The 56,876-nt window shown below is 59.3% G+C and carries 50 protein-coding genes, 2 tRNA genes and 4 pseudogenes (1 of these 56 running past the window's edge); 22 read left to right on the forward strand and 34 right to left on the reverse strand.

What is annotated here, in order from left to right; genetic code table 11:
• Window positions 1-214: 214 nt before the first annotated feature.
• From AACY19_RS23945 to AACY19_RS23955, 3 genes are read left to right on the forward strand one after another with little or no spacing between them, the layout of a single operon-like run.
• A complete protein-coding gene (locus tag AACY19_RS23945) occupies window positions 215-874 on the forward strand; it encodes a paraquat-inducible protein A (protein ID WP_339454065.1) in 660 nt (219 codons plus the stop codon).
• A complete protein-coding gene (locus AACY19_RS23950) occupies window positions 861-1,484 on the forward strand; it encodes a paraquat-inducible protein A (protein ID WP_339454066.1) in 624 nt (207 codons plus the stop codon). The genes AACY19_RS23945 and AACY19_RS23950 overlap by 14 nt, the downstream gene beginning before the upstream one ends.
• Window positions 1,477-3,780, forward strand: a complete 2,304-nt coding sequence (locus tag AACY19_RS23955) for a PqiB family protein (RefSeq protein WP_339454067.1) — start codon at window positions 1,477-1,479, stop codon at window positions 3,778-3,780. Before AACY19_RS23950 ends, AACY19_RS23955 begins: the two co-directional genes overlap by 8 nt.
• Window positions 3,781-3,989: 209 nt before the next feature.
• Here the strand turns inward: AACY19_RS23955 and mksF are convergent, their stop codons facing one another.
• The 3 genes from mksF to mksB are packed head-to-tail and all read right to left on the reverse strand — an operon-like array spanning window position 3,990 to window position 8,795.
• Window positions 3,990-6,830 (reverse strand): Mks condensin complex protein MksF, encoded by a 2,841-nt coding sequence (gene mksF, locus AACY19_RS23960; RefSeq protein WP_339454068.1) that lies wholly within the window; start codon window positions 6,828-6,830, stop codon window positions 3,990-3,992.
• Entirely contained in the window at window positions 6,827-7,528 is a 702-nt protein-coding gene (gene mksE, locus AACY19_RS23965; RefSeq protein ID WP_339454069.1) for an Mks condensin complex protein MksE, read from the reverse strand. Before mksE ends, mksF begins: the two co-directional genes overlap by 4 nt.
• A complete protein-coding gene (gene mksB, locus AACY19_RS23970) occupies window positions 7,518-8,795 on the reverse strand; it encodes an Mks condensin complex protein MksB (RefSeq protein WP_339454070.1) in 1,278 nt (425 codons plus the stop codon). The genes mksE and mksB overlap by 11 nt, the downstream gene beginning before the upstream one ends.
• A 220-nt stretch (window positions 8,796-9,015) precedes the next feature.
• On the opposite strand from mksB, the gene AACY19_RS23975 reads away from it, so the two are divergent.
• Both AACY19_RS23975 and rimI read left to right on the forward strand, forming a co-directional pair.
• Entirely contained in the window at window positions 9,016-9,765 is a 750-nt protein-coding gene (locus AACY19_RS23975) for an energy transducer TonB (protein ID WP_339454141.1), read from the forward strand.
• On the forward strand, window positions 9,758-10,210 hold the full coding sequence (rimI, locus tag AACY19_RS23980; RefSeq protein ID WP_339454071.1) for a ribosomal protein S18-alanine N-acetyltransferase: 453 nt from the start codon (window positions 9,758-9,760) through the stop codon (window positions 10,208-10,210). Before AACY19_RS23975 ends, rimI begins: the two co-directional genes overlap by 8 nt.
• Before the next feature lie 144 nt (window positions 10,211-10,354).
• Here rimI and AACY19_RS23985 read toward each other — a convergent pair whose 3' ends face one another.
• Window positions 10,355-10,759 carry a serine kinase/phosphatase gene (locus AACY19_RS23985; protein ID WP_339454072.1) on the reverse strand — a complete coding sequence of 135 codons (405 nt, stop codon included), beginning with the start codon at window positions 10,757-10,759 and terminating at the stop codon, window positions 10,355-10,357.
• A 141-nt stretch (window positions 10,760-10,900) separates the two neighbouring features.
• On the opposite strand from AACY19_RS23985, the gene can reads away from it, so the two are divergent.
• Entirely contained in the window at window positions 10,901-11,545 is a 645-nt protein-coding gene (gene can / locus AACY19_RS23990; protein WP_123376595.1) for a carbonate dehydratase, read from the forward strand.
• 5 nt (window positions 11,546-11,550) lie between these two features.
• Here the strand turns inward: can and AACY19_RS23995 are convergent, their stop codons facing one another.
• The 4 genes from AACY19_RS23995 to AACY19_RS24010 all read right to left on the reverse strand — a co-directional run bounded on the left by AACY19_RS23995 (window position 11,551) and on the right by AACY19_RS24010 (window position 15,512).
• On the reverse strand, window positions 11,551-12,075 hold the full coding sequence (locus AACY19_RS23995; RefSeq protein WP_339454073.1) for a lysine methyltransferase: 525 nt from the start codon (window positions 12,073-12,075) through the stop codon (window positions 11,551-11,553).
• A gap of 176 nt (window positions 12,076-12,251) precedes the next feature.
• Entirely contained in the window at window positions 12,252-13,424 is a 1,173-nt protein-coding gene (locus AACY19_RS24000) for a hypothetical protein (protein ID WP_339454074.1), read from the reverse strand.
• 207 nt (window positions 13,425-13,631) lie between these two features.
• Entirely contained in the window at window positions 13,632-13,952 is a 321-nt protein-coding gene (locus AACY19_RS24005) for a hypothetical protein (protein WP_339454075.1), read from the reverse strand.
• A gap of 141 nt (window positions 13,953-14,093) precedes the next feature.
• Window positions 14,094-15,512: a short-chain fatty acid transporter gene (locus AACY19_RS24010; RefSeq protein WP_339454076.1), complete on the reverse strand. Its 1,419-nt coding sequence runs from the start codon at window positions 15,510-15,512 to the stop codon at window positions 14,094-14,096.
• 249 nt (window positions 15,513-15,761) lie between these two features.
• On the opposite strand from AACY19_RS24010, the gene AACY19_RS24015 reads away from it, so the two are divergent.
• The 4 genes and pseudogenes from AACY19_RS24015 to AACY19_RS24025 all read left to right on the forward strand — a co-directional run.
• Window positions 15,762-17,075, forward strand: a complete 1,314-nt coding sequence (locus AACY19_RS24015; RefSeq protein ID WP_339454077.1) for an MFS transporter — start codon at window positions 15,762-15,764, stop codon at window positions 17,073-17,075.
• A 206-nt stretch (window positions 17,076-17,281) separates the two neighbouring features.
• A pseudogene (locus AACY19_RS27960) lies at window positions 17,282-17,968 on the forward strand (PAS domain-containing protein); the annotation flags it as partial.
• Between the two features lie 102 nt (window positions 17,969-18,070).
• Window positions 18,071-18,508: pseudogene (locus AACY19_RS27965) on the forward strand (methyl-accepting chemotaxis protein); the annotation flags it as partial.
• Between the two features lie 247 nt (window positions 18,509-18,755).
• Window positions 18,756-18,905: pseudogene (locus AACY19_RS24025) on the forward strand (flavin reductase); the annotation flags it as partial.
• Here AACY19_RS24025 and AACY19_RS24030 read toward each other — a convergent pair.
• Window positions 18,906-19,004: pseudogene (locus AACY19_RS24030) on the reverse strand (transcriptional regulator); the annotation flags it as partial.
• Between the two features lie 55 nt (window positions 19,005-19,059).
• A complete protein-coding gene (gene ggt / locus AACY19_RS24035) occupies window positions 19,060-20,892 on the reverse strand; it encodes a gamma-glutamyltransferase (RefSeq protein ID WP_339454080.1) in 1,833 nt (610 codons plus the stop codon).
• Window positions 20,893-21,070: 178 nt separating this feature from the next.
• Between ggt and AACY19_RS24040 the strand changes: the two genes are divergently transcribed.
• Window positions 21,071-22,180, forward strand: a complete 1,110-nt coding sequence (locus AACY19_RS24040) for a DUF2817 domain-containing protein (RefSeq protein ID WP_339454081.1) — start codon at window positions 21,071-21,073, stop codon at window positions 22,178-22,180.
• 50 nt (window positions 22,181-22,230) lie between these two features.
• Here AACY19_RS24040 and AACY19_RS24045 read toward each other — a convergent pair whose 3' ends face one another.
• Window positions 22,231-22,500, reverse strand: a complete 270-nt coding sequence (locus tag AACY19_RS24045; protein ID WP_339454082.1) for a bacteriocin immunity protein — start codon at window positions 22,498-22,500, stop codon at window positions 22,231-22,233.
• An 8-nt stretch (window positions 22,501-22,508) separates the two neighbouring features.
• Window positions 22,509-23,756 carry an S-type pyocin domain-containing protein gene (locus AACY19_RS24050; protein ID WP_339454083.1) on the reverse strand — a complete coding sequence of 416 codons (1,248 nt, stop codon included), beginning with the start codon at window positions 23,754-23,756 and terminating at the stop codon, window positions 22,509-22,511.
• A gap of 160 nt (window positions 23,757-23,916) precedes the next feature.
• Between AACY19_RS24050 and AACY19_RS24055 the strand changes: the two genes are divergently transcribed.
• A complete protein-coding gene (locus tag AACY19_RS24055; protein ID WP_339454084.1) occupies window positions 23,917-24,510 on the forward strand; it encodes a helix-turn-helix domain-containing protein in 594 nt (197 codons plus the stop codon).
• Window positions 24,511-24,636: 126 nt separating this feature from the next.
• Window positions 24,637-24,813, forward strand: a complete 177-nt coding sequence (locus tag AACY19_RS27970; protein ID WP_445262323.1) for a SymE family type I addiction module toxin — start codon at window positions 24,637-24,639, stop codon at window positions 24,811-24,813.
• Between the two features lie 126 nt (window positions 24,814-24,939).
• Here the strand turns inward: AACY19_RS27970 and AACY19_RS24060 are convergent, their stop codons facing one another.
• Both AACY19_RS24060 and AACY19_RS24065 read right to left on the reverse strand, forming a co-directional pair.
• Window positions 24,940-26,097 (reverse strand): MFS transporter, encoded by a 1,158-nt coding sequence (locus AACY19_RS24060; protein ID WP_339454085.1) that lies wholly within the window; start codon window positions 26,095-26,097, stop codon window positions 24,940-24,942.
• A gap of 48 nt (window positions 26,098-26,145) precedes the next feature.
• Complete coding sequence (locus AACY19_RS24065; RefSeq protein ID WP_339454086.1) at window positions 26,146-29,061, reverse strand: aldehyde dehydrogenase family protein; 2,916 nt, start codon at window positions 29,059-29,061, stop codon at window positions 26,146-26,148.
• A 209-nt stretch (window positions 29,062-29,270) separates the two neighbouring features.
• On the opposite strand from AACY19_RS24065, the gene AACY19_RS24070 reads away from it, so the two are divergent.
• Window positions 29,271-29,504: a hypothetical protein gene (locus tag AACY19_RS24070; protein WP_339454087.1), complete on the forward strand. Its 234-nt coding sequence runs from the start codon at window positions 29,271-29,273 to the stop codon at window positions 29,502-29,504.
• A 352-nt stretch (window positions 29,505-29,856) separates the two neighbouring features.
• On the opposite strand, the gene AACY19_RS24075 is transcribed toward AACY19_RS24070, so the two are convergent.
• The 6 genes from AACY19_RS24075 to AACY19_RS24100 all read right to left on the reverse strand — a co-directional run bounded on the left by AACY19_RS24075 (window position 29,857) and on the right by AACY19_RS24100 (window position 35,467).
• Window positions 29,857-29,933 (reverse strand) — tRNA-Met (locus AACY19_RS24075).
• 85 nt (window positions 29,934-30,018) lie between these two features.
• Complete coding sequence (locus tag AACY19_RS24080; RefSeq protein WP_339454088.1) at window positions 30,019-31,473, reverse strand: amidase; 1,455 nt, start codon at window positions 31,471-31,473, stop codon at window positions 30,019-30,021.
• A gap of 59 nt (window positions 31,474-31,532) precedes the next feature.
• Window positions 31,533-32,579, reverse strand: coding sequence for an ABC transporter substrate-binding protein (locus AACY19_RS24085; protein WP_339454089.1), 1,047 nt, complete (start codon window positions 32,577-32,579; stop codon window positions 31,533-31,535).
• A gap of 27 nt (window positions 32,580-32,606) precedes the next feature.
• Window positions 32,607-33,413, reverse strand: a complete 807-nt coding sequence (locus AACY19_RS24090) for an ABC transporter permease (protein WP_339454090.1) — start codon at window positions 33,411-33,413, stop codon at window positions 32,607-32,609.
• Window positions 33,413-34,333 (reverse strand): ABC transporter permease, encoded by a 921-nt coding sequence (locus AACY19_RS24095; protein WP_339454091.1) that lies wholly within the window; start codon window positions 34,331-34,333, stop codon window positions 33,413-33,415. The genes AACY19_RS24090 and AACY19_RS24095 overlap by 1 nt, the downstream gene beginning before the upstream one ends.
• A 15-nt stretch (window positions 34,334-34,348) precedes the next feature.
• Window positions 34,349-35,467 (reverse strand): ABC transporter ATP-binding protein, encoded by a 1,119-nt coding sequence (locus AACY19_RS24100; RefSeq protein ID WP_339454092.1) that lies wholly within the window; start codon window positions 35,465-35,467, stop codon window positions 34,349-34,351.
• A 226-nt stretch (window positions 35,468-35,693) separates the two neighbouring features.
• On the opposite strand from AACY19_RS24100, the gene AACY19_RS24105 reads away from it, so the two are divergent.
• Window positions 35,694-36,596 carry a LysR substrate-binding domain-containing protein gene (locus tag AACY19_RS24105; protein WP_339454093.1) on the forward strand — a complete coding sequence of 301 codons (903 nt, stop codon included), beginning with the start codon at window positions 35,694-35,696 and terminating at the stop codon, window positions 36,594-36,596.
• On the opposite strand, the gene AACY19_RS24110 is transcribed toward AACY19_RS24105, so the two are convergent.
• On the reverse strand, window positions 36,589-38,646 hold the full coding sequence (locus tag AACY19_RS24110; RefSeq protein ID WP_339454094.1) for a methyl-accepting chemotaxis protein: 2,058 nt from the start codon (window positions 38,644-38,646) through the stop codon (window positions 36,589-36,591). The genes AACY19_RS24105 and AACY19_RS24110 overlap by 8 nt on opposite strands.
• 333 nt (window positions 38,647-38,979) lie before the next feature.
• Between AACY19_RS24110 and AACY19_RS24115 the strand changes: the two genes are divergently transcribed.
• Window positions 38,980-40,197 carry an MFS transporter gene (locus AACY19_RS24115; protein ID WP_339454095.1) on the forward strand — a complete coding sequence of 406 codons (1,218 nt, stop codon included), beginning with the start codon at window positions 38,980-38,982 and terminating at the stop codon, window positions 40,195-40,197.
• A gap of 92 nt (window positions 40,198-40,289) precedes the next feature.
• Here AACY19_RS24115 and ychF read toward each other — a convergent pair whose 3' ends face one another.
• The 8 genes from ychF to AACY19_RS24155 all read right to left on the reverse strand — a co-directional run bounded on the left by ychF (window position 40,290) and on the right by AACY19_RS24155 (window position 47,211).
• Window positions 40,290-41,390, reverse strand: coding sequence for a redox-regulated ATPase YchF (gene ychF / locus AACY19_RS24120; RefSeq protein WP_339454096.1), 1,101 nt, complete (start codon window positions 41,388-41,390; stop codon window positions 40,290-40,292).
• A 22-nt stretch (window positions 41,391-41,412) separates the two neighbouring features.
• Window positions 41,413-41,997 carry an aminoacyl-tRNA hydrolase gene (gene pth, locus AACY19_RS24125; RefSeq protein ID WP_007912902.1) on the reverse strand — a complete coding sequence of 195 codons (585 nt, stop codon included), beginning with the start codon at window positions 41,995-41,997 and terminating at the stop codon, window positions 41,413-41,415.
• A 171-nt stretch (window positions 41,998-42,168) separates the two neighbouring features.
• Window positions 42,169-42,771, reverse strand: coding sequence for a 50S ribosomal protein L25/general stress protein Ctc (locus AACY19_RS24130; RefSeq protein ID WP_339454097.1), 603 nt, complete (start codon window positions 42,769-42,771; stop codon window positions 42,169-42,171).
• 141 nt (window positions 42,772-42,912) lie between these two features.
• The gene (locus tag AACY19_RS24135) at window positions 42,913-43,854 is read right to left on the reverse strand and encodes a ribose-phosphate pyrophosphokinase (protein ID WP_003171603.1); all 942 of its coding nucleotides are present in this window, start codon (window positions 43,852-43,854) and stop codon (window positions 42,913-42,915) included.
• Between the two features lie 45 nt (window positions 43,855-43,899).
• A tRNA-Gln gene (locus AACY19_RS24140) sits at window positions 43,900-43,974 on the reverse strand.
• Between the two features lie 36 nt (window positions 43,975-44,010).
• Entirely contained in the window at window positions 44,011-44,862 is an 852-nt protein-coding gene (gene ispE, locus AACY19_RS24145) for a 4-(cytidine 5'-diphospho)-2-C-methyl-D-erythritol kinase (protein WP_339454098.1), read from the reverse strand.
• Window positions 44,863-44,865: 3 nt separating this feature from the next.
• Complete coding sequence (gene lolB / locus AACY19_RS24150; protein ID WP_339454099.1) at window positions 44,866-45,483, reverse strand: lipoprotein insertase outer membrane protein LolB; 618 nt, start codon at window positions 45,481-45,483, stop codon at window positions 44,866-44,868.
• 3 nt (window positions 45,484-45,486) lie between these two features.
• Window positions 45,487-47,211, reverse strand: a complete 1,725-nt coding sequence (locus AACY19_RS24155; protein ID WP_339454100.1) for a tetratricopeptide repeat protein — start codon at window positions 47,209-47,211, stop codon at window positions 45,487-45,489.
• Window positions 47,212-47,393: 182 nt separating this feature from the next.
• Here AACY19_RS24155 and hemA point away from each other — a divergent pair, with 182 nt between their 5' ends.
• The 6 genes from hemA to AACY19_RS24185 all read left to right on the forward strand — a co-directional run bounded on the left by hemA (window position 47,394) and on the right by AACY19_RS24185 (window position 52,753).
• Window positions 47,394-48,680: a glutamyl-tRNA reductase gene (gene hemA / locus AACY19_RS24160; RefSeq protein WP_007912890.1), complete on the forward strand. Its 1,287-nt coding sequence runs from the start codon at window positions 47,394-47,396 to the stop codon at window positions 48,678-48,680.
• On the forward strand, window positions 48,677-49,759 hold the full coding sequence (prfA, locus tag AACY19_RS24165; protein ID WP_339454101.1) for a peptide chain release factor 1: 1,083 nt from the start codon (window positions 48,677-48,679) through the stop codon (window positions 49,757-49,759). Before hemA ends, prfA begins: the two co-directional genes overlap by 4 nt.
• Entirely contained in the window at window positions 49,760-50,590 is an 831-nt protein-coding gene (prmC, locus tag AACY19_RS24170) for a peptide chain release factor N(5)-glutamine methyltransferase (RefSeq protein WP_339454102.1), read from the forward strand.
• Complete coding sequence (locus AACY19_RS24175) at window positions 50,584-51,339, forward strand: molybdopterin-synthase adenylyltransferase MoeB (RefSeq protein WP_339454103.1); 756 nt, start codon at window positions 50,584-50,586, stop codon at window positions 51,337-51,339. Before prmC ends, AACY19_RS24175 begins: the two co-directional genes overlap by 7 nt.
• Entirely contained in the window at window positions 51,332-52,123 is a 792-nt protein-coding gene (gene murI, locus AACY19_RS24180; protein WP_339454104.1) for a glutamate racemase, read from the forward strand. The genes AACY19_RS24175 and murI overlap by 8 nt, the downstream gene beginning before the upstream one ends.
• A 111-nt stretch (window positions 52,124-52,234) precedes the next feature.
• Complete coding sequence (locus AACY19_RS24185; RefSeq protein WP_339454105.1) at window positions 52,235-52,753, forward strand: acyloxyacyl hydrolase; 519 nt, start codon at window positions 52,235-52,237, stop codon at window positions 52,751-52,753.
• Window positions 52,754-52,887: 134 nt separating this feature from the next.
• Here AACY19_RS24185 and AACY19_RS24190 read toward each other — a convergent pair whose 3' ends face one another.
• The 5 genes in view from AACY19_RS24190 to AACY19_RS24210 are tightly spaced (at most 52 nt apart) and all read right to left on the reverse strand, a layout consistent with a single transcriptional unit that may run on beyond the window.
• Window positions 52,888-53,193 carry a YkgJ family cysteine cluster protein gene (locus AACY19_RS24190; protein ID WP_339454106.1) on the reverse strand — a complete coding sequence of 102 codons (306 nt, stop codon included), beginning with the start codon at window positions 53,191-53,193 and terminating at the stop codon, window positions 52,888-52,890.
• Between the two features lie 52 nt (window positions 53,194-53,245).
• Window positions 53,246-53,737 carry a DUF2878 domain-containing protein gene (locus tag AACY19_RS24195; RefSeq protein WP_339454107.1) on the reverse strand — a complete coding sequence of 164 codons (492 nt, stop codon included), beginning with the start codon at window positions 53,735-53,737 and terminating at the stop codon, window positions 53,246-53,248.
• Window positions 53,730-54,995, reverse strand: coding sequence for a cyclopropane-fatty-acyl-phospholipid synthase family protein (locus AACY19_RS24200; RefSeq protein ID WP_339454108.1), 1,266 nt, complete (start codon window positions 54,993-54,995; stop codon window positions 53,730-53,732). The genes AACY19_RS24195 and AACY19_RS24200 overlap by 8 nt, the downstream gene beginning before the upstream one ends.
• Window positions 54,982-55,797, reverse strand: coding sequence for a DUF1365 domain-containing protein (locus AACY19_RS24205; RefSeq protein ID WP_339454109.1), 816 nt, complete (start codon window positions 55,795-55,797; stop codon window positions 54,982-54,984). Before AACY19_RS24205 ends, AACY19_RS24200 begins: the two co-directional genes overlap by 14 nt.
• On the reverse strand, window positions 55,794-56,876 hold the 3' portion of the coding sequence (locus AACY19_RS24210) for an NAD(P)/FAD-dependent oxidoreductase (RefSeq protein WP_339454110.1). It continues 165 nt past the right edge of the window; 1,083 of the gene's 1,248 nt are visible here — the last part of the coding sequence; its start codon lies off the right edge, out of view; its stop codon occupies window positions 55,794-55,796. The genes AACY19_RS24205 and AACY19_RS24210 overlap by 4 nt, the downstream gene beginning before the upstream one ends.

Genomic DNA, 56,876 nt, shown 5'->3' on the forward strand with positions numbered 1-56,876 from the left:
AGTGAAACGATGCATCGCCGATGGTAGTGTGGGGTTTCCCCATGTGAGAGTAGGTCATCGTCAAGATTAAATTCCGAAACCCCAATTGCGAAAGCAGTTGGGGTTTTGTTTTGCCTGTAGAAAAGTTTTTGCTCAGACAGCGAACAAATTTGCACAGTTATTTTCGAATCAGAACACTAGAATAGCCCCACCTTATTCGGAGGCCAGAGCCTTTATGTCAGAGCCGGTTGACGCCCCCAGGCTGTCAGATTTACCGCTGGAAGACTTGGTGGCCTGTCATGAGTGCGACCTGCTGATGCGCAAGCCAGAACTTGCTCACGGTGAGAAAGCCATCTGCCCACGCTGCGGTTATGAGTTATATGCCCACCGCCACAACGTGGTGCAGCGCAGCCTTGCCCTGGTGATCGCAGCATTACTGTTGTACATCCCGGCAAACTTTTTACCCATCATGCAACTCAATATCCTCGGACAGTCTTCGCAGGATACGGTTTGGAGTGGCGTGCTGGGCCTCTTCAACACCGACATGCAAGGCGTGTCGATTGTCGTATTCCTGTGCAGCATGGCGATACCGCTGCTCAAGTTGCTGTGCCAGTTGTTCGTGTTGCTGACGATACGTTTCGATATTGGCCGTAGCTACGGTTTGTTGCTCTACCGCATTTACCACCACCTCAAAGACTGGGGAATGCTCGAGGTTTACCTCATGGGCGTGTTGGTGGCGATCGTCAAACTGGCCGACATGGCAGCCATCACCGTAGGACTCGGCCTGGCGTGCTTCATCGGCTTGTTGTTGGTACAGGTATGGCTGGAAGTGGTGATGTCACCGCATCAGATCTGGCAGGCGTTATCAGGGGAAGATGCTCATGCGGGCGATTGATGCGGGCATTCTGGTCTGTACCGAATGTCATGAGTTGAACAGGCACGAAGCAGACACCGACGAGCAAATCTGCACCCGCTGCGGTGCACAGGTTCACGCCCGCCGGCCGAACAGTCTCGTCCGCACTTGGGCGCTGCTGATCACTGCGGCGATCATCTATATTCCGGCCAATGTCTTGCCGATCATGACGGTCAGTTCCCTGGGCCAAGGTGACCCCAGCACCATCATGTCCGGCGTGATCCAGTTGGTGCAGCACGGCATGATCCCGATTGCCGCCGTGGTGTTCATCGCCAGTATTCTGGTGCCTACATTCAAACTCGTGGGTATCGCGCTGTTGCTGTTTTCGGTGCAGCGACGCCAGCCGTTATCGGCTCGCCAGCGCATCTGGATGTACCGTTTCATCGAGTTCATTGGCCGCTGGTCGATGCTCGATATTTTTGTGATTGCCATTTTGGTGGCGGTAGTCAACTTTGGCCGGCTTGCCAGTGTCGAAGCCAATCTTGGTGCCATCGCCTTCGCCAGCGTGGTGATCTTGACGATGCTTGCCGCAGTAACTTTCGATCCCCGACTGATTTGGGATAACACGGAGTCGGACGACGACCATGACTGATTTGCCCGTAGCGAAAACCCGACCGGCCTCCAACTGGTCTGCCATTTGGGTATTACCCCTGATCGCGCTGATCATTGGCGGCTGGCTTGGCTGGCGTGCCTATTCCGAAACCGGTATTGAGATTCAGGTTCGCTTTGAGAGTGGTGAAGGCATCCAGGCCAACAAGACCGAGATCATGTACAAAGGCATGTCGGTTGGTAAGGTCAAGGCGCTCAAACTCGACGACGAAGGCAACTCCAAAGGGGTAATCGCCACGGTCGAAATGAACAAGGACGTCGAGCAGTACCTCAAGACCAGTACTCGTTTCTGGCTGGTCAAACCGAGCGTGACTCTGGCCGGTATTACCGGTCTGGAAACGCTGGTGTCCGGCAACTATGTCGCGATCAGCCCGGGTGAAGGCGAGCCGACACGCAAGTTCAAGGCGTTGGCCGAAGAGCCACCGCTGTCCGACGCCAAGCCCGGTCTGCACCTGACCATCAAGGCTGATCGCCTCGGCTCGTTGAGCCGGGGCAGCCCGGTGTTCTACAAGCAGATCAAAGTCGGACAGGTGAAAAGCTACCTGCTTTCGGAAGACCAAAGCACTGTCGAACTCAAAGTCTTCATCGAGCCTACCTACGCCAAACTGGTGCGCAAACACACGCGTTTCTGGAACGCCAGCGGCATCAGCATCGACGCCAACCTGTCGGGTGTGAAAGTGCGCAGCGAGTCGCTGGCCAGCATCGTCGCCGGCGGCATTGCCTTCGCCACCCCGGAGAATCGCAAGGACAGCCCACCGACCGATCCAAGCCTGCCTTTCCGTCTCTACGAAGACTTCGACGCGGCCGCTGCCGGGATTCGTGTGAAGGTCAAACTCAGCGATTTCGAAGGCCTGCAGGCCGGCCGCACACCGGTCATGTACAAAGGTATTCAGGTTGGCAACCTGAAAGCGCTGAAGGTTGATCCGGATCTGAACAGTGCCACCGCTGAGCTGACGCTTGATCCGTTGGCTGAAGACTATCTGGTCGACGGCACGCAGTTCTGGGTGGTCAAGCCGTCGATTTCCCTGGCCGGCATTACCGGGCTGGAAGCGCTGGTCAAAGGTAACTACATCGCCGTGCGTCCGGGTGACAAAGGCGCTGCGCCGAAGCGTGAGTTCGAGGCGCGGCCAAAAGCGCCGCCGCTGGATCTGCGTTCGCCGGGCCTGCATCTGGTGTTGTTCACCGATACCCTCGGCTCAATCGATGTCGGCAGTCCGATTCTGTACAAGCAGGTCAAGGTGGGTTCGGTGCAGAGCTATCAGTTCTCCAGGACCCGCAAGCAGATCATCGTCGGTGTGCACATCGAGAAGGAGTACGAAAGCCTGGTCAACGCCTCGACGCGTTTCTGGAACGTCAGCGGAGTTACCCTGACCGGCGGTTTGACCGGCGGAATTCAAGTGAAGAGCGAATCGCTGCAAACCCTGATGGCCGGCGGTATTGCCTTCGAAACCCCGCAAGCCAAGGCGCCGTTGCAGAAACGTATTCCGCGCTTCCGTCTGTTCGCCAATCATGATGATGCCAGTCAAAAAGGCACGGTAGTGACGATCAAGGTCGATCGCGCCGATGGTCTTGGCAGCGGCACGCCGGTTCGCTTCAAAGGACTGGACGTCGGCAAGATCGAAAGCGTCGATCTGACCGATGATCTGCAATCTGTCATTCTCACGACGCGCATCACGGAAGTACCGGAAAAGATTGCCCGGGTCGGTAGCCAGTTCTGGGTGGTCAAGCCGGAGCTCGGGCTGATCAAGACCGAGAATCTGGAAACCCTGGTGACCGGGAAGTACATCGAAGTACAACCGGCGGCCAAGAATCTCGGTCCGCAGAAGAACTTCACTGCGCTGGCCGCTGCGCCGGAAGTGACCAAACAAGAGGCGGGGCTGAGTCTGGTGTTGAGCGCTGCCCGTCGCGGCTCGTTGAAACCCGGTGTGCCGGTGACTTACCGTGAAATCACGGTGGGTAAAGTCACCGGTTATGAACTGGGCCAGACGGCTGACCGGGTGTTGGTGCATATTTTGATCGAACCGAAATACGCGCCATTGGTGCGCAGCGGCAGCCGCTTCTGGAACACCAGCGGCGTAGGCTTTGATATCGGTTTGTTCAATGGGCTGACCGTGCGAACCGAATCGCTGGAGACGGCGATTCAAGGCGGTATTGCTTTCGCCACGCCGGATGGCGAGCGCATGGGCAACCCCGCCCGGGCTGAGCAGACGTTCCCGCTGTTCGACAAGTTTGAGGATGAGTGGCTGACGTGGGCGCCGAAGATTTCGCTCGGTAAGTAAATCCTGCGGTGTCCGTAAGGATGCCATCGCTGGCAAGCCAGCTCCCACAGTGATCAGTGGTGCACACAGAATTTGTGTTCTACGCAAAGCCTGTAGGAGCGGGCTTGCTCGCGAAGAGGCCAACTAAATTCAGCACAAATCCCGAGCCATAAAAAAGGGCCGCGATCCCAACAGATCGCGGCCCTTTTTTTACCTTCAGTCAATGCCGATCAAACCGCATTCAGTTCCGGTTCATCCGCTTCAACATTCAGCGTCGCCTTGACCACATCATGGCGACGGATGTACTTCCAGTCCGCCTCATCAATGTAGATCCCCGCCGGACCGCTGCCGCCTTCCAGGTCGATCGCCACACTGGCGCAGACCTGCGGCTTCACACTTGCCAGAATCGGCACGAAGCCCAGTTGCAGACTGGTTTCCAGCAGCGCTGCCTGGTTCTTCTCGTCGATGTCCGCCGCCTCGTCGAGGTAGTACGGCAGGCGCACGCGACCGGCCAGATCGCGATCCATCAAGTGCAGCAACAAGTACATGTTGGTCAGCGCCTTGATGGTCATGGTCGTACCGTTGGACGCGGCGCCGTCGATGTCGGTGTGGATAACCGGTTGACCGTTGACCTTGGTGATCTCGAACGCCAGTTCGAACAAGTCCTTGAGACCGAGCTGGTTGTGGTTCGCCGCCACCAGCCGAGCCAGGTATTCCTTGGCCTCTTCGTTCTTGTTGTCCTGCTCGGCGCTTTGGCTGAGGTCGAACACGGACAGGGTTTCGCCTTCCTCGTACTGACCGGCGCTGTGGATGATCTGATCGATGTGCTTGAGTGCTTCCTTGTTCGGCGCGAGGACGATGCGGAAACTCTGCAGGTTGGACACCTGACGCTTGTTGATCTCGCGGTTGAACAGCGCCAACTGATGTTCGAGGCTGTCGTAGTCGCTACGAATGTTACGCAGCGTGCGGGCGATGTCGGTGACTGCCGCGCGACGTGCCTTGCCCAGCGTCAGCGCTTCATCGGTGCGGTGCGCGTAAGCGTTGATCAGCAGCGACAGGCGGCGTTCCATATCGTCTTCGCTGTCGAACTTGGCCACGCCTTTGAGGCGCACCTGTGCGTACAGCGCTTCGATCTGGCCATCGGCGCGCAGCAGGCCTTGCCAGCTGTCCTGATAGTCGTTGAGCAGCGGCAGCAGGTTGTCCATCGAGTCGTCGACCGGGTCCATGAACGGCGTGCCGAACGGCAGGTCCGCCGGCAGCAACTGACGGCGGCGCAGGGCGTCGTCGAGGGTACGTTGCTTGGCTTCCATGTCCGCGATCTGGCGGCCGACCAGTTGCAGCTTGGCCGACAGTTGCTGGACGCGCTCGGTGAAGGCGTCACTGGAACGCTTGAGTTCGTCCTGCGCGGCTTCCATCTGCGCCAGTTGCTCGAGCTTGTCGCCTTCTTCGGCGCTCAAGGTCTGGGTGCGACGGAAGTCCTCCAGCGCTTTCTGTGCGTCGAGCACTTGCTGATACAGCGCTTCGGTCTGGGTCTTGCTCGCAGCGCGGTCGGCGGCCACAGCCTGTTGGGTCTTCAGTTGCTTGAGCTCTTTTTCCAGACGCTCTTTCTGATCGCGCAGGGCGGCACGGTCGGCCAGCGCTTGCAGGGCTGGCGGCTCGATGTGCGAGATGTCTATCGACAGGCCCGGCACTTCGAATCGCTCGCCTTTGAAGCCATCGAGAATCAGCTCAACCGATTTCACCCACTCGCCATCGTCGTCAAGGGTGATGCCGTGTTCGCCCAGTGGCAGGCTGAACAATGCGCTGTTGAACAGGCGCATCAGACGCTCGACGTCCTGTTGCGAGAATTCTTCGCGCAGTCGGGCGTAGCTGTTGTTGTCGGCGTGATCGAGTTGCTGCTTCACCGACTTCAGGCGTTTTTCCAGATCGCGCACGCGCTCTTCCAGATCTTCGGCGCTGAACTGACGGGACTGCGCCAGCGCACCGGCGAGTTCGTCGTGCGCGTCCTTGGCCGCGAGCAGTTGTTGTTCAAGCACTTTGACGTCATCGACCAGTGCAAAGCGATTTTTCAGTACCGACAATTCGCCGAGCCAGCGCTGGATGCCGGAAATTTCCCGCTCAAGACGCATCAGTTCCTGGGTACCGCCGCGTTGATCGTTTTGCAGACTGTCCTGCTCGCCACGATAGTGGTCGGCCTGAATCGTCAGTTCTTCCTTGCGCGCACTGGCGTAGTCCGACCAGGTGCCGAGCAACGAGTCGAGCAGCGGCGACAGGCGATGCAGTTTGCCGCGCAGCACGTCGCGCTGTTTCACGCCGTTGGCCAAGGCTTCGACCAGCGGGCCGGCAGCGACCAGCGAGTTGTAGTCCTGTTCCATGCGACGCACGTCGCGGAAGGCTTCTTCGCACGCAGCGATGTAATCGACGCTGCCGGAACGCAGGCTGTGTTCGAAGGCATCGAGGAACAACTGCTTGAGTTTGGCCGCAGTAATTTCACGCATGTGCAGCAGGTTGATGAACAGTGCGCGGAAGGTCTTCAGGCTTTGTTCACTGGTGGAACGCAGCGGAATCAGCGTCAGATCCAGCGGGATCGACGTGTGACCGCCGACCAGCAAACGACGCAGCTCATCGGGTTTGAGTTCGTAGGCCTTCAGGCCTTCTTTCTCAAGGTTGCTGAACAGCTCTTTCTGGCGCAGGCAGGTGTCGTTCTTCTGATAATGCGCCAGATCCAGCTTGCCAGCATAGGCAAAGAACTGGTGACCGAAACCACCGCCCGGGCCACGACCAACGACGCCGATCACGTGCGGGCCGTGCGGCAGGTTCACTTCGACGAGGATGTAGCTGGTGTCGGACGCGAAGTAGAAACGCCGCGATTGTTCCAGGCTGTACTTGCCGAAACTCATGTCCGACATGCGCGCCAGAATCGGGAACTGCAGCGCGTTGATCGACGCCGATTTGCCGAGGTTGTTCGCGCCGTAAACCGACAGCGGTTCTTCCAGCGGGAACAGGCCGAGGCTGTAACCGGCGGTGTTCAAAAGGGCAAAGCGGCGGATGCCGTAGCGTTCCTGGCTCATGCGTCGGACTCCTGTTCTTCGGCAATGGCGCGGGCCAGTGCGTCTTCTTCGCTTTCTTCTTCAAATTCGGAAAGATCGAGCGGGTCGTCGGTTTCGAGCAATCTGGCTTCGGCCGCTTCATCGATCAGCACCGGTGCTGGCAGCGGCAATACGCTGTGCACGCTGGCCGCCAGATCGCGGTCTTGCTGTACCGACAGGCATACATCAAGGAATCGGTGCATCGGTGGCAGGAAGCGGTACACGCCGTTTTCTTCGCTGGCGAAACCGAGCTGGGTCATGCGGCGCATGATCTTTTCTTCGAGTTCTTCAACGGTCTGTACTTCGGCCTGAATGAACAGGTCGCGGTATTTTTCCAGCAGCGATGGCAGCTCTTCACGGCCGAGGCTGCCACCATCGAGCACGGCGATCGGGTCGCGGCCCTGATCGGCCAGATGCTCGACGAGGATAAAGGTGAACAACGCCAGACGCTGGGCAGTCTTGTTCACCGCCGCAGCGGCCATGTCCGGCACGAAGTAGTAGAAACCACGGGTGTCGCAGACCAGTTCAAACCCCAGCGCCTTGAACAGCGTGCGGTACTGATCCTGGAAGTTCGACAGTTGCGCGTACAGCTCCGGGTCGCGGCGGCTGACGTGGTAACCCTTGAACAGCTCGCGGAAAATCGGCGCGAGTTGCGACAGTTCGGAAAGATCAAGATGCATTGGGGATGCTCGCAGAATCCTCGGCGGCGGTGTCGCCGGCCGAGAGCAGGGCGAAGGAGCGCAGGCTGACCTGATGCTCGTGAGTGTGGTATTCGCGGCGTTCCAGACGCTCGCGCTTGAAGCGTTTTTCCCGCGACAGGCGCGAGAACCAGTAGAGCAATTCGTCGGTAGCGCCGTCCGGTTCCTGCTCCAGCAGCCAGGTCATCAGATCCGGCATCGGCAGGGCTTCTTCGCAACGGTCGACCATCTCGCGCACGGTGCGTGGCGCGCGTGGGGCTTCGCCTTTCTGGGTCTTGTGCGCCTTGGGGAAACGCGCCGGTTTCGGCTCGAAACGCGCCAACGCATAAACGTAGGCTTCGACCTGACTGGCGCTGCCGAGGAAAGTGCTTTGCGGACGGGTGAACAGCGGCATCGCGGCTTGCGGCACGGCGTCGATGCCTTTGCGGCGAATCGCGGCCAGTGCGAGCGCTGCGCCACGGGTCACGGCATTGTGCCGGCGTGCTTCTTCACGCAGCGGTAACAGCAGTTCGCGGGCATGACGCAAGGTCAGTTGCGCGCTGGTCTGCATTTCGAGGATGCGTGCGTGGGTGCGCAGCAGCATATCGTCGTCGACCAGATGGCCCAGGCGCTGCTGTTCGCTCAGCATCTTCAGCAACACGGTTTCGACCTTGCGCACGCCTTGTTCGAAGGCGCCATCGGCGTTCACCAGATCGATCATCGGCTCGACGTATTCGTCCCACGTCGCCAGTACTTCGGCATAACGCTGACGCAAGGGAATCTGCCGGTCGCTGGTCTTGGCCCTTTCGGCCACGGCGACCAGCGCCTGTTCGTCGTTGTCGAGTTTCTTCAGTACGTCGCGCACGCGCATATCGAGCAAACGCAACTGGCGAGCGAGATCGTGGCCGTCGCGGACTTCGAACGCGTCCTGGATGTAGCCGGCCAGACGCTCGAGGTGGCGCAGGTAGGCTTCGATTTCCAGGCACAGGCCCAAACGGTGTTCGCGACGCAGGTAAGCGAGGAAGTCGTGAATTTGTGCGTTCAGCTCGAAACGGTTCGGGCTTTTCGCCACCGGAATCAGAATATCGAGGCGAATCCACACGTCGAGCAGGCTAGTGATGTCCTGCGGCGTGCTGTCCAGTTGTTGGGCGGCCAGTTGCGCGCGCAGTTCGTTGAGGCTCAATGTGCCTTGGTCGAAGTGCTCGCACAAAGGCTCCAGAAGCGCCCAGTGTTCAGCGAGGGCGCGCAAGACGCGCTTGGGTTCGATCATCGGAATGCCCGGCTGGTTGGCAATAAAAAGACGCGATTGTACTGCATCATGAAGGATGCGATTCACTCTCGGGACGGGCTGTCGCATTTTCTGAGATAAAGGCTATCGATCAACAGCAAGCGATCTTGAGCGAAGGACGGTAGAATCAGCGCACTTCAGTTATCCACAAGTGGCCGACCCTTTGCTTATCGAGTCCCGCCGCCGCGCCTATTTGAACGCCATGCAGGTGGTCAACTGGCTGCCGCGCACCGAATTGCCTTTCGCCGCACCGTCGCGGCCCGAGCTGCTGGACATGCCCGAGCCCGAGGTCGAAGCGCCGGTCGTGCTTGCGCCGCAGGCCGAAGCGCCAGAGCAAACGGCTGTCGCTCGCCCGGTCGAGCGGCCGAAAATCGAAGTGCCGCGGCCGTCGTTGGCGAGTACCCGCACCGGCGCCAAACCGGTGGAAGTGGTCGACGACACGCCGGTCGTCGCCAAACCGGCACCGGTGCCGCCGCCGCGTTTCGCCTTGCAACTGCTGAGGGCCGGGCGTTGCCTGCTGCTGGTCGAGTTACCCACAGGGGAACCGTTCCAGAGCCGCGATCCCGCCTATCTGTTGCTCAAAGACATGTTGCGCGCCGCCGGTCTGCCGGATGCGCCGCAAATCGTGGGCGAACCCGTGCGCTGGCCGTGGCTCAATCGCGGCAACATGGATCAAGGCCCGGACGCGGCAAGGGACTTTGTGCAGGGCTTTCTCTCGGTGCAGATGGAAGCCGCGCCCTGTGCCTGCCTGTGGCTGATCGGCCTGCCGGCGGTGCGGTTTGCCGGTGAAGCCGACGCCGAAGCGTTCAATCGTGAATTGCAGATCGAAGGTCTGGGCTCGGCCTGGGCCATTCCCGGTCTGGAGTTGTTAATGGAAGAGCCACAGCGCAAGGCCGCTGTGTGGCAAGCCATGCGTCGGCTGATGGCGCGCTGGAAAGAATCGAATGAGTGACGCTGTATCGTTCCGCCCGATGATCGAGGCGGATCTGGACGCTGTGCTGAAAATTGAATTTGCCGCGTACAGCCACCCGTGGACCCGAGGAATCTTTCTCGACGGTTTGGGCAAATATCAGATCTGGTTGATGTTTGAAGGTCAGCAACAGGTCGGTCACGGTGTGGTGCAGATCATTCTCGATGAGGCGCACCTGCTCAACATCACCGTCAAACCCGAAAATCAGGGGCGCGGGCTGGGGCTGACGTTGCTGGAGCATCTGATGTCGATTGCCTGCAAGGCTGACGCTCGGGAATGTTTTCTGGAAGTGCGCGACAGCAATACGGCGGCGTTCAGGTTATACGAGCGGTATGGCTTCAACGAGATTGGCCGGCGTCGGGATTATTATCCGGCGGTGGGCGGGCGTGAGGACGCTGTGGTCATGGCCTGCACCCTGGTTGATTGATCGCCCTTTAAAGCTTCGTCGGAACGCCTTCGCGACCAAGCCCGCTCCCACATGGGGTTTGTGTTGATCACAACCGTTGTGAACGACTCAATTCCAATGTGGGAGCGGGCTTGCTCGCGAAGGCGTCCTGTCAGTCAACGATGATCATCGCTTGCCATCCATCGGATCGCGCCGCGCCAGTTCCGCCTCATCCAGCCCATTGCCACCGCCGATGTCATCCTCATCGACCAGGCTCAAATCCCAATCCGCCGGATTGTCTTCGCCAGCCTCCTCGGCATCCCGCGCGCCGTCTTCATGAATCAGCGTTTCGGGGCTCATGTCATCGTCAGTCGGCTCATGATCGCTGACCGAAGCGCCGGTCATACCGGCCTCACGCACTCGCTCACGCGGCATCAACTGTTCGCGTTCACGTTCCGGGATTTCATCACCGATTTTCGCGCTCGGTTGGTCTTCGTCGAAATCCAGTTCATGCACCGAACCCATGCGGTCTTCGTTATCATCGATGGGTTCCGGCTGCACCGCGTCAAAAGGGCGTCGTGAATCAGTCATGGCAATTCCTCATACTGTGGGCCTTACTTAGGTGGACTCACCGGGCACACGAGAATTCCAACGAAATCACTTGCGGTTCTGGCGTGACCCCGACGGGTGGTCGTCTGTCAAAGCAGCGCATCTTTCTTGAGGCCTTACAGCATGCACGACTTACAAGACCTGATTGATAACAACGAGCGTTGGGCTGACGCGATCACCAAGGAAGACCCGGACTTCTTCGCCAAGCTGGCCCGCCAGCAAACGCCGGAATATCTGTGGATCGGCTGTTCCGACGCGCGGGTGCCCGCCAACGAGATCGTCGGCATGTTGCCGGGCGATCTGTTCGTTCACCGCAACGTCGCCAACGTGGTGTTGCACACCGACCTCAACTGTCTGTCGGTGATCCAGTACGCGGTCGACGTACTCAAGGTCAAACACATCCTCGTCACCGGCCACTACGGCTGTGGCGGCGTGCGCGCGTCGATGCAGGACCGCCAGTTCGGGCTGATCGATGGCTGGCTGCGTTCGATTCGCGATCTCTACTACGAAAAACGCGAAGAGCTGGCCAAGTTGCCGACCGAAGAAGAACAGGTTGATCGCCTGTGCGAACTCAACGTGATCCAGCAAGTGGCCAACGTTGCCCATACCAGCATCATCCAGAACGCCTGGCATCGCGGGCAAAGCCTGTCGATCCACGGTTGCATCTACGGCATCAAGGACGGTCGCTGGAAAAGCCTGAACACCACCATCAGTGGTTTCGAGCAGTTGCCGCCGCAATACCGCTTGCGTCCTGTCGGCGCGCTGTAATTGCGTTAACGCAAGCCATGTCCTCGCCAGTGCCGCAGTACGCGCTGGCCCTCCAGGCTGGGTGGTTCGTCGTAACCGCTGATCCACCCACGGCAGCGGGGTGAGCCACAGTGGCAGGCAAACTGTTGCAGCAGTTTGTCCTCCGTCGCGGCGAAATCCATGGTCAGCCGCTCACCGCAGTGGATATCTTTAAGCGCCCACAGCCATAACTCACTCATGTCGAGAAACACGTTCGGGTCGCAGGCGTGTTCGAGCAATCCGCAGAAGCGTGAGTCGTAAAGGTGGATGCCGCTTTGCAGTTGTCGGGTCTGGCGACAGCGATAGGGCAACAGTTGCCCGGAAACCCGGCACATTCGGCGAGCACGCGTGAAGTCCCGGCTAGCCTCCACGCCGACGGCACGCCCCTGATCGTCATGGATGATGTGGAAGTCGCTCGTGGATGGGAACCCGAGGCGCACGGGGAGGATGGCAAAGGGATAGATGCCTTCTGTATCGCGACCCGGGCGCTGATGAATGGCTGGGTTGTTCATGACGATCCTTGTCCGTAGGTGATGCCCCCAGAACCCCAACACGCGCAAATGATGGGTGCGCGAATTGGATCCAAGCGTCTCGCATCTGAAACTACGGGTCTACTGTCACTTCTGACAGGCGTAATCGTCACTTTCCCGCGTCAGCCTTAACTGACACGGGAATCACATCAAGACCATCAGAGGTGCGGCGCGGGAACGTCGGCAGCGGGGAGGGGGGCTTTGAGCTGTTGCAGCTGGGTCTTGGCCGGCGCGGTCGCGCACTGGGCGGCGGCCTGTTCCGCCGTCAGGTCGCGGATCGAGGTGTAGAACAGTTCACAGGTTTTGACCTTCTGCGTGACTTGCCAGTTTTGTGTGCAGCTATTGAGCAAAGCCTGCGGATCGCTACCGGGTTTGCTGCCCATCCCGGCCTGCCAGCATGCAGCGCTCAAGTCCTGGCCCATGACTTTCAGGCCGGCGGCATCTGCCTTGGCCTGTGCATCGTCGCCGGTGTAGCTCTTGGGATCGGCGGCGTACCAGATATAGCTGGGATGGTTGGAGCCCAGCACCGGCATTTTCACGCCTTCAGTCGGACTGATTGTCGCCAGGCCCAGCACGTTAACGGTTGGCCCGTATTGCTGCTTGATCCAGTTACGCACCGGCGCGCCAAACGCGACCATCGGCAGGGTCGTGCCGTTGGTGGTCTGGCTGAACTGTTTGACCAGCGTGGTCTGGTAGTCCTTGAAGTAGTCGTAAACGCCTTCCAGGTCACTGCCTGCATTCGACGGCGCGGCAATTGGCGCAATATCGATGATGGTCTGATAGGCCGGTGTCTGATCGGCGGGAATACCATTGTCAGTCAGCAGCGTGGCCCATCGATCGGTGGTGTTCGAGCGCAGATAGTCCTGGGCCTGTGTCAGCGAGTAATCCGGCGGGAAGTGCAGCAGCTCGACGCTTTTACGGTTCTCCAGCGCCATGCCCAGCGGCAGGAACAGATACCAGCTGTACGCCCATTTGCCGTCGGCGTTGAGCTTGCTGGCGCCGGTGTAGGCAAGGTCGCCGGCATCGAGCAACGCTGACAACGGTTTGTCGTAACCCTGGGGCACGCCGGTGATTTCGGCGTAGAGTTGACCGTTATCGGACTTCACCAGAACCTTGGCATCGGCATAGCCGTCGCGCTGCACGCTCTGGTTCAGGTAGTGGGTGACGGTTTGCTCCAGCGTCCAGTTGCGAAAGCAGATCACGTTGCAGTTGTTGGGGTAGGCGAAGAGGCGGGTGACACGTTCGGTGCTCCCCAGTTTCAGGTCTACATCGGCGTGGGCGGCCGCGCTCAGCGTGAGCGCGGCGAGGGTAAGTCCTGCGAGTTTGAACATGCTCAGATCCTTTTCAGCGTGGTTTCCCCTCGTGTCGGGGGCGCCTCATATTGAATCAGGCGTATGACGCAGTGAAGCCACCCTCGGCAGATTTTTTAACCACACCACAAAACTCGCGACCAGGCCTGATAATGCAAGGCAAGTGACAGCTTGGGGCCTGTGGGTGAGCCAGCAGGCTGGCTCACCCAGGCAGGGCTCGTTCGTGGATTACAGGAGACGCAACGAAAGCTCGCTGCCCGCCCGCAGGTATTCGACCTGAGCGGTCACTGCATCCCTGACGATGGCTTCGCCGGTGTCGGTCAGTCTGGCTTGCTTCGCATCAATGACTGAGGTCTGCAGCAACTGCATGGCGACATCCATCGCTTTCTGAAAAGCGGTCAGGTTGTTGTGCTGACCAAATTCGCGCACGACGGCATCCATGCGGCGGTCGGCATCATCTCGCAGGGTCCTGTACTCGACCACGGAGACGCTGCCGTCCTGATAAATGTCGTTGATCAGTTCTTCGAGGGTCTTGGATATCGGAGTCATCGGTTCTTCCTTAAACAGGGGGTTATTGATCCGAGACAAGCTAAACGAAGACGAGGCTTGGCAAAGTCAGCACTGTTCCACGGGATGCGTGGGACAGTGCAGCGGACTTTGTAAGAAGAGAGCCAGCGGGTTGTCAGACAGCTACGGGATCACTGGCGGCGTGTATGCCAGGGTCGTCCCCAGTGCCCACAACAACAGCAATACCAGCGGCGTGTGCACCAGCAATTGCACGAACGAGAAGCCGATCAGGTCCCGCGCCTTCAACCCGAGCACGCCCAGCAGTGGCAGCATGTAGAACGGGTTGATCAGGTTCGGCAAGGCTTCTGCCGCGTTATAGATCTGTACGGCCCAGCCGAGGTGGTATTGCAGGTCGTTGGCCACTTGCATCACGTAAGGCGCTTCGATGATCCACTTGCCGCCACCCGACGGGATGAAGAAACCGAGAATCGCCGAGTACACACCCATCAGCAGCGCATAGGTGTCGTGCGACGCAATGCTGACGAAAAACGTCGAGATGTGGTGCGCCAGGGTCTGGGCATCGGCGCCTTTGACAGTGGTCATGAGTGCGGCAATCGAACCGTACAGCGGGAACTGGATCAGCACGCCGGTGGTGGTCGGTACCGCCCGGGCTACGGCATCGAGGAAGCTGCGCGGACGCCAGTGCAGTAGCGCACCGAGCATGATGAACAGGAAGTTGTAGGTGTTCAGCCCGGAAATCGCCGTGATCGCCGGCTTGCTCGAGAACTCGTGGAACAGCCATCCCGCCGCCAGCAGCACCAGCACAATGATCAGCAGCGGACTGTGCTCCAGCCATTCACCGGGGCGGGTACGCGGTTGCAGCGGTGGCAGATTGAAGGCCGGGTCGATACCGCAGGCTTGGGCGTCCCGCGCCGAGTTCGGGCCGGGGGCGGTGGCGTAGGCGATGATGATCGAGATCACTATCAGCGCCAACAGCATGACGCCGGACTGCCAGAGGAAAATGGTTTCGGTGAACGGGATTACCCCGGTGATCGACAGGATCGATGGCGGCAGGCTGCCGGGGTTGGCTTGCAACTGTGCAGCCGACGACGACAGGCCCAATGCCCACACCGCGCCAAGGCCCAGGTACGCAGCGGCGCCGGCGGCGCGGTAGTCCATTTTCAAATCGGTGCGGCGGGCGAGGGCGCGCACCAGCAAACCGCCGAACACCAGCGACAGGCCCCAGTTGAGCAGAGACGCGACCATCGAGATCAGGGCGACCCAGGCCACCGCAGAGCGGCCGTTTTTCGGAATCCGCGCGAGGCGGTCGATCAGCTTCACCGCCGGAGGAGAACTGGCGACCACGTAACCACCGATCACCACGAAGGCCATCTGCATGGTGAACGGGATCAGGCTCCAGAAGCCGTCACCGAACGCCATCGCGGCATCGGTGGGTTTGGCACCCATGGCCAGCGTGGCCAGCGCGACGATGATGACGGCCAGCGCGGCGAACACCCAGGAGTCGGGGAACCAGCGTTCGGCAAAGCTTGAACAGCGCAGGGCAAAGCGTGCAGAGCGGCTATCTTCGATATCAACGGCCACGGGAGTACCTCGGATTTTTTATGGTTATTTTGGTCTGCAGGGCGATCAGTGTTTTTGGTGGGGGCGGGCTTGCTCCCACAGGTTTTCACCAGGCTGTGGATGCAGGCAGGCCTCAACAGTAAATCAAGCGATGATGATTTGTGAGCAGGTTTTTGCAAAACCGGGACTATGGTCTAACGGGTTGTCCATCCGCCCATTTGCGTAGACCATGGGCGCCTTGGTTTTTTGCCTGATCCAGAGTTCGTTGCCATGACTGCCCAATCCACGGCCAAACCTGCGCCGTTCAGCCGCTCCGACTACAAGACCCTCGGCCTTGCGGCCCTTGGCGGCGCGCTGGAAATCTACGACTTCATCATTTTTGTATTCTTCGCCCTGACCCTCAGCCAATTGTTCTTCCCGCCGGAAATGCCCGAGTGGCTGCGCCTGCTGCAGAGCTTCGGGATTTTCGTCACTGGTTATCTCGCACGGCCTCTGGGCGGGATTCTGATGGCGCACTTCGCTGACCGGCTGGGGCGCAAGAAAGTCTTCAGCCTGAGCATTCTGATGATGGCGCTGCCGTGCCTGTTGATCGGCATCATGCCGACCTACGCGCAGATCGGCTATTTCGCGCCGCTGCTGTTGCTGGCGCTGCGCATCCTCCAAGGCGCGGCGGTGGGCGGGGAAGTGCCGAGCGCCTGGGTGTTTGTCGCCGAGCATGCGCCAATCGGGCATCGTGGGTATGCCCTGGGCTTTCTGCAGGCCGGGCTGACCTTCGGATACCTGATCGGCGCGCTGACCGCGACCTTCCTTGCACAGGTATTCACCCCGGCGGAAATCCTCGATTACGCCTGGCGCTATCCCTTCCTGCTCGGTGGTGTATTCGGTGTGATCGGTGTCTACCTGCGCCGCTGGCTGAGTGAAACGCCGGTGTTCATCGCGATGGAGGCGCAGCGAGAGGCGCGGGTCGAACTGCCGCTGCGCACGGTGTTGCGCGAGCATCGTCTGGCGATGTTGCCGGCGATGCTGCTGACCTGCGTGCTGACCTCGGCAGTGGTGGTGTTCGTCGTCATCACCCCGACCATGATGCAGAAAACCTTCGGCATGACCGCCAGCCATACCTTCGCCCTCAGTGCGCTGGGCATCGTGTTTCTCAACACGGGTTGCGTGATCGCCGGGCTGCTGGTAGATCGTCTCGGCGCGTGGCGCACGGTAATGCTGTATAGCCTGCTGCTGCCGCTGGGCATCGGCGTGCTGTATGGCTGTTTGATCATGGGCGGCGATTGGGTCGGCCTGGCCTATGCCGTGGCGGGTCTGGCGTGTGGGGTGGTCGGCGCGGTACCGTCGGTGATGGTTGGTTTGTTCCCGGCGCGTATCCGCGTGTCAGGCATTTCCTTCACCTACAACATTGCCTACGCCGCATGGGCGAGTATCACACCGCTGTTGCTGATCGGTCTGATGCCGTGGAGCCCATGGATCTGCGTGATGTTCTGCTCGGTGATGGGGGTAGTGGGCCTGCTGACGGCGGCGTATTTCGGCTCGCGGATGCCGCGCACGGGCCCCTGCCAGGCGGCGGGAACTGCCTGAGCCGGTGGCTGGGAACTATTTTTGACCGCCGGGTCGCGAGCGCTCTTCAGAAAAGTTTTTCAAGGCCGATGGTTAGGCTGCATCCCGCTTTCTATCCTGCCCATCGGTAATTCACCATGTTCAACAAACGCCTGAAGCAAGAGCTGGCCGCTCTTCGTGAAGAACTCTCCAGCCTTGTGCAAGTGAAGGAAAGCCTGGAAAGCGAGATGCTGGTACTGACCCTTGAGCCAGACGGCCGGGTGCGGTCGGTCAACCAGAACTTCCTGAGCGAAATGCTCTACCAAAGCCATGACCTGATTGGTCGCGCGATTGAAGACATCGTTCCGGCGCACGTGAAATCGGACGAATTTCACCTGCGCTTCAAGAACGCGATGAGCCGTGGCGAGCATTTCGCCGGTGCTATTCGCATCCTGCGTGGCAACGGCGACGAAGCCTGGCTGCGCTCAATCGTGCAGCCGGTGTGCTCGTCGGATGGACGTATCAGGCACATTTCGATCTATGCCAGTGACCTGACCCGCACCATCGAGGCCTCCCGTGAGCATGAAAACCTGATTGGTGCGTTGGTGCGTTCGACTGCGGTGATCGAGTTCGACCTCAATGGCAATGTGCTTGCTGCCAATGACCGTTTCCTCAGCGGCATGGGTTACAGCCTCGCGCAAATCAAAGGCAAACATCACCGCATGTTCTGCGCACCGGAGGAGTACAACAGCGCCGAGTACCAGAACTTCTGGCGACGATTGAACAATGGCGAGTTCGTTGCTGACCGCTTCAAACGGGTCGACAGCCATGGTCGTACCGTGTGGCTTGAGGCGTCCTACAACCCCGTGGTCGATGCCAACGACAAACTCTACAAAGTGGTGAAGTTCGCCACGGTCATCACCGATCAGATCAATCGCGAACAAGCCGTCGCCGATGCCGCCAACATTGCCTACAGCACCTCGCAGCAAACCGACAGCACTGCCCAGCGCGGGACTACGGTGGTGACTGAAGCCGTCAACGTGATGCGCGATCTGTCGAAGCACATGCAAACCGCTGGCGAAGGTATTGAAGCGCTGAACGAACAGTCGCTGGTGATCGGCACCATCGTCAAAACCATCAGCGGCATTGCCGAACAGACCAATCTGCTGGCGCTCAACGCGGCCATCGAGGCAGCACGTGCCGGCGAACAGGGTCGTGGCTTTGCGGTAGTGGCTGACGAAGTCCGCCAGTTGGCATCGCGTACCAGCCAGGCGACAGACGAAATCGTTGGCGTGGTGCGGCAGAACCAGGAAATGGCGCGCAACGCCGTGGCCCTGATGACCGATGGCAAGCTCCAGGCTGAACAAGGCCTGGCGCTGGCGGCAGAGGCGGGCACGGTGATCGTCGAGATTCAGGACGGCGCGCAGAAAGTCGTGAGTGCGGTGGGCCAGTTCGCCAATCAGCTCTCCAGCTAATCTCCACTGATCCCATGTGGGAGCGACGATTCGACCTGCTCGCGAAGGCGTCAGTACACTCAGCATTGATGTTGACTGATACACCGCTTTCGCGAGCAGGCTCGCGCCCACAGGTTCGGTGTTTCTTCAGTGGCAGCGCTACAATCGGCTCCTTTTCCCCGGAGCAGACCTCATGAGCGATTCTCACCGCCGCCCGGTGCCCCTGAACAAAGCCTACCGTTTGCTCAATCACGGGCCGACCGTACTGGTCATCGCCGCCCACGCCGATGAGCGCGTGTTCAGCGACGGGCGTTGGCATTTCGAAGGGCATGACGGTTTGCGCACCTTGCACCATGTGGCGGGTGGAGATTTCCTGAAAATTGGCGATGCGGTGGATGGCAAGACGTTGGCGGTTTGATTAGCCCGGCTGTGCGCGTTTGATCAAGCTCTCGGCTGGAATACCGAATCGTTCATGGAGCTTCCATAGCGTGGGCAGCGTCAACGCGCGCTTGCCATTTCAGCCACAAAAAAGGCTTACCTCGCGGTAAGCCTTTTCTCTTTGCGGCGTAGCCTCAATCCCCCAGCGCTTCCCCCTCGCGCCGTGGATCTGCGCCACCCTGCAACGACACGTTGCCCTGCGCATCCTTGACCCGCACGATGGCCTGGGTGCCGCTGGTCATCTCGATTTCATTCACTGCGTGCCCTTTGTCCTTCAGCGCCTGAATCAGCGCCGGGCTGAACTGGCCTTGTTCCAGTTCGGTCGGGCCGTTGCGGCTGCCGAAGTTGGGCAGGCTGATGGCGCTTTGCGGGTCGAGGTTCCAGTCGAGCAGGCCGACGGTGGTTTTCGCCACGTATTCGATGATTTGTGAACCGCCCGGCGAGCCGACCGTGGCGACGAATTCGCCGCTGTTACGATCAAAGATCAGCGTTGGCGCCATCGACGAGCGAGGGCGTTTTCCGGGCTCGACGCGGTTGGCGACTTTCTGTCCGTTTTCTTCGGGGATGAACGAAAAGTCGGTCATCTGGTTGTTCAGCAGGAAGCCCTGAACCATCAGGTGCGAGCCGAATGCGGCTTCGATGGTGGTGGTCATCGACACGGCGCCGCCGAGGTCATCCACCGCGACCACTTGCGAGGTGGAGATGCGCAGCGGCGAGCGATCCGGCGCGTAGGCCACCTGCACGCCCGGCGGGGTGCCCGGTTTGGCGCTGCCCATGCTGCGCTCGCCAATCAGGCTGGCGCGGCTGGCCAGATAACCCGGATCGATCAGGCCTTTGACTGGCACCGGCACGAAGTCGGTGTCGGCGACGTATTGCGCGCGGTCGGCATAGGCGAGGCGTTCGGCCTCGGCGATCAGGTGCACGGCTTTCGGCGCCGGTTCGAGGCCGGCGGGTTTGTCGGTTTTCACAGGTTTGAGTGGCGTCAGCGACAGGCGTGGATCGCGGGTTTCCAGCGCCTGCAACGTACCGAGAATCTGTGCCACAGCGATCCCGCCCGACGACGGCGGCGGCATGCCGCAGACCTGCCAGCGTTTGTAGTCAGTGCACAGTGGCGCGCGCTCCTTGGCCTGATAGCGCTGCAGATCGTTCAGCGACAGGCTGCCGGGGTTGGCGTGGCCTTGCACCTTGGCGACGATTTCTTCAGCGATCGGACCTTTGTACAACGCATCTGCGCCTTCGTTGGCGATGCGTTTGAGCACAGCTGCCAGCGCCGGGTTTTGCAGGCGCGTGCCGACGGCTTTGACGCTGCCATCGGCGTTGAGGAAATACCTGGCCATGTCCGGCGACCTGCCGATCATCGGGTCTGACGCCAGCAACGAATGCAGGCGCGGCGAGATCGCAAAACCTTGCTCGGCCAGTTTGATCGCCGGCTCGAACAGCTTCGCCCATGGCAGACGACCGTGTTGTTGATGTGCCATTTCCAGCGCACGCAATACGCCCGGCGTACCCACTGAGCGACCGCCGATCTGCGCCTGGGGGAACGCCATCGGTTTACCGTCGGCGCCCAGGAACAGCTTCTCGGTGGCGCCGGCCGGAGCGGTTTCGCGGCCGTCATACGTGCGCACCTGTTTGCCGTCCCACAACACGATCATCGCGCCGCCGCCGATCCCGGAGGATTGCGGCTCAACCAGCGTCAGCACCGCTTGCATCGCAATCGCCGCATCAATCGCCGAACCGCCCTGACGCAGCATCTCCCGACCGGCTTCAGCCGCCAGTGGATTGGCCGCCGCAGCCATGTGTCGGCTGGCGTGACGGGTTTGCAGATCGGTGCGGTAACCGGAGGCGGCTTCCGGGGCCAGCGGCAAGGTCGAGGAGGGCGGAGCGTTGCACGCGGTGAGGGTCAGGGCGCTGATGATCAGCGTCAGGGCTGGCAGGCGAAAGCGGCTCAAGGTCAAGGCTGAAAACACGCGGGCTCTCCGTCCGTGGATTAAAGTCCCAAGGACTTTATCGACCGCTCGGTCGCAACGCAAACCGATGGACACTTTTGTCCTTCTTTTCATGCCGGATGTTCGGTAGGGTCAACCGCAAATCCATCGGACTGAAAACAAGCCCTCCCACAAATACAAAACCAACAAGAGGCCAGGAATGCACAGCGAGTTCCCCAGCGAACCCGGCTACCGCGATCAACGCGAACTGTTCATCACCGCCGCCAATGCCGCCGGCGCCACGCTCACCTCCTATGCGCATCCACGCTGCGGCCCTTTTGGCGAACCGCTCAGCAGCGACGTTGCCGTGCTCGGTGACCCGCAGGCCAAGCGTCGACTGGTAGCGCTCAGCGGTACGCACGGGGTCGAGGGCTATTACGGCTCGGATTGTCAGATCGAATGGCTGAAAACCTTCGCTCCCGGTTCTCTGCCCAAGGATGTCGCGGTGGTCATGGTTCACCTGATCAACCCGTGGGGCACGGCGTGGCTGCGACGGGTCAACGAAGACAATATCGACCTCAACCGCAACCACCAGGATTTCACCGGACCGTTGCCGGACAACCGCGCTTACGCCGCTCTGCATGAAATCTACGCGTGCACCGATTTGCACGGCCCCGAGCGCCATCGCGCCGATGCCTTGCTCAATGCGCAGATCAACGAACACGGCTGGCCCGCCGTGATGTCGATTGTCGAGGGCGGCCAGCACAGTCATCCCGACGGACTGTTTTACGGCGGTCGCGCGCCGAGCTGGTCGAACCGCACGCTGCATCACATCATCAACGCGCATCTGGCTGGCGCTGAAACGGTGATGTGTTTCGACCTGCACACCGGCGCCGGTGAGTACGGCCATCCGATGTTGCTGACCATCACCCAGACGCCTTACCCGGCACTTGCCCAAGCGCAGGCGATTTATGGCCCATGGCTTTACACGCTGCACACCGGCGCCGACACCTTGAGCGAAACCGGTGTGGCAGCGACGGCTACCGGTTACACCTCGCAGGCGTTGCTCAATGCATTGCCGGACGTGCAACTGATGCCGTTTGTGATCGAGTGCGGGACGTATCCAGGGCCGGTTGTGCATCGGCATTTGCGCGATGATCACTGGCTGCATCTGCATGGCGATCCGCTGGACGCGACGGGGCGGAGGATCAAGTTGAGTCTGCTGGAGCAGTTTTATCCGCTTGATCCGGATTGGCGGGCGATGGTGGGGTTGCGGACTCGGCAGATCTGGACGAAGGGGGTGGCGGCGCTGTCGGCAAAGCAGCCTTAAAGGGTCAGGCATCGCGCCGTAGTGAGGGGGCTAATCTACTCACCACAGACTTACTGCTTAAATCCAGGCAGTCCATTGGCTGTACGCCATGCTGCGACTGTACGAGCTATACCAGCGGACGACGTATCAGCTCCGGGTTCTGGATAGTAAATAAGGTCCATCCCGCTTGGATGTCCAACAATAGAGTTGAAGTGCCGCACTAAAATATCTGCACGCTCATCAGTGGGCGCCTTATCTTCTTTTCTAATCTCGTCCACGAATTCAACGAAGTCATGTTCGGTGTAGTCCGAAAAGCTGCGTTTGATGAATGGATCGCTCATGCTGTTCCCTATTCTTGGTGTAATTCGACGTGATTTTTTGGCGTGTGGATCCGCAGGTTATCAACGTTATAGACCTCGCCGCCTTTGGATATCAGTTTTACATGGTGAATCTCGTGAGAGATCCTCTTGCCCGCCGTATCCATCAAGCGAGCTCGCGGTGCCTTCCCGTTGCGCATACGTTCCAAGCTGTCATCGCTAAACTGCCCGGCTACCGCACCATCTCTCGAGACCGCGGTCCAGAAGGCTCGTCTGAATGAATCAAAAGTTGAGTATTCGCGCCATCTCAGTGAATCGGCAATAGTGGTTGGGATTGGTGCGCCAGATCCAGTCCGGGCATGTTCCAGCCATAACCCGGATACATCCTCACCAACCCCCGTCACCGTACCCGGCGTCAGTCTGGCCGGCCTCGAAAACACCACATAAAGCGACTTCAGCCCAGTGTCCGCCGGAAAAACCAGAATACAATCCTCGGCAGTAAAGTCCTCGCCGGGCAGGCCTTCTATCTGGGTATCAGTGTTCTCGGGAATCGGATGAACAAGGATCGTGTTCAGTTGCTCGCCGTGTTCGGGATAAACCAGCGGCGGCATAGATCCCAGGGGCCCGCGTTGCGGCGTCCACAAAATCGTGATGCCGTTGAGCTTGGCCTCCATCGCAGTCTTGTCGCTGTTCCACTCGACTTTGACAGTATGTACCGAGTCATCGCCCAAAGCGCCGGAGTGGATGCCGTATACCCGCATGACCCCTTCTGCATCACGCCGAAACTGGAAGCGCACGCGAGTGGGCGCGCGGCTCATGCGGCGCAGTTGTTCATCGGTGTGCAGCGTGCCGTCGCCCATTCGGATCGGCAGCATTCCGAGGACGAACACGCTGGCCGGCCCACCGGCGCCGCGAATTGCCCAGTTGAGGCGCTGTTGCAGAATTCCGCCGCCCGCCAAACGCCCCAAGGCCAGATCGGCACCTATTGCCGTCGCGACAGCGGTGCTTGCAGAGGGCAAGAGCATGGCGCCGGCGACCATGATCTTGCCAAAGTTGCTGGCGGGTTCGGGGGCCGTACCGGCGTCCGTTCGGCACCAGTTATCCACAGTGCAGGACTTGGCGAACACCTGATCTTCGCGCGGCTTGGGCGTTGGCCATTCATCCTTTTCGATGTACACCGGCTCCGACGCTTTGGGTGAAAACCATCCGCCCGATGAAGCGCCACCACCGTCGCGCTTCCAGGGCCAATCTTCATTGAAGAGTGATTTGAATCGAGACATGCCAACTCCCTGTATGGCTTTGAATCGAGCCAGGGAAGCTTGTCGGTCAATGGGGAGTTCGGGCAAACCGATGAGGTGAGTTTCAGGCGCGTGGTTTTACGAAAGATCCAATTCGTACCTGAATCGGACCCGTTTCCTACGGCTGCTTCTGGGCCGATTGATGCAGATGAAACAGCGGTGTTCTGTGCTTGTAGTCTTTTGGTTTGGATGGAGAAGTATTCTGCATTTCTCCTACAGATTTTTCAGGTCGACAACTTACGCACCGCTGCCCGAGGATGTTTTCTGCTTCTTTTCCCCAGATGGATTTCAGAAAAAGGAGAAGTCTGTTGCCATTCAATTCTATTTTCAGACGGCCATTGTCATGAGCATTTCCAGTGAGGATCGCGATTTTCTGGTGGCGATGGGCAGTCGCATTGCTCACTTACGCACAGTGCATGAGATCACACAGACTCGGTTTGCACGGGCTTTAGGTCTTTCCCGGCAAACCTTTCAGGGCTACGAGGAGGGCGCGCGCAGCATGCCGGTCACGACACTGGTGAAGATGGCATTTGCGCTTCGCGTGCCTGTTGAAGACCTGCTCGGGGTTCCCTCTTACACGGAGACGCCCAGACGCAGCTTGACCTCGACGTGGTATCGACGACTGCAGTCCATCAATGAGCTTTCGAAGGTCCAGCAGAAGGTCATAGCGCAGATGCTCGACGCCCTGATCGCACAGGCAGCGACCAAATCGAGCGACGAAGAAAGAGAAATCTGAAGTAACCCAAAAACGCGGAACCAAGGTGCACCAACACCCTGGCCCCGCTAACCACAAGCAGCTAAACAGGAGCTAATCATGGCTAAAACCAATCATACGTCATCAACCCCCATCACTTAACGCCGGTTGAAAATCGCCGCAGACTTTTACCCGGTCCACACCAAGGAAAAAACCTACAGCCCCGCCAAACCCGTACCCTGGATCAGGCTACGCGGCCTGTGGTTAAGGCAGGCAGGATTCGAGGTAAACGAGAACGTCAAAGTGCGTGTGATGAAAGGGTGTCTGGTGATTACCGCGGAATAACAGATTGCCGAGACTTTTCTCGAGGCATAAAAAAACGGCCTACCTTTCGGTAAGCCGTTTTCAGTACGTGTACAACGTCGAAAAAACCGACGGCGCCGTTGAAAAGCTCTTCGGCATTAGCGTTTTTTATCGCAACGCCTTCACCCCGACCGTTCTCTTGAACAGCGGCAACGCAAACAACACAAACAGCGCAGCCGCAGCGGACAGCGCTAACGGCAGGCCGTGGGCGCTGGTTGTCATCGCTGCGCTGCTGACCAAGGGCCCGAGCAAACTGCCGACCCCCCATAAAAAACCGGCGCTGGCATTCGCGGTCACCAGGTCCGGGCCCTTGAACCCTTCGCCGATCAGGATGATTGCCAGGGTGTAAACACCGCCAGCAACGGCCCCGAGTACGATCAGGCTTGGCCAGAGCAAAAAGGGATAATTCATCAACCACGGCAGGCAGACACCGATTGCCAGAGAAAGCACCCCGCAGCCCAGGTAGACAATCGGTCTGGCAACGTTGTCCGAGAGCCAGCCCAGCGGGAACTGGAAGGCCGCGTCACCGAGTAGAATCACCGTCACCATGAGCGCAGCGAGTTTGATGGCATAGCCGTGATCGGCCGCGTAGACCGGAAACATCGACAGGATCACGCTATCGAAAAACGAGAAGAAAATGATGCCCATACACAGCGCCGGTGCCACTTGAATGAAGCCCAGCACCGAGAACGTCTTGCTTTGCGAATGATCGTGATACCCCGTCTTTCTGGGCAAGGTGAACCAGATCATCCCAAGCGCCAACAGATGTCCGGCAATCACTACACCGATCACCTGGGGGCCAGCCGTGCCGAAGAGGGCCACCATCCCCGGTCCGAGTAGCTGGAAAATCGTAAAGCAGGTGGTATAGATCGCGACAACCCGGCCTCTGTAATGGTCCTCGGCGATTTCATTCACCCAGGATTCCCCCAGAATAATGATGATCCCTGCCGCCAGCCCCATCGCAAACCTGGCCAGTGCCAGGGCGTACACCGTCGAAGCGAAGAGCTCGACGGCGGCCACGCTCAGGGTCGACAGAGCGAAGCAGCCCAAATAGATATGTCGACGGCTCAGCCGCTGGCAGATCCAGTCCACCAGAAAGGCCGACAGCATCATGCCGGCCGCGGGCAGTGCAGACATCACGCCGATATGCACAGCCGACGCTCCCGCCTGGTACAGGCGCAACGCGACCACTGGCACGGTCGAACCGATACATAGCCCGACAATGGAAACACCGAGTACCAGCGCCGCCAACAATAATCTATTCATTCATCACCCCTCAGGCCCACTGCCCAGCGATAGCCGTCCCACGCACGTTCAAACCGCCACGAGATGTTCGTGGATATCCCGTTGAGGCAACGTCGGTTTGGCAATCCGCACGCCGTTCACATACAGGCAGGACGCCGCGACCCCATACCCGCCGTAAGGGTTGTAGCCCTTCTCCACGACATGCAGGTCGGTGTTGTTCAGCACCGTATCCGCGGTATGTTTGCCGGACGCCACCAGACCGTCGATGTAGCCACTGCTGCCGAATAGCGACACATACATGGAGTTGGGCGCGTAAAGCGGATGTTCGAAATAGCCCGCCAGCTCTCCGTCATCTGCATAAGGTTGAACAAAGAACACTGGGGCAAAAAACTCTTTGTAGTTACCGCCCAGCGACAATGGCCGCTCGAACACGGTTGGACGTATCAATCCGCTGATCGGGTTGATCTCGCCGCCGTAAGTGCAGTGTTCGCGATACTCCTTGAACATCTTCACCACTTTCAACGTATGGTCAGGGTCGCTGTTAGGCCCGACGATGTTTTCTTTGCGTGCGTAATCGCCCACATAGTCTTCGCACTTGACCAGTTCTTCGCGCAAACGACGGATGAACTCACCGTAGACTTGCTGATGCACCAGGATGCTGTTGGGGCCGGCGCAATCCTGCCCCTGGTTATACAACACCACCCGCAGTGCACTTTCGATCGCGGTATCAATCGATGCATCGGCCGACACCACCAGTGGGTTGTGGCCTGCTCCGTTGAGGATGAATAAGGTGCGCTTGAGGTAGGACTTTCTGACTTTGGTCGCGTTTTCCGGCGTGCCGGTAAAAATAACCACATCGGACATCGCAGCGGTCTGGCTGACGAACGTCTCCTTGTCGGCGAAAGAGACATTCAGGTTCGGAAAGAAGCGCTCGAGCTGCAACGACTCCAGCAATTTCCGATAGTGCGAGTGCATCGCCGTCGGCGGCCGAAGCCAGGCTGAATCGGCCAGCAAGGAAGGAATAATGCCAAAACAAGTTGTGGCATAGATCGGCTGGTTGAGCGGCAAGTAACTGGTGACGCAACGCACCCTGCGTTCAAAGAACGGGCTGTTAAGTTCCAGACACTCAAGAAACTCGACACACCGCTCAATCTCATCCACCGCCACGTTGTAGCACTCGAACCCCGAAAGGCTCTCGGCAATCGCCTCGCTGTTGCTTCGAAGATGCTGCGCAAACGCCGCGGCACGGACTTTGACCTCTTCGAAATCAATGGCTTCCAACACTCGCCCGGCCTCTTGTGGCCGCTCGATTGTGGTTGCCAGTTGCGGGATCTCGGACGCCTCGGTGGTGGCTTGATTGAACGGTAATTCGCTCATGGTTTTACTTTCCCTGTATTGAACTGCCTGTTTGATCCTTGATTCGAGTTGGGCACAAAAAGCCTGAACACCCAGACGATTGATGTACCCGTGCAGTCGCGGCCCGCTGTCCTCGCCGAACAGACAGGCGTAAAGCATCCTGTACGCAATGTCGTGACTGGAGACGCCAACCTGATCAAAGATTTGCGTGATCTGTTCGCGAGCAACCGGTTTAGAGTGAACCGTCAGTTGTTTGAGTTGTTCTGAAATCCGATACAACAACGACTCCCCGTATTCATTGAGCAGTCGTGGCTGGAAACGTGGGGCAACCCGTTCCTGGTAATAGGTAAATGCTTTCTGTACGACATCGGTAAAGCTGTCATCGGCGAGAATGTCTTGCCGGGTTTTGTCGTGCTGGAGCAGGTAGTGGTACGCCGCATCAATGTCATCTGGATGGCAGGCGGTAAAGATGTTCAGCATCCGCTGGTAGGTGGTGCAACGTTTGCCATGGCGCGGTGGGCGATGGAAATAACCGACGGGGTTGTCATCATCTCCCTCGACCATGCGCGCATGGTCAGCCCGGTAATCGTCATAGGCCTTGATCGACACCTGAGGGTGAAAACGAGTGGTGCGATACGGGTTGTTGAACATGAAATGCTGCAACGCCCCCTCGGGCATGTACTTGCTGACTTGCTCCAGAGAAAATCCATTGCCTTTGCTTTTGGATATTTTCTTGCCGGCGATGTCGGTAAACAGCCCGTACTTCATCAGGATCGGTGCTTGCACATCCAGTACCTGGCAGATATCGCGCACCGTATTCGCCGAGTCAGTCAGGTCTTCACCATGCATTTCAAAAGCAATATTGCGGTGAATCAGGCGCATTGCCCAATCGGCTTTCCATTGCAACTTGCAGTGACCGTCCAACACCGAGGTGGTGATGTCTTCGCCAATCGGCTCGCCGGCGTAGTACTCCTGTGACGTGATGCTGTACTCCTCGCCTGGCCGGTTGATCAGCAGGTCTGGCGGAATCTGATAAACAATTTCCCCGCGCTGCACATCAACATGCCGGACTACCAGATGCTCGATGATCTTCCCTGAAAAGCGCGAAACGGGCATGAACATGCTGTAGCTCTTTCTACGGGTAATGCCCAGCCGTGAGGCCACAACCTGATTGATTGCCTCCATCCGAGAGAGAAACTGCTTGATGGTCGAGTTGTAGTAACCGGATCGATAGAGCGCGCTGTTTTCAATCAACTGATAGTCCAGCGCATAGGGCATCAGTGCCTGATCCAGTCGAGCGTTAATGCCTGCCGACAGACTGGCCGCCTGTGCGAAAGGGTCGGGAATATCGCACAACGGCAGCCCCAGACACTCTTGCAGGCGCTGCGGTTGAGGAAATGTTCCAGGGACTTTTCGCAGCGCGTCCAGGTCGTCGGAAACAATGAACAGCCGGGTTTCTTTGCTGGATATTTTCTCGAATGCCGTTTTTACGATGCTGACGCGCAACACTTCACACAACGTTCCGATATGGGGAAGTCCGGAGGGTCCGAAACCCGCGCCAAACGCGACGACTCCATTGTTATCGGCAGTTCTTTCCTGAATTTGCCGAGCAAGACTCTTCCACCACATGCAGTGAACTCCCTGTTAAATGCATCAAAAAACCCGCCCCACTCAAGTGGACGTTCCGCTAAAAAAGGCTCAGGCAATCGCTGACAGGCAGGGCAAGGCACCCGGCCAGTTATCAGGAAGGCAATAGGTTCAATAACGGCTTAGCGTTTTTGGGGGGGAGGAGAGAAAGTGAAGGCAAACAAAATGCTGCGACGACGACTGTTCGCAACATGGCTATCGAAAAGGGCGATATCCGGGCGGATACGCGCAATCAATCGGTGTGGGCTCAATACGGAAGGAGACATGAAAGTATCAATAACCAGATATTCGCGAACGCTTTTGCCAACGCACTCGCCGTGTTCGATTACAGGCAGGCAACCCAACGCCCACCAACCCTTGTAAAAATGAAGCGTCCTGATCTGGTACTGATATGTGTAGTCATCCGACTCAACCTTGAGAAATGACTGACACGATCAACGCAAATAGCCTACGTCAGCCGCTCATCAGAAATCAATCCCCCGGGCGGCAACCACACGAAGCAAAACCACAAGGATTCATACCGCCACGCAGGTGGTCGAGTTGAGTGATCATCGGTGGCTGATCACCGAGGGCAATCGAGGAGGGGCGGGGTTTTGTATCGCTGTGCTTTATCTGCGCAGGTCTGCAGTTCAATTTCGATTGAAGCAAACAGAGGGCATACAGGATGTGAAGGGTGCGGGGGACACGGGAATGGAATTCCAGACACAAGAAAGCCCGCACTAGGCGGGCTTCTTGTTTTGATTTACAGACACCCTGAGATGTCTGTAAATCGGTACTTGGTGGCTACACAGGGACTTGAACCCCGGACCCCAGCATTATGAATGCTATGCTCTAACCAACTGAGCTATGTAGCCAAGTGGCGCGCATTATTCCCCTGAAATGGAAAAGCGTCAAGCGTAAATTTAAAAATTTTTCTACGCTTTCAACCGTTTATCAAAATCACCGGCCGAGCAGCGGAGAAGGGTAGCGTTGGAACCAGCCGCTGACCCGTTCATACGCGTGGGCCAATTGCAGGACGGCGAAGTCGGCCTGGTGCTTGCCGATGATTTGCAGGCCCATCGGTAACCCCTGCCCATTGAACCCTGCCTGTACATTGGCGACCGGGCAACCCGAGAGCGTGCCGGGGATGACCACCTCCATCCAGCGGTGATAGGTGTCCATGCTCACGCCCTCGATAGACGTCGGCCACGGCTGGGTTTTATCGAACGGAAACACTTGGGCACTCGGCAGCAGCAGGTAATCGTAGTTCTCGAACAAACGAGAGATGGCCCGATACCAATCGCTGCGCACCACTGAGGCAGCGAATACTTCGCTGGCCGACAGCTTCAGGCCGTTTTCCACTTCCCAGATCGCCTCCGGTTTCAACAACGCGCGTTTTTGCGGATCGGCATAGGTCGCGCCCAACGACCCGGCGACCAGCCAGTGCCGCAACGTGCGCCAACTGCACCACAACTGCTCAGGCGCGAAACCGGGTTCAACCGACTCAACGCGACAGCCGAGGCTCTCAAAGTCGGCAAAGGCCTTCTCGCACAGCGCCAGAACGCCTCGCTCCATTGGCAGATAACCGTTGAAGTCCCCCAGCCACCCCAAGCGCGTGCCGTTGAAATCACGTTCCAGCGGCGCCGCAAACGCCTCACCGGATTCAGCGATGGACAGCGGCGCCCGCGCATCGCCCCCGGCCTGCACCGACAACAACAACGCCGCGTCCTTCACGCTGCGCGCCATCGGCCCTTCGTAACCCAACTGATCGAAAAACAGATCCGCACTGTCATCAAACGGCACACGCCCCTGCGACGGACGGAAACCAAAGATGTTGTTGAACGCCGCCGGATTACGCAGCGACCCCATCATGTCGCTGCCATCGGCCACCGGCACCAGATGCATCGCCAGTGCCGCCGCCGCGCCGCCACTGCTGCCACCGGCCGTTTTGTTCGGGTCATACGCGCAAGCCGTCGCGCCAAACAACGGGTTGTAGCTTTGCGAACCGAGACCGAATTCCGGGGTATTGGTCTTGCCGATAATGATCGCGCCGCCCGCCTTGATCCGCTCGACCATGATGCCGTCGCGCTCAGGCACAAAGTCCTTGTACAGCGGCGAACCCAGCGTGGTGCGAATGCCTTGGGTCAGCGACAGATCCTTGATCGCGTGGGGCAGGCCGTGCATCCAGCCATGGTACTCGCCACGCGCCAGTTCGGCGTCGCGTTCGTCGGCCTGCGCCAGCAGATGTTCCGGCGCCTGCAGGCTGATCAGCGCATTCACCAACGGGTTGAAACGCTCGATATGGGCAAGGTAAGTCTGCATCACTTCCCGGCAGGAAACCTGACGCAGGCGGATGCGTTCGGCGAGCTCATGGGCCTGCAACAGGACCAGTTCGCTGATGTTATTAGAGTTCATTGCAAGCGCCTTTCAGACGGCTGGAAAAACGCCCCGCCAGTGCGACGGGGCGGTAACGATCAACGCATCAGGTTGGTCCAGAGACGATCAGCGAGGCGGATCGCGCCTTCGCCGCAGGTCTTGCTGAACACCACGTGGGTAGCTTCGGGAATGTGCAATTCCGGCGCGTCCTTGAGCGTCGCATCGAGAAACGGTTCGACGCCTTTGATCGGGCTCTGGTGCTTGAGGAAGTTCTGCGTCATTGCCGAGTTTTCCGGCTGGCTGAGGAACGCGATAAACGCCTTGGCATTCGCCGGATTTTTGCTGCCGGCAGGGATGACCATGTTGTCGACCCAGGCCAGCACGCCTTCTTTTGGATAGAGGTATTTCAGCGTCGGTTTCATCTCACGAGCGCGCATCGACGAGCCGCCCCAGAACATCGACATGTCGATTTCACCGGAGGCGAGGTTCTCGCGAATCGAGCCGGCCTTGGAGCTGTAGGTTTTCACGAACGGCTTCTGCGCCTTGAGCAGCGTCAGCACCTGCTGCATCTGTTTCGGGTCTTCGCTGCACAGCGGAATATTCAGGTACAGGCTGGCCATGTCGACCATCTCGCTGACCGAATCGAACATGTTGATCCGCCCCTGCAATTCGGCTGGCGGCTCATACAAAACCTTGTAGCTGTCGGCCGGGCCTTTGTAGCGAGCGCTGTCGAGGACGACGCTGGTGGTGCCCCAGATGAACGGCACCGAATACGCGCCTTCCGGGTCCCAGCTCGGTTTTTTCAGGTTATCCACGACGCTGGCATAGTAGGGCTCTTTGACCGGGTCGAAGCGTTCCAGCAGGTTTTCCTTGATCAGGATCGGCACGAACTGGTGCGACGGAATCGCCACGTCATAACCGGCGCCGCCCTGTTTCAATTTCGCCAGCAAAGTCTCGTTGGAGTCGTAGGAATCGACAGTGACTTCGATGCCGGTCTGCTTCTGGAACCTGGCGAGAATCTCCGGCGAAAAGTAGCCGCTCCAGCTCACCACGTTGAGTTTCTCGGCGGCCTGAATACTGACGGCCATGGTCAGCGGCACAGTCAGGAACAACGAAGTGCCGACGCTTTTTATCCACTTGCTCATGCTATTTCCCCACAGGTCACAGAAGGTTCAGGCGTTCTTTTTGCCCAACAGGTAAGAGAGGCTGACGAACAGCACCGAAACGCCAAGAATCAGCGTCGACACGGCGTTGACGTCGGGTGTCACACCCATGCGCAGCAGGCCGAAGATGAAGATTGGCAGGGTCGTGGTGCCGGCCTGCGAGACCATCATCGAGATCACGAAGTTATCCAGCGAGACGATGAAGGCCAGCATTAGCCCGGAGAAAATTCCCGGCATCAGCAGCGGCAAAGTCACTTTGCGAAAGGTTCGCCACGGGCCGGCATACAGGTCGGCCGAGGCTTGTTCCAGCGACAGGTCCATATCGTTCAACCGCGCGCGAATCGGCAGGTAGGCGAAGGGAATGCAGAACACCGTGTGCGCGATGATCAGGTTGCCGTAACCCAGCGACAGCCCGATGGTGGAGAACAGCGCCAACGTCGCCACACCGACCACGATTTCCGGCAACACCAGCGGCAACATGATCGCGCCCATCGACAATTGCAGACCCTTGAACCTGGCGCCACGTGAGGTGCCGAGGGCGGCGAGGGTGGCAATCGCCGTGGCGATCATGCTCGCGCACACAGCAATCAACAGGCTGTTGCCGGCCGCTTGGCGCAAGGCCTGATTGGCGAACGCGGCGCGATACCAGTCCAGGCTGAAACCGGTCCACACCGTTGCCGACTGGTTGGCGTTGAACGAGAACACCACCAGCACCACGATTGGCGCGTAGAGGTACAGGTAAAACAGAAAACTGAAGCCGCCGAAACCGGGGAAGTCCTGTACGCCCAGCCCTTTGCGTTTGAAGAGTCCGATCATCACGCAGCTCCTTTGGCGATGCGCTGACGCTCGGCGCGCAGGGCATACACGGTCAGCACCAGCATCACGGCGGCCATCAGCACCAGCGACAGCGCCGCGCCAAACGGCCAGTTACGTGCATCGCTGAACTGCCGGAAGATCAGGTTGCCGAGCATCATTCGCGTGCCGCCGCCGAGCAGTTCCGGGGCAATCATCGCGCCCAGACACGGCACGAAGGTGAGAATGGCACCGGCGAGAATCCCCGGTTTGGCGATGGGCAAAACCACTTTGCGCAAGGTCCGTATACGTCCGGCGTAGAGGTCCTGCGCGGCTTCGAGCAGGCGGATGTCCATCTTTTCCAGCGTTGCGTAGATCGGCAACACCACGAACGGCGCGTAGGTGTAAACCAGTCCCAGCAGCACCGCGCCGTCGGTGTAGAGCAACTGCAACGGTTCGTGAATAACGCCCATGCCCATCAGGCTGTTATTGATCACCCCGGTATTGCGCAGCAGCAGAATCCACGCGTAGGTACGGATCAACAGGTTGGCCCAGAACGGCACGGTGATCAGAAAGATCAGTAAGCCGCGTCGATGCGCCGGCTGCATCGCCAGCCATACGGCGACCGGAAAACCGATCAGCAACGTGATGATCGTGGTCAGCCCGGCGATGCCAACCGAGCGCAGGGCGATGATCAGATACGAGTCGGCAAACGCGAGGCTGTCGTCCAGTTGCCGCTCGAACAGCAGCGAGGTGTAGGCGTCGCTGCTGAAGACTTTGTTGACTCCGCCGTAGGGGTTGGCTTCCATCAGCGAATAGCCGATGACGATCAGGATCGGCACCACCAGAAACAGGCCGATGGCGATCAGCGCCGGGCTGACCCCGAGGAAACTCTGGAAGGCTTTGCGCCGTGCCAGCGCGTTGGCTATCGGTAAGGCGTGCATGGCATTTTCTCCGGCTCAATCGTGCAGGACGCTGGCACTGCCTGGGTCGAACAACAGGCCGGCCTGGGAGTCGACGGCAAAGCGCAGGCTCTGGTCGACGCAATTGGGCGTGCGCACGGTGAGGCGCGAACCATCGCTGAGGCTGACCTGATATTGCAGATCGGTGCCCAGATAGATCTGCGCTTCGATCCGGCAGGGCAGCGCATTTTCGATATTGGCGGGCAGCAGATGCAGGCGCTCCGGGCGTACCGACAAAGTCACGCTGGCGCCGACCTGCACATCGCTGCACGGTTGCGCCGGCAATGGGTGCCCGGCCGGGCCGGCGAACCACGCCTTCCCGTCCTCTACGCGAGTGACGGTGCCTGCGATGAAATTGGTTTCGCCGATGAAGTCGGCGACGAAGCGATTGCGCGGGCGTTCGTAGATGTCTTCCGGGCGGCCAACCTGCTGCACTTCGCCTTCCGAGAGCACGGCAATGCGGTCGGACATGGTCAGCGCTTCTTCCTGGTCGTGTGTGACGAAAATGAAGGTGATGCCGGTCTTGGCCTGAATGGTTTTCAGCTCTTCGCGCATGGCCTGACGCAGCTTGAGATCGAGCGCCGACAGCGGCTCGTCGAGCAGCAGCACTTTCGGATGCGGTGCCAGCGCGCGGGCGAGGGCGACACGTTGCTGCTGACCGCCCGACAGTTGCGCCGGCTTGCGATTGGCGAAGCGTTCCATCTGCACCAGCGCGAGCATCTCGCGCACGCGCTCAGCGATTTGCGCCTTGGTGAGGACTTTGCCCATCGGGTGTGATTCGAGACCGAAGGCCAGGTTCTCGGCGATGGTCATGTGCGGGAACAGCGCGTAATGCTGAAACACCGTGTTGACCGGACGCTGGAATGGCGGGCGTTCAGCGATGTTTTCGCCGTAGAGGAGAATCTCGCCTTCGGTGGGAAATTCGAAACCGGCAATCATCCGCAGCAGCGTGGTCTTGCCGCAGCCGGAAGGGCCGAGAAGGGTGAAGAATTCGTTGTCGCGGATGTCCAGGTCGATGCTTTTCAGTGCCACCGGGCCTGTGTGCGGATCACCGTAAACCTTGCGCACCGAGCGGATCGAGACCGCCAGCGTTTGCAGCGAATGCAGGGCATTCATGCGTTACCTCCGATTCCCCCATTGCTCGCGACGGGCGCTGAAAAGCGTTGCCGGCAGGCCATGGATATTATTTTTTTGGGCAGGATCGAAATTGCGTTCGGGTGTGAAACCAGCTGTTTTTTTGTTCTGCTGTGGCTCGATTATCAGTCAGGGGTTGCGCCGCGCGACACTTCAATTTAAACATGGCAGGTATTAGTTAATTTAACAGCCGAAGGTGCCCGGAATCATGCCCGACCACCGTTTGCCGCCGCTCAATGCGGTACGCGCCTTTGATGCCGCCGCCCGCTTGGGCAGCTATGTCGAAGCCTCGAAAGCGTTGCACGTGACCCAGCCTGCGATTGGTCGCCATGTGAAGTTGCTAGAGGACTGGCTGGGCATTCAACTGTTCGAGCGCACCTCGCGTGGGGTCAACCTGACGCCGGCGGGGGAGAAGTACCACCGCAAGATCAGCGCTGCTTTGCGGTTGATCATCGAGGCGGGCAAAGAGGCGCAGCCCAAGGATGCCGAGCGCTGGTTGCGGATCATGGTGGTGCCGGGTTTTGCCAAGCGCTGGCTGATGCCGCGGATCGAAGCGCTGCGGCATCTGCGCCCGGGACTGAAACTGGCGATCGAGCCGAATTCCACCTTCACCGAAGTGGATGGAAAAACCGCCGATCTGGGCATCGTCTACGGCCTCGACGGACAATATGCCGACTCACGGGAAGCGCTGATCTGCCCACGGGTCTTTCCGATCTGCACGCCGGCGTATCTTGCCAGCATCGCACCGATCAACAGCCCGGCCGATCTGGTCAGCCACGAACTGATCCACGTCGATGACGGCGAATGGTGGAACCTGTGGTTCGCCGCCCACGACCTCGATATCCATCTCAATTCCGACATGCTCTACGTCAACAATGACCACGCGCTGTCAGTCGCCGAGAGCGGGCAGGGCATCGCGCTGGCCAACGAGGTGCTGGTGCGCCATGAGCTCGCCAGCGGCAAGCTGGTGCGAGCGGTCGACGCTCAGGTGAAACTGGAGAGTTATCGGGTGCTGACGCCGTCCGCCGAACTCTCGGCGGATGTGGCGTGGTTTATTCAATGGCTCAAGGCTGAGCTGGAAGCGGATTTCCCCGCCGCAGTGATCAGCTGAGCCGGAAGCGCGCAGTGTTGTCGCTCAGTGCCTTGCTGCCGTGGCTGAGGGTGTCTGCCGCCAGATTCACCGCCCGTGCACCCTCAAGCAAGCGCACGGCCGCCTGATCGACCTGCTGGATATTGCCGCTGACTTCGTCGGCGGTGCTGGCCTGTTCCTCAACCGCCGTGGCGATCTGCGCCAACGTATCAGTGACGCTCTGCACGGCGCTGGCGATTTCGCCCAGGCGTTCGCCGAGCCCGGTGACCGACTCGGCATCGGTTTGCGCCTGACCGCACGCCGCTTCCATCAAACTCACCGCTTCGTTGACCGTGGCGCGCAGGCTGTCGACGGTGCCGGCGATCTGCGCGGTGGACGACTGCGTGCGTTGCGACAGGCTGCGCACCTCATCGGCGACCACGGCAAAGCCGCGTCCCTGTTCACCGGCGCGTGCCGCTTCGATGGCCGCGTTGAGCGCCAGCAGGTTGGTCTGTTCGGCAACGCCGCGAATGGTGTCGACGACCAATTGAATCTGCTGGCCTTGTTCGCTGACCCGGCCCAGCGCCGCTGCGGTGTCGTTGAGGCGTTGATTGAGCTGCTGGATACTCGCTGTGGTGCGCTGACTGTCGCGGCTGCTGTCGGCGGCGATGCGCCGGGTGTGTTGGGCACTGCCGGAAGCCTGTTCGCAACTCTGCGCCACGCCTTGCGACGTCGCGGCCAATTGCGTGGCGGCGGCGGCGATCTGGCTGATCTGCAACTGCTGAGCCTCGACTTCGCCGAGCGCGCCGCTTGAGTGCTCGTTGAGGCTGCGCACCGCGTTGCTCAGTTGCGAGGTTTCGTGATCGACACCGAGCATGCTCGTGCGCAGTTGCACCACGGCAACGTTGAGTGCAGTGCTGATCGCCGCCAGCTCATCGCGTCCCGTCACCGGTACTTGCAGGCTCAGGTTGCCGTCGCGCAAGGCTTCAGCGAGCAGGGTGATGCCGCTGGCACTGCGACGGATCGAGGCTTGCAGACAGACGAACAAGTACAGCGCCGCCAGTAGCAGGCAGCCGAAGATGGCTGCGACGAGGATGAACTGACGAATCGCCGAGCTGTGGTGGGCGTCGAGCCGCTGATCCAGCGACACCAGCGATTGCTGGCGCAGGGCGGCGAGGTCGCTCAACAAGGCGTCGAGGCTGCGCTCGAAGTCTTCCGGTTTGAGGTTGATGCTGCCGCCGAATACGCCGTCATCGAGCACCTTCAGACCGCTGTCGAGGTGTTTGAGGCTGTCGTGGTATTGGCTGGCCCAGCTGTGCTGATCTTTCGGCAGGCGTGCTTCTAGCAGCGTGGCGGTTTTGACCAATTGCTCGCGGGCGTCGCCGATGCGGCTGCGCAGGTCGCGCAACTGCAAACGGCTTTGCAGGGTGAATTGGCCCGAGACGACGGAGGCCTGGCCGACGGCGGCGAGGCGCCCGACGCGTTCAATCAGATCCGGCGCGTGCTGCGTGGAAATCTGTGTCAGCAGATAGGTTTCCAGCCACGGCGCGAGGGTCAGGCGATTGTCCATGACGATCTGTTCGCGCAGCGCTTGCAGGGCGCTGAGGGCACTGGTAAAGCGGTCGTAACCATCCGGCCACCAGCCCACGCCACTGAGGCTTTTCGAGTCCAGACCATTGAGCGCGGTTTGCAGCGCCTGATAACGGCTGAGGGTTTCGCCCTCGGCGCCTTCATTGTTCAGCGCATTGCCCAGGTCTGTGAGGGCTTGCTGCACGGCCGGTTGCACGGCGTCGAACGCGCCCATGGCGGCAAGGGTGGCCGGCGTCGGTTGGCGATTGGTTTCGGTGGCGCGCCAACGGGCAGCTCGGTCACGTTGCGCGGCGAGCAGGTTGTCCAGCGCATCCAGCGCGAGCAATTGGCGAACACCGGCACGTTCGCCGGAAATCAGATTGAGCTTGTCGCGATAATCCTGGCCGATCATCAACAGGCTGCCGGCCAACGGCAGAATGAACAACAAAAACAACAACTGGAATTTACCTGCGAAGCCAAACCGCCCCAGCAATTTGATCCCCGGTGAAAGGAAAGCCTGCATGCCCCATGACTCCTCTGGACACCACGCACCATTGGCGTGCATCGCGGTCGTTCGACGTTGATGTTGTGCCCTGCTAAAAGGCCTCGAAAGTTCACCCTTGCCCGCTCTGTAGGCCGGCTCTGTAGCGAAACTTCCCATTGTTGGTGCCCTTTGTAAGGGCACCGCGTTCAAGGGAAGTAGCAAGGCAAGATTCAGACCATGGCGTTGCGCTATCACTTTTCAGTCGACGACCAGCCAGTTAGTTAGCTGGCTAAGGGGATGGCGCTGGCGCACCGAAAAATGGCACATTGACGCACCTGCCTGCGTGCACCCACCTGCTGTCCGGAAACTCCCATGGCTATCAGCAACGTTCAGACCGCCGCTGCCTCGGCGCCCGCTGCTCCACAAAGCAGTCCATTGGTGATGCGTATCATCGGCGCGGTTGCGCTGGCGCATTTGATCAACGATCTGATCCAGTCGGTCTTGCCGTCGATCTACCCGATGCTCAAGGCCAACTACGGCCTGACGTTTACGCAGGTCGGCCTGATTACCTTGACCTTCCAGCTGACCGCTTCACTGTTGCAGCCGTGGGTCGGCTATCACACGGATCGTCATCCGAAACCGTGGCTGCTGCCGGCGGGCTCGATCTGCACGCTGGTTGGCATCGTGATGATGTCGATGGTCGGCAGTTTTCCGTTGATTCTGCTGGCGGCGGCGCTGATCGGTATCGGTTCCTCGACGTTCCACCCTGAAGCATCCCGGATTGCCCGGCTGGCTTCCGGCGGACGCTTTGGTCTGGCGCAATCGACCTTCCAGGTCGGCGGTAATGCCGGTTCCGCGTTCGGCCCGTTGCTGGCGGCGGCGATCATCATTCCGTTCGGTCAGGGCAATGTGGCGTGGTTTGGCTTGTTCGCGGTGTTTGCACTGTTCGTGCTTTACCGCATCAGTCGCTGGTACGCCCATCATCTGAACCTGTTCAAGCTCAAGGCCGGTCAGGCGGCGACTCACGGTCTGTCGAAGGGCCGGGTGATCAGCGCGTTGGTGGTGCTGGGGCTGTTGGTGTTCTCCAAGTATTTCTACATGGCCAGCCTGACCAGTTACTTCACGTTTTACTTGATCGAGAAGTTCGACCTGTCGGTGGCCAGCTCGCAACTGCACCTGTTCCTGTTTCTTGGCGCGGTGGCGGCAGGCACGTTCTTCGGCGGGCCGATTGGCGACAAGATCGGACGTAAGGCGGTGATCTGGTTCTCGATCCTTGGCGTGGCGCCGTTCACGCTGCTGATGCCCCACGTCGATCTGTTCTGGACCAGTGTCCTCAGCGTGGTGATCGGTTTCATTCTCGCTTCTGCGTTCTCGGCGATTGTGGTGTACGCGCAGGAACTGGTGCCGGGCAATGTCGGGATGATTGCCGGGGTGTTCTTCGGATTGATGTTTGGTTTTGGCGGGATTGGCGCGGCGTTGCTGGGGCATCTGGCGGATATTCACGGGATTGAGTACGTGTATTTCCTGTGTTCGTTCCTGCCACTGTTTGGCGTACTGGCGATTTTCCTGCCGCGCACCAAAAAGGCCTGAGTACACGATTCCACAAGGGAAATTCGTTGGGCCATAAAATTTCAGGCACAAAAAAGCCGCGTATCAGACGCGGCTTTTTCTTGGGTGTATGCTTACACGTTGAAGCGGAAGTGCATCACGTCGCCGTCTTTGACGACGTAATCCTTGCCTTCCAGACGCCATTTACCGGCTTCTTTGGTACCGGCTTCGCCTTTGTACTGGATGAAGTCGTTGTAGGCGATGACTTCGGCGCGGATGAAGCCTTTCTCGAAGTCGGTGTGGATCACGCCAGCAGCTTGTGGCGCGGTAGCGCCGACTTTGACGGTCCAGGCGCGGACTTCTTCGACACCGGCAGTGAAGTAGGTCTGCAGGTGCAGCATTTCGTAACCGGCGCGGATCACGCGGTTCAGGCCAGGCTCTTCCAGGCCCAGGGCCTCGAGGAACATGTCCTTCTCTTCGCCGTCATCGAGCTCGGCGATTTCCGCTTCGATCTTGTTGCAGACCGGAACAACCATGGCGCCTTCTTCTTCGGCGATGGCCTTGACCACGTCCAGGTGCGGGTTGTTCTCGAAACCGTCTTCAGCAACGTTGGCGATGTACATGACCGGCTTGGTGGTCAGCAGGTGGAAACCCTTGATCACGGCCTTTTCGTCAGCGCTCATGTTTTTCATCAGGCTGCGTGCAGGCTTGGCTTCGGTGAAGTGTGCGATCAGTTGCTCCAGCAGAGCTTTCTGAACCACGGCGTCCTTGTCACCACCCTTGGCGTTGCGCGCGACTTTCTGCAGTTGCTTCTCGCAGCTGTCGAGGTCGGCGAAGATCAGTTCCAGGTCGATGATTTCGATGTCGCGTTTCGGATCGACGCTGTTGGAAACGTGGATCACGTTGTCGTCTTCGAAGCAGCGCACGACGTGAGCGATGGCATCGGTTTCGCGGATGTTGGCGAGGAACTTGTTGCCCAGGCCTTCACCTTTCGAGGCGCCAGCCACCAGGCCGGCGATGTCGACGAATTCCATGGTGGTCGGCAGGATGCGCTTCGGATTGACGATGGCCGCCAGCGCTTCCAGACGCGGGTCCGGCATCGGCACGATGCCGCTGTTCGGCTCGATGGTGCAGAAGGGAAAGTTCTCGGCCGCGATACCGGATTTGGTCAGGGCGTTGAACAGGGTGGACTTGCCGACGTTAGGCAGGCCGACGATGCCGCAATTGAATCCCATGGTGTTTCCCCTCGGGTAAAAGTCAGGCCTTCTGGCTGTGCAGGTTTTTCATCGCGCGGTTCCATTCACCGGCGAGGATATCCGGCAGCACGCCGAGGGCAAAGTCGATGCTGGCATCGAGTTTTTCCTGTTCGGCGCGTGGCGCACGACCCAGGACGAAATTTGAAACCATACTGGCGACGCCCGGGTGGCCAATGCCAAGCCGCAGGCGGTAGAACGTATTCTGATTGCCCAGTTGCGCAATGATGTCGCGCAACCCGTTGTGACCGCCATGGCCGCCGCCCTGCTTGAGCTTGGCAACGCCCGGAGGCAGATCGAGTTCGTCATGCGCCACGAGGATTTCTTCAGGCTTGATGCGAAAGAAACCGGCGAGTGCCGCCACGGCCTGGCCGCTGCGGTTCATGTAGGTGGTGGGAATCAGCAGACGAACATCCTGACCCTGATGCGAATAGCGCCCGGTCAGGCCGAAATATTTGCGATCGGCGACAAGGTTGACACCTTGTGCGTCAGCGATGCGCTCAACAAAAAGGGCCCCTGCGTTATGCCGGGTCTGGTCGTATTCAGCGCCTGGATTTCCCAGGCCAACGATCAGTTTGATGGCAGTCACGATAGGGGCCCTTCCTTTGAGTGGTGAGTAACATCGCCGCGATCAGGAGAAGCGGCGAAAGTGGACGAAAAATGCTCATTTACCATGGATGTAAACTCCGCGTTCTCGCCCGCTTTCTCGCTACGTTCCAGTCCGCGATGTTACTGAATCACTCCGACGTTACAGAGTGAATTACTCTGCAGCGCCTTCTTCGGTAGCTTCTGGAGCAACACGTGGAGCGTGGACGTTGGCAACAGCCTTGTCATCGCCGTGTGCCAGAGCAACGAACTCAACACCTTTAGGAGCTTTGAGGTCCGACAGGTGGATGATGGTGCCGATTTCTGCTTTCGACAGGTCGACTTCGATGAACTCAGGCAGGTCTTTAGGCAGGCAGGTCACTTCGATTTCCGAAGTAACGTGCGAAACTTCGCCGCCTTTCTTCACTGGAGCTTCTTCGCCAACGAAGTGCACAGGTACGATCGCGGTCAGTTTCTGACCAGCGACAACGCGCACGAAGTCAGCGTGCAGCACGTGGCCTTTGGCCGGGTGGCGCTGCAGAGCTTTGATGATTACGTTTTGCTTGGTGCCACCAACGTTCAGCTCGATGATGTGGCTGTAAGCCGCGTCGTTTTCGAGCAGTTTGGCAACTTCTTTGGCCAGCATGCTGATGGATTCAGGGGCTTTTTCGCCACCGTAAACAACAGCTGGAACCAGAGCGGCGAGACGACGCAGGCGGCGGCTCGCACCTTTCCCCAGGTCGGAACGCACTTCAGCATTCAGAGTAAATTCGTTCATTTTGTATCTCCAAAATAGCCATGACCGAGTGGCGTTTGCGACCAGCGCCGAACACGGTATGGGCAAAAAAGCCCCGCCCCGGCAGGAATGCCGGGGCGGGGCGCTTTTCGTCAACGAGACATTTCGAGAAGGGCAGGGCCCTTAACGGAACATCGCGCTGATCGATTCTTCATTGCTGATGCGGCGAACCGCTTCGGCAACAACCGGTGCGATATCCAGTTGACGGATACGTGCACAGGCTTGTGCTGCAGCGGACAGCGGGATGGTGTTGGTCACCACCAGCTCGTCCAGCACGGAATTTTCGATATTCTCGATGGCCCGACCCGACAGCACAGGGTGTGTGCAGTAGGCAAAGACCTTGGCTGCGCCATGCTCTTTCAGGGCCTTGGCCGCGTGGCACAGAGTGCCGGCGGTGTCGACCATGTCATCGACCAGAATGCAGGTACGCCCTTCGACGTCACCGATGATATGCATCACTTCAGAGTGATTGGCTTTTTCACGGCGTTTGTCGATGATCCCGAGATCCACGCCCAGGGACTTGGCAACAGCACGTGCGCGCACGACGCCGCCAATGTCCGGAGACACGATCATCAGGTTTTCGAAGCGCTGATCTTCAATGTCATCCACCAGAACCGGGGAGCCGTAGATGTTATCTACCGGAATATCGAAGAAACCCTGAATCTGGTCAGCATGCAGATCAACCGTGAGAACACGGTCGATGCCGACTACGGTAAGCATGTCAGCAACGACTTTCGCGCTGATAGCCACACGTGCGGAACGCGGACGGCGATCCTGACGGGCATAACCAAAATAAGGAATAACAGCAGTGATACGAGTAGCCGAGGAGCGGCGGAAGGCATCAGCCATCACTACCAGTTCCATCAGGTTATCGTTGGTCGGAGCGCAAGTCGGCTGAATAATGAAGACGTCTTTACCGCGAACGTTTTCATTGATCTCGGCAGTAATTTCGCCGTCGGAAAATTTGCCGACAGAGATGTCACCGAGAGGGATATGCAGCTGACGTACAACACGCCGAGCCAGATCGGGGTTAGCATTCCCCGTAAAGACCATCATCTTGGACACGCGCAGTACCTAGAGGCTGAGGGTAACCTGGATGAGTATAGAAAATGGCAGGGGCGGCTGGATTCGAACCAACGCATGGCAGGATCAAAACCTGCTGCCTTACCGCTTGGCGACGCCCCTGTATCTGTTGCTTCAAGTGCCGGGCACTTGGTTCCTTTAGAGCAGACTTTGCAGCTTGCGATGCAACATCGAAACGTTGCTTCCTTTCGCTACAAACCCTGTAAGGGTCTCTGTCAGAAGGGCCGAGACTTTATCAGCTTCAGCTTTGCTTGGGAAGCCCCCAAACACACAACTTCCAGTTCCGGTGAGTTTTGCTTCGGTGAATTTACCTAACAAATCCAATGCGTTACGTACTTCTGGATAACGCCTTGCAACCACCGGCAAGCAGTCATTTCGACTGTTTCCCTCGGGAACGGGGCGCACTTTAATGGGCGGCGTGTTACGTGTCAACAAAGGATCGGAAAAAATTTCTGCCGTACTTACAGATACTTGCGGTACGAGCACCAGATACCACGGTTCTTCGGGATCGACCGGGGTGAGTTTCTCGCCCACGCCCTCGGCAAAAGCCGCGTGGCCACGGACGAAAACCGGAACGTCGGCACCGAGAGACAAACCCAAAGTGGCCAGGCGATCTTCATCCCAATCCAGCTGCCACAAATGATTCAGACCGAGCAACGTGGTCGCCGCATTCGAGCTGCCGCCACCAATGCCGCCGCCCATGGGCAGAACCTTGTCGATCCAGATATCGATGCCGAGTGCGCAACCGGATTGCGCCTGCAGCATTTTCGCTGCGCGCACGATCAGGTTGCTGTCATGTGGCACACCTTCGAATTCTGTGTGCAAGCGGATCACGCCGTCATCACGCACGGCAAAAGTGATTTCATCGCCATAATCGACAAACTGAAACAGCGTCTGCAGCTCGTGATAACCGTCTTCGCGGCGCCCGAGAATGTGCAGCATCAGGTTGAGTTTGGCCGGCGAGGGCAGGGTCAGGCGTGCAGCGGTCATGGGTTATTGCCCCAGCTTGCGTGGCTGCCAGGTCTTGATCACCAGCGTCACGTCCAGGTCTGTGCCGTGCAGCTTGATGCGCTCGGGCAGCCAATAACCATTCTGTTCGGTGTAAGCGGTGTATTCGACTTTCCAGCCATCCTGTTCAAGGTTGGCCAGGCGACTGTCCGCATCCAGATTCAGGCGACTTTTGCTGTTCGGCGCCGGCAGGCCGCGCACCCACCAGGCCAGATTCGACACCGGCAGTTTCCAGCCGAGCTGTTCTTCGAGCAGCGCTTCCGGCGACTCGGAGTCATAGCGGCCCTGGTTGGCAACTTCCAGCGACACTTTGCCCGGACGCCCGGTCAGGCGCGCGGCGCCACGACCCAGCGGGCCGGACAGGCGAATGTCGTAATAGTCCTGACGCTGCAGCCAGAACAGCGTGCCGCTACCGGAATCCTTCGGTGCGCGGATGCCGATCTTGCCGTCGATCTGCCAGCCGTCCAGGCCGGTCAGCTGTTGTTTGTTCGCCGCCCATTGAGCCGGACTGCCGTGGCCCTCGACGGATTCGCGAGCGCCGAAACCCGCGCAACCGGCGAGCAGGGCGATGAAGCTGAAGACAATAACGTGGCGCAAAAACATGGTTTAAAGAGTCTCGGAACCGGTCAGGCGCTTGATGGTGCTGCGCAGAATGGTGCTGTCGGGCTGATCCTTGAGGAATTTGCCCCAGATTTGTTTGGCTTCACGCTGATTGCCCTTGGTCCACAACACCTCACCGAGGTGAGCGGCGACTTCGTGATCAGGGAAACGCTCCAGTGCCTGACGCAGATACTTCTCGGCGTCGTCCAGGTTGCCCAGGCGGTAATTCACCCAGCCGAGGCTGTCGAGTACTGCCGGGTCTTCCGGATTGATCTGGTGCGCCTGCTCAATCAACGCTTTGGCTTCAGCGTAGCGGGTCGTTCGGTCAGACAGGGTGTAACCCAAGGCGTTCAGTGCCATGGCGTTGTCCGGATCACGCTTGATGATCAGGCGCAGATCTTTCTCCATCTGCGCGAGGTCATTGCGTTTTTCCGCAAGCATCGCCCGGGTGTACAGCAGATTCAGATCGTCCGGGTATTGCTGTAACGCTTGCTGCAAGACTTTCCAGGCCTTGTCCTCTTGTTTGTTGGCCGCCAAGGTTTCCGATTCGATCAGGAACAACTGGATCGCGTAATCCGGTTGTTCATCACGCTGGGCGGCCAGTTTGCTTTGCGCCTCGGCCGTCCTGCCGTTGTCCATCAGGATGTCGGCCTGACGCAACTGCGCCGGCAGATAGTCGTTGCCCGGACCGACCTGGGCGTACTCGATGAGGGCGCCTTGCGGGTCGTTGCGTTCTTCGGCGATGCGCCCCAGGTTCAGGTGCGCGGAATCGACGTGACTTTCGCGGGCGATCAAATCTTCCAGATAACCCTTGGCCTCGTCCCAGGCTTTGGCTTCCAGGCAGACCAGGGCCAGGGAGTAACGCAGTTCGTCGTCTTCCGGGTATTGCTGAACGAGGCTGGAAAACTCGGTCTTGGCGTCGTCCATCCGGTCCTGTTCGACCAGCATGCGCGCGTAAGTCAGGCGCAGGCGTTTGTCGTCCGGGTATTTCTTGATGCTTTTTTGCAACAGCGGCAGCGCTTCGTCGCCACGGTTCAGCAATTGCAGCAGACGCGCGCGCAGCAGAATCGGCGCGATCTCGCCTTCTTCCGGTGGATGGTCTTCGAGCAATGCCAGTGCGGCTTTATTGTCGCCATCCTGTTGCAACAGCAGGGCCTTGCCGAAAATCAGCTGGCTGTTGTTCGGATGGCGTTGCAGCAAGCGGTCGAAACTTTTCATCAGGCCGTTGCGGGTTTCCTGATCGGTGTCAGCGGCCGACAGTGCGAGAAAGTCGAAATGGGTGTCGCCCTTGCCCTGCAGGACTTTCTCCATATAGACCATCGAGTCGTCGTAACGCCCGGCACGGGCCAGTTGCACGGCGGCGGCGCGTTGCGCTTCGAGGTCTTCCGGGGCGTTTTTCGCCCAGATCAGCGCGGTATCGAGGGCCGGTTGATCGGCGCCCAGATATTCGGCAATACGGAATGCACGCTCGGAGATGCCCGGGTCCTGGGTGTTGATGGCCTGGGTCACGTAATTATCCAGGGCAATGTCGAAACGATTGCGCTGGCCGGCGAGTTCGGCGCTCAACAGGCTGAAAACGGTTTCCTCGCTGAACGAGCTGTAAACCTTGGGCTTTTCAGGCGCGGGCGTGGTGTCTTCGACCGGCGGCGTACCGTCCGGCGACACGGGGGCCAAGGCCTGGCAGCCGCTGAGGAAGACAAAAGCGAGGAGCAACGCGGAAGATCTATTCATATAGGAGAAGGACGACTAACCTGCGGTCGGATCATCATGACACAAGCCTTCGACCAAACATAACCGAGACTCAATTGTGCCCATTATAGGGGCTGACGATTGGGACAATAGTCAGCGGTAGTTGTTCTGAATCTTTCGAAGTAGGACAATTGCCGGCTTCACGTCACCATCAGCGACCTTGAATGGCCTTCCTTGCACTCGGTATCAACCACAAGACTGCTTCAGTAGACGTCCGCGAGCGCGTGGCGTTTACTCCTGAACAGCTGGTGGAGGCCTTGCAGCAGCTCTGCCGACTGACCGACAGCCGCGAAGCTGCGATCCTCTCCACCTGCAATCGCAGCGAGCTTTATATAGAACAGGATCAGCTTTCTGCCGATATCGTGCTGCGCTGGCTGGCCGACTATCACCATTTAAGTCTCGATGAGCTGCGCGCGAGTGCTTATGTGCATGAAGATGATGCGGCAGTTCGTCACATGATGCGTGTCGCCTCCGGGCTCGACTCGCTGGTGCTGGGCGAACCGCAGATTCTTGGTCAGATGAAGTCGGCCTATGCCGTGGCCCGCGAGGCCGGCACCATCGGGCCGCTGCTGGGGCGGTTGTTTCAGGCGACATTCAATGCCGCCAAACAGGTGCGCACCGACACCGCGATTGGTGAAAACCCGGTGTCCGTTGCGTTTGCTGCGGTCAGCCTGGCCAAACAGATTTTCAGTGATTTGCAACGCAGTCAGGCCCTGCTGATAGGCGCCGGCGAGACCATCACCCTGGTCGCCCGCCATCTGCATGAACTGGGGGTCAAACGCATCGTCGTCGCCAACCGCACGCTTGAGCGCGCCAGTCTGCTCGCCGAACAGTTCGGCGCCCACGCGGTACTGCTGTCGGACATCCCGGCAGAACTGGTGCGCAGCGACATCGTCATCAGCTCGACCGCCAGTCAGCTGCCGATCCTTGGTAAGGGCGCGGTCGAGAGCGCACTGAAGCTGCGCAAGCACAAACCGATTTTCATGGTCGACATTGCGGTTCCCCGCGATATCGAGCCGGAAGTCGGCGAGTTGGACGACGTTTACCTCTATAGCGTCGACGATCTCCACGAAGTGGTCGCCGAGAACCTCAAGAGCCGTCAGGGGGCAGCCCAGGCCGCAGAAGAGATGGTCTCGGTCGGCGCCGACGATTTCATGGTGCGCCTGCGCGAACTGGCGGCGGTCGACGTGCTCAAGGCCTATCGTCAGCAGAGCGAACGCCTGCGTGACGAGGAACTGCAAAAAGCCCTGCGTCTGTTGGCCAACGGCGGCAATGCCGAAGACGTGCTCGGGCAACTGGCCCGTGGCCTGACCAATAAACTGCTGCATGCTCCAAGCGTGCAGTTGAAAAAGCTTTCTGCCGAAGGCCGCCTCGATGCGCTGGCCATGGCCCAGGAACTCTTTGCCCTAGAGGGCTCACCGGATAGCTTTTCGGATAAAAAATCGCAATGAAAGCGTCACTGCTCAATAAGCTGGACATCCTCCAGGACCGTTTCGAGGAACTGACCGCGTTGCTCGGCGACGGCGAAGTCATTTCCGATCAGACTAAATTTCGCACCTATTCCAAGGAATACGCCGAGCTGGAGCCGGTGGTACAAGGCTATAAAAAGCTGCTCGGCGTACAAAGCGATCTTGAAGGCGCGCAGGCGCTACTCAAGGACAGCGACCCGGACATGCGTGAAATGGCCGTGGAAGAAGTCCGTGAAGCCAAGGAATTGCTGATCACGCTGGAATCCGATCTGCAGCGCATGCTGTTGCCCAAAGATCCCAACGACGGTCGTAACGTGTTCCTCGAAATCCGCGCCGGCACCGGTGGCGACGAGGCGGCGATCTTCTCCGGCGATCTGTTCCGTATGTACTCGCGTTACGCCGAGCGCCGTGGCTGGCGTGTGGAGATCCTCTCGGAAAACGAAGGCGAACACGGCGGCTATAAAGAAGTCATCGCCCGCATCGAAGGCGACAACGTTTACGGCAAGCTCAAATTCGAATCCGGCGCGCACCGCGTACAGCGTGTACCCGCCACCGAATCCCAGGGTCGTATCCACACCTCGGCCTGCACCGTGGCAGTGTTGCCCGAGCCTGACGAGCGCGAAGCCATCGAGATCAACCCGGCGGATTTGCGCGTCGACACGTTCCGCTCCTCCGGCGCTGGTGGTCAGCACGTCAACACCACCGACTCGGCGATCCGCATCACGCACATCCCGACCGGCACCGTCGTCGAGTGTCAGGAAGAACGTTCCCAGCACAAGAACCGTGCCCGGGCCATGGCTTGGCTGTCGGCCAAGCTCAACGATCAACAAACCGCAGCGGCGGCGAATGCCATCGCCAGCGAGCGTAAATTGCTGGTCGGTTCCGGCGACCGCTCCGAGCGTATCCGCACCTACAACTTTGCCCAGGGCCGGGTCACCGACCATCGCGTCAACCTGACCCTGTATTCGCTGGATGAAATCCTTGCCGGTGGCGTTGAAGCGGTCATCGAGCCGTTGCTGGCCGAATACCAGGCTGACCAACTCGCTGCAATAGGTGAATAAATGACCATCATTGCCAGCCTGTTGCGTGCCGCTGAATTGCCCGACTCGCCCACCGCGCGTCTGGACGCCGAATTGCTCCTCGCCGCCGCCTTGGGCAAGTCGCGCAGCTTTCTGCACACCTGGCCCGAGCGCATCGTGCCGAGTGAAGCGGCGCTGACCTTCGCCGAGTACCTGCAACGTCGTCGTGGCGGCGAGCCGGTGGCTTACATTCTCGGTCAGCAGGGGTTCTGGAAACTCGATCTGGAAGTCGCGCCGCACACATTGATTCCGCGTCCCGACACCGAACTGCTGGTCGAAGCGGCGCTCGAGTTGCTGCCCGCGACCCCGGCCAAAGTGCTCGACCTCGGCACTGGCAGTGGCGCGATAGCTCTCGCCCTGGCCAGCGAACGTCCGGCGTGGAAAGTTACCGCTGTGGATCGCGTGCTCGAAGCCGTCGCATTGGCCGAGCGCAATCGCCAGCGTCTGCATTTGAACAACGCCACGGTGCTGAGCAGTCATTGGTTCAGCGCGCTGGAAGGTCAGCGTTTTCAGTTGATCATCAGCAACCCGCCGTACATTGCTGCCGCCGATCCGCATCTGGTTGAGGGCGATGTGCGTTTCGAGCCGGCCAGCGCCTTGGTCGCCGGGAAAGACGGGCTCGACGATCTGCGGCTGATCGTCGCCCAGGCCCCGGAGTATCTGGAAGCAGGCGGCTGGCTGATGCTTGAACACGGCTATGATCAAGCCGAAGCCGTGCGCGATCTGTTGCTGACTCGCGGTTTCGAAGAAGTCCACAGCCGCACCGATCTGGGCGGTCATCAACGCATCAGTCTGGGGCGCCTGCCGTGCTGAATGATCAGGAATTGCTGCGTTACAGCCGGCAGATTCTCCTGCAACACATCGACATCGACGGTCAGTTGAAGCTCAAGGGCAGTCGGGTGTTGGTCGTCGGCCTCGGCGGTCTCGGCGCTCCGGTTGCCTTGTACCTGGCGGCGGCGGGTGTCGGTGAGCTGCACCTGGCGGATTTCGACACGGTCGATCTGACCAACCTGCAGCGCCAGATCATCCACGACACCGACAGTGTCGGCATGAGCAAGGTCGACTCGGCGCTCAAGCGTCTGGGCGCGATCAATCCCGAAATCCAGCTGATTGCCCATCGTCAGGCACTGGACGAGGACTCCCTCGCCGCTGCCGTGTCTGCGGTGGATCTGGTGCTCGACTGTTCGGATAATTTTTCCACCCGCGAGGCGGTCAATGCGGCGTGCGTGGCGGCGCAGAAACCTTTGGTCAGCGGCGCGGCGATTCGTCTGGAAGGGCAACTGTCGGTGTTCGACCCAAGGCGTGCCGAGAGCCCTTGCTATCACTGCTTGTACGGTCACGGCAGCGAAGCCGAACTGACCTGCAGCGAGGCGGGCGTGGTCGGGCCGCTGGTCGGTCTGGTCGGCAGCCTGCAGGCGCTGGAAGCCTTGAAGGTTCTCGTAGGCTTTGGCGAACCTCTGGTGGGCCGACTGTTGTTGATCGATGCGCTGGGTTCGCGCTTCCGTGAACTGCGGGTCAAGCGTGATCCGGGCTGCAGCGTCTGTGGTCCGCGCCATGCGTGAAGCGCCGATAGGCGTGTTCGATTCCGGTGTCGGCGGCTTGTCGGTACTGGCAGAAATCCAGCAATTGTTGCCCAACGAATCGCTGTTGTACGTGGCCGATTGCGGGCACATTCCCTACGGTGAGAAGACCCCGGAGTTCATCCGCCAGCGATGCAGTGTGATGGCCGGTTTTTTCCGCGAGCAGGGCGCCAAGGCGTTGGTACTCGCCTGCAATACCGCCACGGTGGCCGGCGTGGCCGATCTGCGTCGCGATTACCCCGAGTGGCCGATTGTCGGGATGGAGCCGGCGGTCAAGCCTGCCGCCGCCGCAACCCGGAGCGGTGTGGTCGGCGTGCTCGCCACCACAGGCACGTTGCAGAGTGCCAGGTTCGCGGCCTTGCTTGATCGCTTTGCCACGGATGTACGCGTGATCACCCAACCGTGTCCCGGTCTGGTCGAGCTGATCGAAAACGGTGATCTGCACAGTCCCGAGCTTCGCCTGTTGCTGCAAGGCTACGTTGACCCGCTGCTGGACAGCGGCTGCGACACCATCATTCTGGGCTGCACGCACTATCCATTCCTCAAGCCGTTGCTCAGGTCGATGATCCCCAAGGACATTAGCCTGATCGATACCGGCGCCGCCGTGGCGCGCCAACTGCAAAGGTTGCTGGCCGAGCGCGAGCTGCTTTGCGAAACGTCGAACCGACCGGTCAGATTCTGGACCAGCGCCGATCCGCAGTACTTTAAGAACATCCTGCCGCTACTGGGGCAAACAGCAGGCGAAGTGCAAAAATTCAGCTTGTAAAAAAAATGTGAAAAAACTAAAAAACAGCTGAACTTCTAATCAAGCGCTAGCTTCTATAGCGATGAGTTATCTAGAAAACCAAACGTTCGTTCCGGAAAAGGAAGTTTCAAAGTGAAGCGACTATTCTGCTTGGCCGCGATTGCGGCCGCACTGATGGGGCAAAGTATTACCGCGCAAGCTGCAGGTGTTGAATTTGCAGTGGGTGCAACCAGCGATTCGACTATGACCTACCGCTTGGGCATGAATTTCGATTGGGACAAAAGTTGGCTGCAGAGCGACGTGGGTCGCCTGACCGGTTACTGGAGCGGGGCTTACACTTACTGGGAAGGTGACAAGACTTCCAGCAACAACAGCCTGTCGTTCTCGCCCGTGTTCGTTTATGAGTTTGCCGGTCAGTCGGTGAAACCGTATATCGAAGCGGGGATCGGCGTAGCGGCGTTCAGCAATACCAAATACGAATCGAACAACCTCGGTGGCTCTTTTCAGTTTGAAGACCGTATCGGGTTTGGTCTGCGTTTCAACGGTGGGCATGAAGTCGGTATCCGTGCGACGCACTACTCCAACGCCGGCCTGGCCAGCGACAACGATGGCGTAGAAAGTTACGCGCTGCATTACACGATGCCGCTGTAACTGCCAAAAACTTTATCCCTGTGGGAGCGAGCCTGCTCGCGAATGCTATTTCATATTCAACGAAGATGTTGAATATGAAATGCCGCTTTCGCGAGCAGGCTCGCTCCCACATTTGGTTTTGGCTGTCTTCAGAATCAGCGGTAGGCGGTCGTGATGCCTTTGCGTTCTTCAATGCATTCCGGCGCACCCATTTCAAACTCGCGGCAGATCAGCGGACGTTTTTCGTAGATCGTGCACATCATCGTGTCGCGATCCAGCGCCGCGCACCAGCCGTCGTCCAGACGCAGCATGACTTCGCCGCCCCATTCATCGGTATCGATAAAGCGATCAGGCACGCCAGTGTCGGTGATCAGCATCACTTCGAGCTGGCAGCAGCATGCGGCACAGGTCGAACACGTGACGACCGGTTCGCTGATTTGCTGGTGGGGAATGGTTTTCATGGCGGCAGTGTAAGGCAGTGTTCGCCGGGTGTGTGAAAGGTCTGACGGACGCTCAGTGAGCCAGACGTCGCGCCATCGTGTGCAGCAGCGGAAACAGCAACGCCCAGAGCAGGCCGAGGCCGATCAGGGTGGCTGAGTCACCGTAGGGAAATTGCACCCCGGCCAGTCGCCCGCCCCCGTAATACGACAGCGCGCCGCCGATGGCACCGAGCCCGCTCGCCAGCCACCAAGGCTTTGCGCTCCACGCCAGGCAATGGCGCAACGTGGTGGCGAGCAATGCCCAAAGCAGCATCAGCCACAACGGAATCAGCGGCGACTGATCCTGAAACTCGAACACCCCGGCCGCGCGCAGAACGCTGTCGACCGCGGTGCCGACGATCACCACGCCGAGTATCAAACGGCCTTCCGCCGCCCAACTGCTTATCCAGCGCAAGTGAATCACCAGCACTGCCAGCGCCAGCAGCAACCACAAACTGTCGCCGCCGAGCACGCAGGTCAGCCAGCCGATCTGGAACAGCACGGCGTTGGCGCAACGCTCAAGCATCGAAGCGCCCAAGCAGTGGCGCGTTCATCGCCCCGGGTTTGGCCAGCAGCAGTTGCGCAGTGCCGATGGTGCGTTCGAGGAACCCGCCCTCGCAGTAACACAGGTAAAACTCCCACAGCCGCAGGAAGTAATCGTCGTAGCCCAACTCGCTCAAGCGACTGTGGGCACGGCGAAAGTTCTCATGCCACAGGCGCAAGGTGCGCGCGTAATGCAGGCCGAAATCTTCCATGTGCAGCAGATTCATGTCGGTGTCGCGGCCGACCACTTCGAGCATCTTCTGCACGCAGGGCAGGGCGCCGCCGGGGAAGATGTAACGCTGGATGAAGTCGACGCTTCGCTTGGCTTGCTCATAGCGCTGCTCGCGGATGGTGATCGCCTGGATCAGCATCAAGCCGTTGCTCTTGAGCAACTGGGCACATTGCTTGAAGTAGGTGGGCAGAAAGCGATGGCCGACCGCTTCGATCATCTCGATGGACACCAGTTTGTCGTACACGCCGGTGAGGTCGCGGTAGTCCTTGAGCAGCAGCGTGACCTGATTCTGCAGGCCTGATTGTTCAATGCGCTGTGCCGTATAGGCGTACTGCTCTTTCGAAAGGGTCGTGGTAGTGACGCGGCAACCGTAATGTTGCGCGGCGTAAAGCGCCATGCTGCCCCAACCGGTGCCGATCTCCAGCAGATGGTCGTCGGGTTTGAGCGCGAGTTTCTGGCAGATCCGCTCGAGTTTGTTCAGTTGCGCCTGTTCCAGGGAGTCTTCGGGGCTGAGGAACTGCGCCGCCGAATACATCATGGTCGGGTCGAGAAACTGCTCGAACAGATCATTGCCGAGGTCGTAGTGCGCCGCGATGTTTTTCTGCGAGCCTTTGCGCGTGTTGCGGTTGAGCCAGTGCAACCCCTGCACCAGCGGCCGACCGAGACGGGCCAGGCCACCTTCCATCGCATCGAGCACGTCCAGATTGCTGACGAACACGCGCACCACTGCAGTCAGATCCGGGGAGCTCCAATAACCATGGATGAACGCTTCGCCGGCACCAATCGAGCCATTGCTGGCGACCATGCCCCAGACCGCGGCATCGTGTACGTGAACCTCGCCGAGCAACACACTGCCGGGCATGCCGTACAACATGCGTTCGCCCTCTTCGATCACCGCCAGTTGGCCGTGTTTGAGTTGAGCCAACTGGCGTAACACGCCCCGGCGCAGCAGTGATCCGGTGAAACCGTTGGTGCTGAGCCGACTAACCGACAGGCTAGAGGATTTCATGGCGGGGCTCCTTGGGAGAGACAGTCGCGGTTTGGAAGCTGCCGTCGGCAACACGATGAGCAAAGAACGGAGCTCGCTTGAGTACTAGCCGCAGGGCCTGCCAATAAATGGCTAGCGCGGTTTTTGCGGTCATCCACGGGAAGCGTCGTAAATACCGGTGCAGACTGCGGCGGTCGAGCGCCTCGCGTTGCAGATTGAGGGTGGCGTCGAACAGCTTGTGCTCGCCCTGCCAGTCAGCCATGTGCACGCCGAGGGTTTGCGCGGCGGGACTGAAACTCATGCGGTATTCGAGATCTCTGGGCAGAAACGGCGAGACATGAAAGGCCTTGGTCACTGCGAAATGCTGGTAAGCGTCCTGCCGATCGGCCGGCGCTCGAGCCGGCAGCACGTAGTGATAATGCTCACCCCAGGGCGTGTTGGTGACCTCACAGACAATCGCCGCCAGTTGCCCGTCCGCTTCGTGGCAGTAGAAAAAACTCACCGGATTGAACGACAGTCCCCAACTGCGCGCCTGGGTCAGCAGGCAGATCGTTCCTTGCGGTTCATGGCCGATGGCGGCAGCGACTTGCTGGCGCACCGCATCGATCAGGCGGATGCCACGACCGGTATAGGTTTTCAGGTAATCAGTCTCGCGGAAGGAGAATGGCGCGAAGCGGCTGCGCCCGGCCAGCGCGGACAATTGCAGGACGGTATCCTGCTCGCTCAGGTCGAGGTAGAGCAGGCCGATCCGGTAGCGGAATTCATGCCGGCGTGGCGAAAAACGCCGATGGCCGATCCAGCCGCTGTACAGGGCGCTGTTCATAGGCTTTCCCCGAACGACGCGGCCACGCGCAAGCCGCTGACGACGCCGTCTTCATGGAAGCCATTGGCCCAGTAGGCGCCGCAAAAGTGGCTGTGCTGGACGCCGTCGAGTTCGGCCCAGCGGTTTTGCGCGGCCACTGCAGCGAGGCTGAATTGCGGGTGGGCGTAGGTGTATCGGGCGAGCACTTTCAGCGGGCTGATGCCGGCGCTTTGATTGAGGCTGACGCAGAACGTGGTGTCACTCTCAATTCCCTGAAGGATGTTCATGTTGTACGTCACCGCCGCCTGCGTATGCCCGGAACCGCCGAGGCGATAGTTCCAGCTCGCCCACGCCAGTTTGCGGCTCGGCAACAGGCGTGTGTCGGTGTGCAGCACCACGTCATTGTCGGCGTAGGGCAGGGCGCCGAGGATGGCGCGTTCGGCATCGCTCGGGCTGGCCAGCAGTTGCAGGGCCTGATCGCTGTGGCAGGCGAACACGACCTTATCAAAGTGTTCCAGCCCCGCCGGGCTGTGGATAACCACGCCATGTTCGTTGCGATCCACACGGGTCACCGGGCAGTTCAGGCGAATCCGCTCTTTGAACGACGCGGTCAGTGGCTCGATATAGGCGCTGGAGCCGCCCTCGATGACTTGCCACTGCGGACGATCACTGACTGACAGCAAGCCGTGGTTCTTGAAGAACCGCACGAAAAACTGCAGCGGGAAATTCAGCATTTGCGCCATCGGCATCGACCAGATCGCCGCGCCCATCGGCACAATGTAATGCAGGACGAAGCGCTCGCCGTAGCCGCCGGCCTTGAGATAAGCGTCGAGGGTGGTGTCGGGGGCAATGCGCAGTTCGGCGAGGTCGCGCTGGGCTTCTTTGTTGAAGCGCAGGATGTCGCGCAACATGCCCCAGAAGCCCGGCGAGAACAGATTGCTGCGCTGGGCGAACAGGCTGTTGAGGTTATTGCCGTTGTATTCCAGGCCAGAGTCGGGGTCGGTCACCGAAAAACTCATCTCGGTCGGCTTGAAAGTCACCCCAAGCTGACCCAGCAGGCGAATGAAGTTCGGGTAGGTCCAGTCGTTGAACACGATGAA

The sequence above is a fragment of the Pseudomonas sp. EA_5y_Pfl2_R50 genome, from assembly GCF_963970475.1.
Lineage (GTDB): Bacteria > Pseudomonadota > Gammaproteobacteria > Pseudomonadales > Pseudomonadaceae > Aquipseudomonas.

Coding starts and splice junctions, on each gene's coding strand:
- AACY19_RS24070 (WP_339454087.1), top strand. CDS start 29,271: ATGGCTATCGAAAAGGGCGATATCCGGGCGGATACGCGCAATCAATCG.
- AACY19_RS24015 (WP_339454077.1), top strand. CDS start 15,762: ATGACTGCCCAATCCACGGCCAAACCTGCGCCGTTCAGCCGCTCCGAC.
- AACY19_RS24005 (WP_339454075.1), bottom strand. CDS start 13,952: ATGACTCCGATATCCAAGACCCTCGAAGAACTGATCAACGACATTTAT.
- AACY19_RS24195 (WP_339454107.1), bottom strand. CDS start 53,737: ATGCTTGAGCGTTGCGCCAACGCCGTGCTGTTCCAGATCGGCTGGCTG.
- ispE (WP_339454098.1), bottom strand. CDS start 44,862: ATGACCGCTGCACGCCTGACCCTGCCCTCGCCGGCCAAACTCAACCTG.
- AACY19_RS23945 (WP_339454065.1), top strand. CDS start 215: ATGTCAGAGCCGGTTGACGCCCCCAGGCTGTCAGATTTACCGCTGGAA.
- AACY19_RS24090 (WP_339454090.1), bottom strand. CDS start 33,413: ATGATCGGACTCTTCAAACGCAAAGGGCTGGGCGTACAGGACTTCCCC.
- hemA (WP_007912890.1), top strand. CDS start 47,394: ATGGCCTTCCTTGCACTCGGTATCAACCACAAGACTGCTTCAGTAGAC.
- AACY19_RS23995 (WP_339454073.1), bottom strand. CDS start 12,075: ATGAACAACCCAGCCATTCATCAGCGCCCGGGTCGCGATACAGAAGGC.
- AACY19_RS24045 (WP_339454082.1), bottom strand. CDS start 22,500: ATGAGCGATCCATTCATCAAACGCAGCTTTTCGGACTACACCGAACAT.
- AACY19_RS23985 (WP_339454072.1), bottom strand. CDS start 10,759: ATGACTGATTCACGACGCCCTTTTGACGCGGTGCAGCCGGAACCCATC.
- murI (WP_339454104.1), top strand. CDS start 51,332: ATGCGTGAAGCGCCGATAGGCGTGTTCGATTCCGGTGTCGGCGGCTTG.
- AACY19_RS24000 (WP_339454074.1), bottom strand. CDS start 13,424: ATGTTCAAACTCGCAGGACTTACCCTCGCCGCGCTCACGCTGAGCGCG.
- AACY19_RS24105 (WP_339454093.1), top strand. CDS start 35,694: ATGCCCGACCACCGTTTGCCGCCGCTCAATGCGGTACGCGCCTTTGAT.
- prfA (WP_339454101.1), top strand. CDS start 48,677: ATGAAAGCGTCACTGCTCAATAAGCTGGACATCCTCCAGGACCGTTTC.
- lolB (WP_339454099.1), bottom strand. CDS start 45,483: ATGTTTTTGCGCCACGTTATTGTCTTCAGCTTCATCGCCCTGCTCGCC.
- AACY19_RS24100 (WP_339454092.1), bottom strand. CDS start 35,467: ATGAATGCCCTGCATTCGCTGCAAACGCTGGCGGTCTCGATCCGCTCG.
- mksF (WP_339454068.1), bottom strand. CDS start 6,830: ATGAGCCAGGAACGCTACGGCATCCGCCGCTTTGCCCTTTTGAACACC.
- mksE (WP_339454069.1), bottom strand. CDS start 7,528: ATGCATCTTGATCTTTCCGAACTGTCGCAACTCGCGCCGATTTTCCGC.
- AACY19_RS23955 (WP_339454067.1), top strand. CDS start 1,477: ATGACTGATTTGCCCGTAGCGAAAACCCGACCGGCCTCCAACTGGTCT.
- AACY19_RS24190 (WP_339454106.1), bottom strand. CDS start 53,193: ATGAAAACCATTCCCCACCAGCAAATCAGCGAACCGGTCGTCACGTGT.
- AACY19_RS24110 (WP_339454094.1), bottom strand. CDS start 38,646: ATGCAGGCTTTCCTTTCACCGGGGATCAAATTGCTGGGGCGGTTTGGC.
- AACY19_RS24080 (WP_339454088.1), bottom strand. CDS start 31,473: ATGAACTCTAATAACATCAGCGAACTGGTCCTGTTGCAGGCCCATGAG.
- AACY19_RS24130 (WP_339454097.1), bottom strand. CDS start 42,771: ATGAACGAATTTACTCTGAATGCTGAAGTGCGTTCCGACCTGGGGAAA.
- AACY19_RS24065 (WP_339454086.1), bottom strand. CDS start 29,061: ATGTGGTGGAAGAGTCTTGCTCGGCAAATTCAGGAAAGAACTGCCGAT.
- AACY19_RS24085 (WP_339454089.1), bottom strand. CDS start 32,579: ATGAGCAAGTGGATAAAAAGCGTCGGCACTTCGTTGTTCCTGACTGTG.
- AACY19_RS24040 (WP_339454081.1), top strand. CDS start 21,071: ATGCACAGCGAGTTCCCCAGCGAACCCGGCTACCGCGATCAACGCGAA.
- AACY19_RS23975 (WP_339454141.1), top strand. CDS start 9,016: ATGCAGGTGGTCAACTGGCTGCCGCGCACCGAATTGCCTTTCGCCGCA.
- AACY19_RS24200 (WP_339454108.1), bottom strand. CDS start 54,995: ATGAAATCCTCTAGCCTGTCGGTTAGTCGGCTCAGCACCAACGGTTTC.
- AACY19_RS24060 (WP_339454085.1), bottom strand. CDS start 26,097: ATGAATAGATTATTGTTGGCGGCGCTGGTACTCGGTGTTTCCATTGTC.
- AACY19_RS24095 (WP_339454091.1), bottom strand. CDS start 34,333: ATGCACGCCTTACCGATAGCCAACGCGCTGGCACGGCGCAAAGCCTTC.
- AACY19_RS24205 (WP_339454109.1), bottom strand. CDS start 55,797: ATGAACAGCGCCCTGTACAGCGGCTGGATCGGCCATCGGCGTTTTTCG.
- prmC (WP_339454102.1), top strand. CDS start 49,760: ATGACCATCATTGCCAGCCTGTTGCGTGCCGCTGAATTGCCCGACTCG.
- rimI (WP_339454071.1), top strand. CDS start 9,758: ATGAGTGACGCTGTATCGTTCCGCCCGATGATCGAGGCGGATCTGGAC.
- ychF (WP_339454096.1), bottom strand. CDS start 41,390: ATGGGATTCAATTGCGGCATCGTCGGCCTGCCTAACGTCGGCAAGTCC.
- AACY19_RS24115 (WP_339454095.1), top strand. CDS start 38,980: ATGGCTATCAGCAACGTTCAGACCGCCGCTGCCTCGGCGCCCGCTGCT.
- AACY19_RS24050 (WP_339454083.1), bottom strand. CDS start 23,756: ATGTCTCGATTCAAATCACTCTTCAATGAAGATTGGCCCTGGAAGCGC.
- AACY19_RS24055 (WP_339454084.1), top strand. CDS start 23,917: ATGCAGATGAAACAGCGGTGTTCTGTGCTTGTAGTCTTTTGGTTTGGA.
- AACY19_RS24155 (WP_339454100.1), bottom strand. CDS start 47,211: ATGAATAGATCTTCCGCGTTGCTCCTCGCTTTTGTCTTCCTCAGCGGC.
- can (WP_123376595.1), top strand. CDS start 10,901: ATGCACGACTTACAAGACCTGATTGATAACAACGAGCGTTGGGCTGAC.
- mksB (WP_339454070.1), bottom strand. CDS start 8,795: ATGATCGAACCCAAGCGCGTCTTGCGCGCCCTCGCTGAACACTGGGCG.
- AACY19_RS23950 (WP_339454066.1), top strand. CDS start 861: ATGCGGGCGATTGATGCGGGCATTCTGGTCTGTACCGAATGTCATGAG.